The organism is Blastococcus sp. DSM 46786 (genome assembly GCF_900109665.1).
Taxonomy (GTDB): Bacteria; Actinomycetota; Actinomycetes; order Mycobacteriales; family Geodermatophilaceae; genus Blastococcus; species Blastococcus carthaginiensis.
On record NZ_FOAO01000005.1, the window covers coordinates 55,629 to 111,949 of the forward strand.

A 56,321-nucleotide genomic window follows, 5' to 3' on the forward strand; every position below is an offset into this window, starting at 1 on the left:
GAGCTCGACCAGCACCGCCGCGCGGGTCCCCTCCAGGGCGCCGGGCACGTCCAGGCCCAGCGGCGCCAGCGCCCGGTCGAGCAGCGTGGCGACGACCGCGCCGGGCGGCAGCGGCACCGCGCCGACCCACACGCCGGCCAGCACCGCAGCTCCCAGGACGACGGCGGTGCCGGCCCCGGCGAGGAGTGCGGAGCGCCGCGACCGCACGGCACCCGGCCCGGCCGCGGTGCGGCCGGACCGGGTGCCGGGGGCTGCGGTGCTCATGCAGGGGAAGTCCTCAGCCTTGCAGGGCCTCGGCGACGGTCTCGGCGAAGTCCGCGACGCGCGGACCCCAGCGGGACACGACGTCGTCGTCGGCCTCCACGATCCGGCCCTCCACCACCGCGGGGACGCTGCCGAAGGCCGGGCGCTCGGCCACGGTCTCCGCGCTCTGGCCGCAGCACTTCGTGTCGGCCAGCACGATGATCTCGGGCGCCTGGTCGACGACGTACTCGGCCGAGAGCTGCGGGTAGCCGCCGCTGGCGTCCGCGGCGCCGTCGGCGATGTTCTCCAGCCCGAACATGCTGTAGATGCTGCCGATGAAGGTGCTGCTGTCCGCGGAGTAGAGCTCCGGGCCGAGCTCGTGGAAGACCCGCTGCCCAGCGGCGTCCGCGGGCACGGAGCCGACGGCGGCCTGGATGCGGTCGCGCACGTCGGCGACGACCTCGGCCGCCTCCTCCGGGTGGCCGGTGGCCTCGCCGAGCAGCTCGATCTGCCCGTAGGTGTCGTCGAGGTCCTCGGCGGCCTCGAGCAGCAGCACCGGGACGTCGAGGGTCTCCAGGGCGTCCACGATGCCGTTGGTGTCGTTGCTGAGCACCACCAGGTCGGGGTCGTACCCCGCGATCGCCTCGGCGTTGGGCGTGAACGCCGACAGGTCCGTCGTCGGGGCCTCCGCCGGGTAGTTCGAGTTGTCGTCGGCGGCCTCGACCTGGTCGCCCGCACCGATGGCGAAGAGCATCTCCGTCGCCGTGGCCGACATGGAGACGATGTCCTCGGGGCGCTCCTCGAGGGTCACCTCGCCGTTGTCGCCGGTGACCGTGACCGGGAAGTCGCCGGCGGCCGACGACGGGGCCGGCTCGTCGGCGGCCGTGCCGGACGACCCGCCGCAGGCGGTGAGCGCGAGCAGGGGAGCGGCCAGCAGGCCGACGAGGGCGGGAGAGCGCCGCCGCGGGGCGGACGCGCTCGACCGCGCCGCGCGGGGGGAAGTGCCGGGCAAGGAGGGCCTCCACGGGAGGCGGCGAGCGTCGTCGCCCGAGCTGGTCCGACGGCCCGATGCGCGACCCTTGCCGCGAGGGTCGGATGCACGGCGCAGGGCAGGCGATCTGGCTCGGCCCCCGTGGGAGACCTTCACAGTTGCGGGACAGCGCCGGGTTCGCACCGGACTTCGCTGCTGCTGCACCGCCGGCACGGAGCCGGCGGGCAGAAAGGTACCAGCGCCGGCGGTCCCGGCCGTCCGGGGCGCGGAGCCGGACGGGTCAGCAGGGCGTGGTGGGCAGCGTGCGCGGACGGGGCCAGGTCGTGGCGAGCACCACCCCGCGGAGCCGCGACTCGTCGACCGGTCCGAAGACGCGGGAGTCGATGGAGCCCTCCGCTCGTCGCCGAGCAGGAAGACCGAGCCGTCGGGGACGGTGACCGGCCCGAACCACACGCCGTCCAGGCGCGCCGGATCGCTCCAGGGTTCGCAGACGGCCGCGCCGTCCACCACGAGGACGCCGTCCTCCACGGCGACGGATTCCCCGCCGAGCGCCACGACCCGCTTGACCAGCGGGGCGGCGCCCGGCTCCGCGGGGTCGGCCACGACGACGTCCCAGCGGTCCACCGACACCGGCCACCGCAGGACCAGCACCAGGTCGCCCACGTCGATCGTCGGCGCCATGCTGCCGGACGCGACGCGCACCAGCTGGACCGGGAACAGGCCGAGCACGGAGAGGACCAGGCAGACCAGGACGGCGGCACCCAGGCGCACCCGCAGGGGCGACCGGTTCCGGACCGCGGCGCGCGGTGCCGCGTGCCGCCCGGGCGGGCGGGGAGCGCGATCAGCCACGGCGCCCGTACCCGGCGACGTCCATCTCGGCTTCTCCTGTTCACTGCCGCGGTCCTGCGCGGTGGGGACACGGTGCCCTGCGGCACCCCGTCCCGGCAGCCGCGCCCTGGGGCATCCCTGCACCCCCATCCGGGGGGCACCGCTCAGGGGCGGGTGCGCGTCACACCTCGTGGTCGACGGGGAGGTGGACCGCGATGCGGGCCCCACCGCCCGGCCGATCGCCCATCTCGAGCCGGCCGCCCAGCGCGGCGACCCGGTCGGCCATGAGCCTCAGCCCCAGGTGGCCGTCGGGGCTGCCCCGGTGGGCCGGGCCGAAGCCGACGCCGTCGTCAGCCACCTTTAACCGGACCGTCGTCTGCCGCCCGGAGCCCTCCGCCTCCAGCGTCACCCAGACGCAGGCCGCCGGGCGTGGTGGACCACGTTGGCCAGCGTCTCCTTGGCGGTGCGGTACAGCGTCGCGGCCTGCTGGGGGCCCAGCGGCGGCAGCGGACCGGTCCGCACCACGCCCGCCAGCCGGTCCCGTCAGGAGCGAGACCCTCCGCAGGCTGCAGCTTCCGGCCAGGCGCTGCCCCCGTCGGCGACGGCGCGGATGTGGTCGGTGAGGGCGTCGGAGTCCTCGCCCTTCGAGAGGAAACCGGCTGCGCCCAGCGCCTTGGCCTCCGCCATGACGCTCGTCAGGACCGTGCCGGTCAGCAGGACGACCCTGACGTCGGGGCACTCCTGGCGCAGCTGCGCGGCGGCCTCCAGGCCGGTCATCCGGGGCATGACGTGGTCCAGCAGGGCGACGTGCGGACGGGTGGACCGGGCGGCCGGCAGGACCTCGTCGCCGTCGGAGCAGGCGGCCACGACCGCGATGTCGTCGGTGGACCCGAAGAGGTCCACCAACGCGAGCCGGACCCCGGTGTGGTCGTCGGCGATCAACAGGCGGATCACGTGCGCCCCTGTTCTGAGGTGGCCGGGGGCGCCGGTGGTTCCGGCGCGTTGCGGCGGTGGGTGGTGGCCGGCTGGCAGTGTGCTTCCCCGGTTGCCGGAGCGCCAACCGGAGGAAGGCGCGTCCCGGGCCTGCGGGGCCGCCGAGGTGGTCGGGGCGGCTCCGGGCGGTGGTCCGCTACCGGGCCACGACAGGGGCGACGGCCCCGCGGCCCGCCCGGGCGCGCGCAGCGGCGGCCCGACGGCGACGGAGCTGGGTCACGGCGACATGCGGACGGGCGGGGAGTGGCTGCGGGACGGCATGCGGTCCTCCTGTGCGGGCCGGTTCCGGTGCCCCTCCCATGGGGCGGGACCATGCGGAGAGTCTCGACGCGCCGGGGAACCGCGGACAGCCGAGGGGTGGGGGCCTCTCACCGCGCCCGCCGCGGCCGGCCGGTCGGACGGTCACCGCCGAGCGGCCAGGACTCCCGCGTAGACCTCCACCGTCTGCCGGGCGATCGCCTCCCAGCCGAAGTCGGCGACCACCCGTGCGCGGCCCGCGGCACCCATGGCGGCGGCGCGATCCGGAGCGGCCAGCAGCTCGCCGGTGCGGGCCGCCAGGCCGGCGGCGAACCCCGCCGGGTCGCTCTCGTCGTAGGGCACCAGCAGGCCGGTGCGGCCGTCGTCGACGACCTCCGGGATGCCGCCCACCGCGCTGGCCACGACGGCGGTGCCACAGGCGGCGGCCTCGAGGTTCACGATGCCCAGCGGCTCGTAGACCGACGGGCACACGAACACCGTCGCGCCCGTGATGAGCGGGACCAGCTGCTCCCGGGGCAGCATCTCCTCGATCCAGACCACGCCGTCGCGGCGGCGCTGGAGGGCGGCGACCGCATCGGCGACCTGCTGCCGCTCGGCAGGGGTGTCGGCGGCCCCCGCACAGAGCACGAGACCGGCGTCGGCGGGCAGCTGGTCGGCCGCGGCGAGCAGGTGCACCAGCCCCTTCTGCCGGGTGATCCGCCCGACGAACAGCGCGTACGGCCGGTCGGGCTCCACGCCGAGCCGGCGGACGACGTCAGGGGCGGGTACCGGCCGGTAGGCCCGGGCGTCGACGCCGTTGCGGACCACGTGCACCCGGGCCGGGTCGAGCTCGGGGTAGACGGCGAGCACGTCCTCGCGCATGCCGGAGCTGACCGCGACGACCGCATCGGCGGCCAGGTAGGCGGTGCGCTCGGCCCAGGAGGAGAGCCGGTAGCCGCCACCGAGCTGCTCGGCCTTCCACGGCCGGCGCGGTTCCAGCGAGTGCGCCGTGACGACGTGCGGGACGCCGTGCACCAGCGAGGCGAGGAGGCCGGCGGTGTTGGCGTACCAGGTGTGGCTGTGCACCAGGTCGACGCCGGCGAGCGCGGCGGCGATGCCGACGTCGACGCCCACCGCCTGCAGCGCGCCGTTGGCCTCGGAGAGCTCGGCGGGCACGGCGTGGGCGGTCGCGTCCGGCCGCGGCCCGCCGAAGCAGTGGACGTCGACCTGGAGGTCCTGCGCGCCCCCGGTCCCGTCGGGCAGGGCGCGCAGGGCCGCCACCAGGTGCTCGACGTGCACCCCCGCGCCGCCGTAGACGTCCGGCGGCCACTCTCGCGTGACGATCCCGATGCGCACGGCGCCACCCTAGAAGGACCCCGCTGCCCCCCGCCGCTCGCAAGCTCGCGACGGGTCCCTGCAGCGGGGCCGTTCCATCCGGTCACGTGCTCAGGGCGGTGCCCTGGACGAGGCCGTTCCAGCACGTCACCGGGCTCGCGACGGGTCCCTGCAGCGGGGCCGTTCCATCCGGTCACGTGCTCAGGGCGGTGCCCTGGACGAGGCCGTTCCGGCACGTCACCCGTTCGGGGCCGAGGGGAGAGAGCGCGGGGCCGCGTGCGGCGGGGGCGCGGTCCAGCGGCTACGTTGCGGGGATGCGCGGCGGTCCACGGGTTCTGGGCATCGTCCTGGCGGGCGGTGAGGGGAAGCGGCTGGCTCCGCTGACCCAGGACCGCGCGAAGCCGGCCGTCCCCTTCGGGGGCAACTACCGGCTCGTCGACTTCGTGCTCTCCAACCTGGTGAACGGCGACATCCGGCACATCGCCGTCCTCACCCAGTACAAGAGCCACAGCCTCGACCGGCACATCACCCAGACCTGGCGGATGTCCAGCCTGCTGGGCAACTACGTGACCCCGGTGCCGGCGCAGCAGCGCCTTGGCCCGCGCTGGTACACCGGCAGCGCCGACGCGATCTTCCAGAGCCTCAACCTGATCTACGACGAGCGCCCGGACGTCGTCGTCGTCTTCGGGGCCGACCACGTCTACCGCATGGACCCGGCGCAGATGGTCGACCAGCACCTGCAGACCGGAGCGGGCGTGACCATCGCCGGGCTGCGGGTGCCGCGGCGCGAGGCGACCGAGTTCGGCGTCATCGACTCCGACGCCGAGGGGAAGGTGCGCGGGTTCCTGGAGAAGCCGGCGGACCCGCCCGGGCTGCCCGACTCGCCCGAGGAGAGCTTCGCCTCCATGGGCAACTACGTGTTCACCACCGACGCCCTGCTGGAGACGCTGCGCGCCGACGCGGAGGACCCCGGCTCGGTGCACGACATGGGCGGCTCGATCATGCCGATGCTCGCCGAGGCCGGGGAGGCGTGGGTCTACGACTTCTCCACCAACGTGGTGCCGGGGGCGACCGAGCGCGACCAGGGCTACTGGCGCGACGTCGGCACGATCGACTCGTACTACGACGCCCACATGGACCTGGTGTCGGTGTCGCCGGTGTTCAACCTCTACAACGACCGGTGGCCGATCTACACGCTGCCGCCGCAGCGCCCGCCGGCGAAGTTCGTGCTGGGCGGACGCGCCGAGGAGTCGATGGTGAGCGCGGGCGCCATCATCGGCGGCGGCTCGGTGCACGGCTCGGTGATCTCGCCGGGGGTGCGCGTGGAGCGCGGTGCCCGGGTCGAGGACAGCGTGGTCATGGACGGCGCCTACATCGGCGAGGGCGCGCACGTCCGCCGGGCCATCCTGGACAAGAACGTCGTCGTGCCGGCCGGGGCGCGGATCGGCGTCGACCACGAACTGGACCGCGAGCGCTACCACGTGAGCGCCGGGGGCATCACCGTGCTGGGCAAGGGCGTCCGCGCCTACCTCTGAGACCCCCGGGGCCGCCCCCGGACGGTGGAAGTCGTCGGTTTCCCTTCACAGCACCCGAGGAGGCCCGGTGGCACGGGACGTCGACGTGGTCACGGAGGCGGTCATCCACCGTCCGCGGGCCCAGGTGGCGGCGTTCGCGGGCGATCCCGGTCGCGCGCCGGAGTGGTACCGCGCCATCGACTCGGTCGAGTGGCGGACCCCTCCTCCCGTCGCCGTCGGATCGCGGGTGGACTTCGTGGCCCGGTTCCTCCGGCGACGGCTGGCCTACACCTACGAGGTGGCGGAGCTCGTGCCGGGCGAGCGGCTGGTCATGCGCACGGCGCAGGGACCGTTCCCCATGGAGACCACCTACACGTGGGAGGAGCTCGCCCCGGGCAGCACCCGGATGACGCTGCGCAACCGCGGCCGTCCGGCGGGCTTCTCCGCCCTCGCCTCCCCGTTCGTCGCCGCCGCCGTCCGGCGGGCCAACCGCGCAGACCTCGCTCGTCTGCGCGACCTGCTCGAGCGGGGATGACGCTCAGCTGCGCTTCGTGGCCACCAGCAGCCCGGTGCCGATCGGCAGGACGGCGGGTAGCAGCGTCTCGTCGTCGCGGATCGTGCGGGCGATCTCGCGCCAGGCCACCGACTGCGGGTCGCGGGCGGTGCGGTCGGCGACGCGGCCGCTCTCGAGCAGCCCGTGGCAGGTGAGCGTGCCGCCGATCCGCACCAGGCCGAGCAGTGCGGCGAGGTGCTCGGAGTACTCGCGGGGCGGGCCGGCGCAGCAGACCATGTCGTAGCCGCCGGGGGAGAGCCGGGGGAGCACCTCACCGGGGGTGCCGAAGATCAGCCGGGCCCGGCTGGCGGGCACCTTCGCCTCGGCGAGCGCCGAGCGCGCCGCCCGGAGCTGCTCGGGATCGGCGTCCAGCGCGGTGAGGACGCCGTCGGGCCGCATCCCGCGCAGCAGCCAGAGCGCGGCCAGGCCGCCGCCGCTGCCGATCGAGACGACCGAGCGGGCGCCGCTCGTCGCGGCCAGCACGGCCAGGGTGGCGCCCACCGGCGGCTCCACCGGGGTGGCGCCGGAGAGGAAGTGCGCGCGCCGCCGGGCGGCCACCATCTCTGGCGACTCGGCGGCGAAGCGGTCGGCGTAGGCGGCGCCCTGGTCGGTGCCGCCCGCGGGCGGCGGCTGATCGGCGCTCATCACCGGCCGAGGGTAGTGGCCCGGGGCCCCGTGCCCGAGTGCGCGGGCGGACCTGTGCGTCTCCTGGGAGTCCCGGTGCGCGGGAACACGGGTGTGCCCACCGTCCGTTGATCACGACGTGCGCCTGATGCGACCCGTGTCCCGACCCGCCGACTCCGGGGAGGTAGTGGGCGGTCCCGTCTGCGATCCTGGTGCCGTGCCCGAGGCCACCACCCCGACGTCCGCTGCTGCCGCGGCGGAACAGGAGGGCTGGGTGGCGCCCACGTGGGAGCAGGTGGTCCGCGACCACTCGGCCCGGGTCTACCGGCTGGCCTACCGCCTCTCGGGCAACCCTCAGGACGCCGAGGACCTGACGCAGGAGACCTTCGTCCGGGTGTTCCGCTCGCTGGCCGACTACTCGCCGGGCACTTTCGAGGGCTGGCTGCACCGCATCACCACGAACCTCTTCCTCGACATGGTCCGCCGCCGGCAGCGGATCCGGTTCGACGCGCTGCCCGACGACACCGAGCGGCTGCCGGGCCGGGCGCCGAGCCCCGAGCAGGTCTACGCGGACACCCACCTCGACCCGCAGGTGCAGGCGGCGCTCGACGCGCTCTCGCCGGAGTTCCGGGTGGCTGTCGTCCTGTGCGACATCGAGGGGCTCACCTACGAGGAGATCGCCGCCACGCTGGGCATCAAGCTCGGCACCGTGCGCAGCCGCATCCACCGGGGGCGGGTGCAGCTGCGCGAGGCGCTGGCCCACCTGGCCCCGCGCCGGACAGGTGTCACGGGGGAGGGCTCGTGAGCGAGCTCGCGAGCTCACCATGGAGCACAGCAGCACCGCGAACGCGGCCGACGAGCGCTAGCGAGGAGGGCTCGTGAGCATCCCGGAGAGCCACCTGGCCCAGGAGGCGATCGCCGCGCTGGTCGACGGCGAGCTCTCCGCCGGCCCGGCGGGCCGGGCGGCCCGCCACCTCGCCGGCTGCACCACCTGCCGGATGGCCGTGGCCGCCCAGCGGGAGGCCAAGGAGGCGCTGCACGGCTCCGCCGACGTGGCGATGCCCGGTGACCTCATGTCGCGGCTGTGCGCGATCCCCTTCACCGCCGAGGTGCCGGGTTCGGGCACGGGCCCCGGTGACGTGCGCGCCTCGGCCGGGGAGCTGACGGTCACCGGCAGCTCCGGCGCCTTCTCCCTGGACCTCACCGAAGGGGCGCACCGACGCGGTTCGGCGGGCGGCCGCTGGTTCCGCCGCGGGGTCGCCGGGACGATCGTCGGTCTGGGCGCCGGCGTGACGGCGCTCGCGCTCACCCTCCCCGGCGACACCGGCCGCGCGCCGGCGGCCGACCCGGTGCAGCCCCAGCAGCACACCGAGGTCGCGCCGCCCGTGCTGCGGACGGTCACCGTCGGCAGCCCCGGCGGGCTCGGCGCCCCGGGCGGCACCCCCTGAGCAGCGCGCGGTACGACCCACCAGCCGAACCGGGCCCCGGCGACGCCGCCGCGTACGGGCGGCCCGACGGGCAGTCGGGCGCCTTCGACGAGACGACGGCGCCCCGGCTGGAGGCGCGACCGGTGCACGCTCCCCGGCCCACGCCCGCCCAGGCGGGTGCCTTCGGCCGGCCCGAGCAGGTGGCGGGCAGCTTCGCCGGCGACCGCCCGCCGCCGGCACCGCGCCCGGTCCCGCCGCCACCGCCCGAGGCGCTGCTGCGCGCCTTCGGCCCGCCGGCCCCCGGTCGGAGCGGGCTGCAGGAGCCGCCCGGGGGACGTCCCGGTCGGCGGCGCACCGCCACCGGCCCGTGGTGGAAGGCGGACGCCCGCGTCGACCCGTGGCGCGACCCGTCGTCCCCGGCCGGCCTGGGTGCCCCGGCCGTCTACGACGACGAGGACAGCCAGCCCGGCCCGGTCGTCATCGACCCCCGGGGACGCCGCAAGGTGCGGCTGCGCGACCTCTCGGTGCGCCTGACCACGCTCGTCGTCCTCGGGCTGCTGGTCGTCGGGATCCTCGGCGGCGGTGTCGGCTGGTACCTGACCCGCACCGCGGACGAGGCGCCGCTGTTCACCCCGGGCACGACGCTGGCCCAGGTCGAACCGCGCGGCACCGGCGAGCGCAGCTCGGTCTCCGACATCGCCGAGGCCGTCATCCCGGCCGTCGTCTCCATCGAGGTGCGCGTCGGCCAGGCCGGTGCGACCGGTTCCGGTGTCGTCATCGACGGCGAGAACGGCTACATCGTCACGAACAACCACGTCATCTCCGGCGCCGACGGCGTCGAGGGCGCCGAGATCCGGGCGGTCTTCTCCGACGGCAGCGGGTCCGCCGCGCGCATCGTCGGCCGGGACCCGGCCAGCGACCTCGCCGTCATCAAGGTGGAGAAGCCTGGCCTGGTGACGGCCGAGCTGGGCCGCTCCGGCGACGTCGTGGTCGGCGACCCGGTGGTGGCGATCGGCTCGCCGCTGGGTCTGGCCGGCACGGTCACCAGCGGGATCGTCAGCGCGCTGGACCGCCCGGTGCGGCTCTCCGGCGAGGGCACCGACACCAACGCGGTCATCAGCGCCGTCCAGACCGACGCCCCGATCAACCCGGGCAACTCCGGCGGGGCGCTCGTCGACGCGAGCGGAGCCCTCGTCGGCATCAACACCGCGATCGCCTCGACCGGCGCCGGCGGGTCCATCGGCCTGGGCTTCGCGATCCCGGTGGACACGATGAAGCGGATCGTCGAGCAGCTGATCGCGACCGGCTCGGCCGTGCACGCCACGCTCGGGGTGAACGCCCGCTCGGTCACCGACGGCACCCGCGACGGCGCCCTGGTGCTCAACGTCGAGCCCGGCAGCCCCGCGGCCCAGGCCGGCATCCGCGAGGAGGACGTGATCATCGCCGTCGACGAGACGCCGGTCGGCAGCTCCGAGGAGCTCTCCGTCGCCGTCGACGCCCGGCAGCCCGGTGACGTCGTCACGGTGGAACTGGTCCGCGGTGGCAGTTCGCGCACGGTCGAGGTGACGCTCGGGGCCGCATAGCCCCGAGAGGCGGCTACGCTGACCCCCGGCAGCGCTGGCGGTCGGAAGGACAGGGAGCGCGGTGTTCGACTCGATCGGCTGGGGCGAGATCCTCGTCCTGGCGCTCGCCGCGCTCTTCATCTTCGGTCCCGAGCGGCTGCCCGACCTCGCGAAGGAGGCGGCCGCCGGGCTCAAGCGGATGCGCGGGGCCATCACCGGCGTCCGCGCCCAGGTCAACGAGTCCCTCGGCGACGACTTCGACGGGCTGCGCGACCTCGACCTGCGCAAGTACCACCCGCGCACGTTCATCCGCGAGCAGCTGCTCGGCGACGACGAGCCGCCGATCTCCCCGGCCCGGGCCGGTGGCGCCACGGCCGCCACTGTGGTCGCCGCGCAGGTGCGCGACCGCAACGTCCCCCCGCCCTTCGACGTCGACGCGACCTGACCCGCACCGTTCCCGGCGGCGGGGACCAGGTGACCTGATCGTGGAGCGTCCTCCCGCAGCGCAGACGGTGAGGGAGGACGCTCCACGGTGAGGGAGGACGACGCCGCGCGGACGGCGACGGGGTCGCGCGGCTGCTAGCGGCGGACGGGGGTGAGCCCCAGGGACATCCCCTGCAGCCCGCGCTGGCGGACGGCGAGCCCGTCGGCGATCTTCTCCAGGGCCTGCGCCGCGGGGGAGTCCGGCTCGGCCAGCACGATCGGCGCACCGGCGTCGCCGGCCTCGCGGAGCCGGGTGTCCAGCGGGATCTGGCCGAGCAGCGGCACGCGGGCACCGAGCGTGCGGGTGAGCGCGTCGGAGACCGTCTGCCCGCCGCCGGAGCCGAAGACCTCGACGCGCGAGCCGTCGGGCAGCTCCATCCAGCTCATGTTCTCGATGACCCCGACGACCTGCTGGTGGGTCTGCGTGGCGATCGCGCCGGCGCGCTCGGCGACCTCGGCCGCGGCCAGCTGCGGGGTGGTGACGACGAGGATCTCGGCGTTGGGCAGCAGCTGGGCGATGGAGATCGCGACGTCGCCGGTGCCGGGCGGCAGGTCCAGCAGCAGGACGTCGAGGTCGCCCCACCAGACGTCGGCGAGGAACTGCTGCAGGGCGCGGTGCAGCATCGGCCCGCGCCACACGACCGGGGTGTTGCCCGGGGTGAACATGCCGATCGAGATGACCTTCACGCCCAGGGACTGCGGCGGCATGATCATGTTGTCGACCTGCGTGGGCTTGTCGTCGACGCCCAGCATCCGCGGCACCGAGTGGCCGTAGATGTCGGCGTCCACGACGCCGACCGAGAGCCCGCGCTTGGCCAGCGAGGCGGCGAGGTTCACGGTGACGCTGGACTTGCCGACGCCGCCCTTGCCGGAGGCGACCGCGTAGACGCGGGTCAGCGAGCCGGGCTGGGCGAAGGGGATGACCGGCTCGGCGGTGTCGGAGCCGCGGACGGTCTTGCGCAGCTCGGAGCGCTGCTCGTCGCTCATCACGTCGAGGGCCACCTGCACCGAGGTCACCCCGGGGACGGCGCCCACGGCCTGGGTGACCCGGTTGGTGATCGTTTCCCGCATCGGGCAGCCGGCGACGGTCAGGTAGACCTCGACGGCGACCGAGCCGTCGGGCCCGATCCGCACGTCCTTGATCATGCCCAGCTCGGTGAGCGGGCGGTTGATCTCGGGGTCCTGGACGGTGGCCAGAGCGGCGTTGACGGCGTCGAGCGCCGGCGTGCCGGTCAGCTGGTCGGACATCGTGTTCGTCTGTCTCCTCACGAGCGGGGGACCGGCGGCGTCCGGTGGTCGCGGCCGGAGCGGCGACCCGCGCGATCGGTCGCCTGCCACTCTACGGCGGCACGCGGACCCGACGGCCCGGCGGAGGGTGATCTGGCGCGCACCGGGGCGGAACTAGGGTCGTCGTCGTGCAGCCCGACCGTGCCGAGACGCTGCGGGACGCGGTGGGCCTCGGGCTCGCCGTCGGCCTCTACGGGGTGGCGTTCGGCGCCGCGGCCGACGCCGCCGGGCTCGACGTCTGGCAGGCGCTGGTGCTCTCGGCGGTGATGTTCACCGGCGCCTCGCAGTTCGCCCTCATCGGCGTCCTCGGCGCGGGCGGCAGCCCCCTGGCCGCCGTCGGCAGCGCGCTGCTGCTGGGTACCCGCAACACCGTCTACGGCGTCCGGCTGGTGCCGCTGCTCCGGCCGCGGGGCCCGCTCCGCCGCGCCGGGACGGCGCACTGGGTCATCGACGAGACGACGGCGCTGTCGCTGGCCGCCCCCGACCGGGCGCTGGCCGGGCTGGCGTTCCTGGCGGGCGGGGCGACGCTCTACCTGACCTGGAACGCGACGACCGTGGTCGGCGCGCTCGGTGCCGCCGCGCTCGGCGGCACGGCCCGGGCGGCGCTGGACGCGGTCGTCCCCGCCGCGTTCCTCGCCCTGCTCTGGCCGCGGCTGGGCCGGGCGTTCCCCGAGCCCGCCGTGCAGCGCCGGGTGGCGCTCGGCGGCGCGGTGGTCGCGCTGGCGCTGACCCCGTTCGTGCCGCCCGGCGTGCAGGTGGTCGCCGCGGTGGTGGCGGTCGCCCTGGCCGGTCGGCCCCGCCGTGCGGTGGCGTCGTGAGCGGGACCTGGACGGCGGTGCTCGTCGCCTCCGTCGGCTGCTACCTGCTCAAGCTGGCCGGGCTGTCGGTGCCGGCGTCGTGGGTGGAGCAGCCCTGGGTGGCGCGCGTCGTCGACTTCGTGCCGGCGGCGCTGCTCGCCGCGCTGGTCGTCGTCCAGGGGCTGACCAGCGGTGACGACATCGTGGTCGACGGCCGGCTTGCGGGGCTCGCCGTCGCGGCGCTGGCCCTGGCGCTGCGTGCGCCGTTCATCGTCGTCCTGCTGCTGGCGGGGGCGGCCGGCGCCGGGGTGCACGTCCTCACCGGCTGACGCGTCGCCGTCCCGGTGCGGCTCCAAGAACACCGGCAGAGCCGCCCAAGAGCTCTTCCCGACGCTCGGGTCCTGATCGACCCACACCGTCCCGAGGAGAGCACCATGACCACCACCGACAGCACCACCACGATGACCACCGGCAGTCCGGCGGGCCCTGCGGAGAGCCTCCGTGGCCTGATCGGTGGCTTTGTCCACCTGCCCGGCGACGCACCCTACGACGAGTTCCGCACCGCCTGGAACCTCGCCGTGGACCAGCGCCCGGCAGCCGTCGCGGTGCCCGCCGGCACCGACGAGGTCGTCGCCGTCGTCCGGGCCGCCGCCGCGGCCGGCCTCCGCATCGCTCCTCAGGGCACCGGGCACAACGCCGGACCGCTCGGTTCCCTGGACGACGTCGTCCTGCTGCGCACCTCCCGCATGCGCGAGGTGACCGTCGACCCAGTCCGTGGCCGCGCCCGCGTGCAGGCGGGCGCGCTCTGGGACGACGTCGTGCCCGAGGCGGGCCGGCACTGCGTGACCGTGCTGCACGGGTCCTCGCCCGACGTCGGGGTCGTCGGCTACTCCCTGGGCGGCGGGATCGGCTGGTACGCCCGTGCGCTGGGCCTGCAGACGAACAGCATCACCGCCGCCGAGGTCGTCACCGCCGACGGCACCGTTCTCCAGGTGGACGCCGACCGCCACCCCGAGCTGTTCTGGGCCCTGCGCGGTGGCGGCGGCAACGTCGGCATCGTCACCGAGCTGGAGTTCCGCACCTATCCCTTCGACACCGCCTACGCCGGCATGCTCGTCTGGGACTGGGCGCACGCCGAGCAGGTCCTCGGGCGCTGGGCGGAGTGGGCGGTCAGGGCGCCGGACGAGGTCACCACCGCGTTCCGGATCATGCAGCTGCCGCCGCTCCCGGACATCCCCGAGCCGTTCCGCGGCCGGCAGCTGGTGATCATCGACGGCGCGGTGCTGGCCGACGACGAGCGCGCAGCCGGCCTGCTCGCCCCGCTGCGCGAGCTGGCACCGGAGCTCGACACCTTCGGCCGGGTGCCCACCGACACTCTGTCCCGGCTGCACATGGACCCGGAGGAGCCGACGCCGGAGGTCAGCTCGACGAGCATCCTCGGCTCGCTGCCGCCGGAGGGCGTCGCTGTGCTGCTCGGCGTCGCCGGTCCGGGATCGAGCTCCTCGCTGTTCATGGTGGAGCTGCGGCAGATCGGCGGAGCACTGGCCCGGCCCGCCCCCGGCGCCGGGGCCGTCCCGTGCCTCGACGGGCAGTTCGTGCTCCTGGCGGGCGCGCTGGCGCCCACTCCCGAGATGGCGGCGCAGGGTCTCGCCGAGGCCGACGCCGTGACAGCGGCTCTGTCGCCGTGGGCCAACGGCCGCCACTACCTCAACTTCGCCGAGGACGCCGTCGACGCCGCCACCGGCTACCGGCCCGAGGACTGGCGCCGGCTGCAGGCGATCCGCGCCGTCGTCGATCCCGACGGCCGGATCGTGGCCAACCACCGGGTGCGCCCGGCCGCCGGGTGAGCGGAACCGCCCCACTCCGCCCGTGGCCGCAGTAGTCTCGCCGCCGCTCACGGCCGTCGTGCGGGAGGGCGGATGCGCGTCGAGGTGCTGGGCCCCTTGCGGGTCGAGCGGGACGGGGTGCCCCTCGCCCTCGGGGCGCGGCGGCAGCGCGCGTTGCTGGCCCGGCTGGTGCTCGACGCGGGGCACCCCGTCTCGGCGGCACGGCTGGTCGACGACCTGTGGGGCGAGGCGCCGCCGGAGAAGGTCACGTCCTCGCTGCAGGCCTACGTGTCCAACCTGCGCCGGGTGCTCGAGCCGGATCGCCGGCTGCGCGACACGGGCGGGCTCCTCTGCTCCCGCGATCCCGGCTACCTGCTGGACCTCACCGGCCACGTGCTCGACCTCGCGGAGTTCTCCGCGGCGGCCGCACACTGCCGCGACCGAGCCCGTGCCGGCGACCTCGTCGCTGCCCGGGAGGCGGGGGAGCAGGCTCTCGCCCTGTGGCGCGGGCCGGTGCTGGCCGACCTGGCCGAGGACTACGAGTTCGCCCGGCAGGCCGCCGACCGGTGGGAGACCGAACGGGCCGCGGTGACCGAGGAGATGCTCGCCGTCCGGGTGGCTGCGGGAGACCATCTGGCGGCGCTGCCCGACCTGGCCGACGGCGTGCGCCGGCACCCCTTCCGGGAGCGGGGCTGGGAACTGCTGGTCCGGGCCCTGTACCGATCCGGGCGGACGGCGGAGGCGCTGGGCCGGCTGAGGGAGGCACAGCGGCTGTTCCGGGAGGAGTTGGGCGTCGAGCCGGGTGCGGCGCTGCTGGCGCTGGAGTCGGCGGTGCTGCGGCGTGACCCCCGGCTCGAGCCCCCACGGCGCGAACCGGTGCCCGGGCCCTCGCCGCGCGAGCCCGGACCGGCCGACCCGCCCGGGCGGTCGGCGGCGCCCGTGCCGCTCGGGTCGGTCCCTCCCGAGCCGGTGGCCGAACTGGTCGGCCGGGACCGGGACGTCGTTGCCGTCGCCGACCTGCTCCGCCGCGGGCGGCTGGTGACCATCACCGGGCCGGGTGGGGTCGGGAAGACGACGCTCGCCCTCGCCGTCGGCCGTGCGGTACGTCCCGGCTTCCCCGGCGGCGTGTTCCTCGTGCCGTTGGCGGCCCTCACCGATCCTGCCCTCGTGTTGCCCACCCTGGCGCGGACCCTGGGTGTCGAGCAGCCGACCGGCGATCCCTTCGACCTGGTGCGCGCCGCCGTCGGCGGACGCCGGGTGCTGGTGGTCCTGGACAACGTCGAGCACGTCCTGCCGGCAGCGGTGGACCTCGCCCGGGTGCTGGAGATATGCCCGTCCCTGACCGTGCTGGCCACCGGGCGCTCGCCGCTGCGGCTGCGCGGGGAGCGGGAGTACCCGCTGGCCCCGCTGGCGGCACCCGACGCCGAGCAACGCGTGACCGCCGCCGACCTCGATGGCTTCCCCGCCGCGCGGCTCTTCCTCGACCGGGTGGCGGCGCGCGTGCCCGGCTACCGGGTGGAGGACGATCCCGAGGCCGAAGCGGTCGCCGGCATCTGCCGCCGGCTCGACGGGCTGCCCCTGGCCCTGGAGCTGGCCGCCGCCTGGATGCGGGTGCTCTCGGCGGAGGAGCTGCTGGGCCGCCTGGACCGGGCGCTGCCCGTCCTGGCCGACGGTCCCCGTGACCTGCCGGAGCGGCAGCGCACCGTCCGCGACACCGTCGCCTGGAGCTACCGCCTCCTGGGCCCGGCCGAGCGCCGGCTCTTCGGCCGGCTCTCCGTCTTCCGGGGCGGCTGGACGCTCGAAGCGGCGCAGGCGGTGTGCGACGACGGGGCGGACGGCGGTGCCGCGGTCGATCTGGTCGCCGGCCACGCCGCTCTGGTCGAGCGCAGCCTGGTCACCCGGGTCACGCCTGACCAGGGAGATCCGCCCGGCCACGTCGGCGGCCGCGGCCGGTTCACGATGCTCGAGACCGTCCGCGAGTTCGGCGTCGAGGTACTGGCATCCGAAGGGGCGGACGAGGAGGTGCAGCACCGGCACGCGGCGTTCTACCGCGCGCTGGCCGACCGCGCCCGGCAGGGGCTCCTCGGTGTGGAACAGGGGGTGTGGCTGGCCCGCCTGGCCCAGGAGCACGCCAACCTGCGGGCGGCCTTCGGGTGGTTCCTCGGGCACGGCGATCCCGACTCCGTCGCCGTCGCGGCGTGGGGCATCCGCTGGTTCTGGCACATCCGCGGCTTCCAGGCAGAGGGCCGGCGGTGGATGCGCGAGGCCTTGGCCGCGGACGGCCTCTCCCCGCGGGGCCGGGCCCGCGCCCGGCTCGTCGAGGGGCAGTGCGCCTTCGGGCAGGGCGCGTGGGAAGAAGCGCTGGCGACGCTGGCGGTGGCCACGGAGGAGGTCGCCGCTGCGGACGTCGACCCCGAGATCGCCGCGGTGACCGCCGCCATCGCGGGTCACGCCGCGATCGGGGCCGGGGACTTCCCCGCGGCGGCACGCTGGTCGGAGCGTGCCGACGCCGCCTACCGCGACCTCGACGACCCGGCCGGCGCGGGGATCGCGGCCCTGGTCCCCGTCCAGGTCGCTGCGGCCTCCGGCGCCCTCGCCGACGCCGACCTGCTGCTGGACACCGCCGAGCAGCTGCTCCGGCGGGCCGGCGGGAGCTGGGGGATCGCCGTCACGCTCAACATCCGGGTGATGATCGGCCAGCTCGCCGGGCAGGGACCCGAACTGCTGCCGCTCCTGCACGAGAGCGTCACCCGCTCGGCGGCACTGCGGGACAACGCCGCGTTCCTGTACGGCCTGACCAGCCTCGCCGAGGTGCTCGTCGACAAGGGCGACGGCCCGGTCGCGGCCCGCCTGTTCGGTGCGGCGGAGTCGCTGGCCGAACGCACCGGGTTGTCGATGCAGCCGCCGGCCAGCCGCGCGCTGCACGAGGGACGCGTGGCGCGGCTGCGCGCGGAGCTCGACCCGGCGGTCCTCGCGGCCGCCTGGTCGGCCGGGCGATCGCTGTCCCCCGACCAGACCTACGCCGCCGCCGTCGCCGCATCGACCTGAGCTCGGCCCGGTTGGACCGGATGCAAGACGGCAACCGGTGCGGCTCAAGAACCCCGGATCACCGTCCTCCCCGACGGCGGCTACCGAGCGCGCCGCGGACAGGAGGAACCGCCATGAGCACCGACACGACCACCCGGCCCGGCAGCATCACCGCGCCCCGATCCGTCGCGTGAACCGCGGCCCGGCCCGCCGGGCGCACCCTCGTCCGGGGCGCCCGGGTCCTCACCATGGACGGCCGGCCCGACGACGGGCAGGTCGCCGACGTGCTCGTCGAGGGAGGCCGGGTGCGGACGGTCTCCGCCGAGCCGCTGCCCGTCGACGGCGCCGCCGTCATCGAGGGCACCGGGCGGATCCTGCTGCCCGGCTTCGTCGACGGCCACCGGCACGTGTGGCAGACGGCGCTCCGCGGGCTGGCCGGCGACTGGAGCCTCTTCGAGTACCTGGTGCACGTGCGCAACGTGTACTCGCCGCGGTACACGGCCGCCGACGTGCACGCCGGCAGCTACGCCGGGTACCTGGAGGCGCTCGACGCCGGCATCACCACGGTCGTCGACTTCTCGCACGCCATGCGCGCACCCGGGCACGCCGACGCGGTGGTCGACGCGATGCAGTCGTCCGGCATCCGCGGGGTGCTCGCCTACGGGATGTCGCACGTGCCCGAGCCGGGGGAGAACCCGCTGCGCGCCCAGGTGGAGAGCACGTGGCGCCACGACGACGTCCGCCGGTTGCGCGGCGGCCCGCTGGCCTCCGACGACGGGCGGGTGCTGCTCGGGCTGGCCACCGCCGATCTCGGCGAGTTCCTGCCCCTGCAGATCGTGCGCCGGGACCTGGACCTGGGGCGGGAGCTGGGGCTGCGCCGGATCACGATCCACGCCTCGCACGGCGCCGCGACCCGGCACGCCCGGCTGGTGCGCCGGCTGCACCGTGCCGGGCTGCTGGGCACCGACCTGCTCTTCGCGCACGGCACCGGCTGGTCGACCGACGAGCTGCGCTACCTGGCCGACAGCGGCGCAGGCGTCGTCTCGACCCCGGAGTCCGAGCTGCAGATGGGCATGGGGTTGCCCGTGCTGGCCCGGGCGCAGGCGCGCGGCATCCCCGTCGGCCTGGGCGCCGACGTCGTCTCGGGCAACGGGGGCGACCTGTTCGCCCAGATGAGACTGGCCCTGCAGGCGACGCGGTTCAGCGACAACGAGCAGCTGGCCCGGTCGGGACGGGTGCCGGCCCACCTGACCCTGCGCGCGGTGGACGTGCTCCGCGCGGCCACCGTCGACGGGGCGCGCGCGGTCGGGCTGGGGGAGGTCACCGGCAGCATCACCCCCGGCCGGGCCGCCGATCTGGTCCTGATCCGAGCGGACGGTCTGGCCACGGCCCCGGTGAACGACGCGGTGGGCACCGTCGTCCTGCAGGCCACCCCGGCGACCGTGGAGACCGTCCTGGTCGGCGGCGAGGTGGTCAAGCGCGACGGCCGCCTGGTCGGCGTGGACCGCCAGGCGGCCGTGGCGGCGGTCGAGAAGTCGCGGGACCGGCTGCTGGCTGACGTCGACCCGGCGGCCGTCGCGGCGCTCGAGCGGGCGTTCGCGGCGACGATGCCGCTGGACCGGACCGGGGCGGCGATGTCCCGGCTGGCCGGGGCCATGCTGCAGCACGAGAGCACCGCGCGCCGGCTGCTGCGCACGATGCAGGCGTCCTTCGACCGGACCCGACCCGAGTGACCGAGCCGCCCGGTGCACCTGCCTCGCTCGGTGCACCGGGCAGCGCCGTGGTGGCCGTGCTGCGTGCGCTGGGCGCCCGATCGGGGCGCGGCAGCGGTGCCTAACCCGACGATCGGAGGAACTCCGTGCCGTACCGCGAGACCACCACCCCGGGGACCATCGCGGGCGGCGGAAGCATTTACGTCGTCAGCATCGACGAGGGGACGACGCGGTGCCGGCGTCGTCGGGCTGCCCTGGTCGAGCGGGACCGCGCCGAGCGCTGAGCGGGCTCAGGGGACCGGGTCGCGCTTCTTCTTGCTCTTCCTCTCGCGCCGCTCGGTGTCCTCGCCGTCGTCGCTGGCGAGGCGGTTGAGCTCGCCGCGGATGAAGTCGCGGGTGGCCAGCTCGCCGACGGCCACCCGCACCGCCGCCAGCTCGCGGGCGAGGTACTCGGTGTCGGCGCGGGTCGACGCCGCCCGGGCCCGGTCCTCCTCGGCTTGCACGCGGTCGCGGTCCGCCTGCCGGTTCTGCGCCAGCAGGATCAGCGGCGCGGCGTAGGCGGCCTGGGTCGAGAAGGCCAGGTTCAGCAGGATGAACGGGTAGGGGTCCCAGCGCAGTTGGACGGCGAAGATGTTGAGCGCGATCCAGACGATGACGACGATCGTCTGGACGGCGAGGAACCGCCCGGTGCCCAGGAACCGCGCGATGCCCTCGGCGAACTGGCCGACGGCGTCGGGGTTCAGGCGCAGGAAGCTGCCGAACCGGCGGGCGCCGCTGCGGGGGACGTCGAGCCGGGGGCCGTCAGCCACGGCGGGCACGCTCCCGCCAGTCGTCGGGCAGCAGGTGGTCGAGCACGTCGTCGACGCTGACCGCGCCCACCAGCCGGCCCTGCGCATCGACGACCGGCGCGGCGACGAGGTTGTAGGTCGCGAAGTAGTGGGTGACCTCGGCCAGCGGGGCCTCGGGCTTCAGCGGCTCCAGGTCGTCGAGCACGCCGCTCACCAGCGTGGACGGTGGTTCGCGCAGCAGCCGTTGGATGTGGGCCAGCCCGAGGTAGCGGCCGGTCGGTGTGGCCGAGGGGGGCCGGCAGACGTACACCTGGCTGGCCAGCGATGGGGTGATCTCCTCCTGACGCACCCGGGCCAGGGCCTCGGCGATGGTCGCGTCGGGCGCCAGGATCACCGGCTCGCTGGTCATCATCCCGCCGGCGGTGTCCTCGGAGTACTTGAGCAGCTGGCGGACCGACTCGGCCTCGTCGGGCTCCATCAGCTCGAGCAGGCGGTTCCGGTCGACGGCGTGCAGCTCGGAGAGCAGGTCCGCGGCGTCGTCGGGGTCCATCTCCTCGAGGACGTCGGCGGCGCGGCTCTCCTCCAGGGTGCCCAGGATGGTGATCTGCTCGGTCTCGGGGAGCTCGCCCAGGACGTCGGCCAGCCGCACGTCGTCCATCGCCTCGGCCACCTCGTGCCGGCGCTTGATCGGCAGCTCCTGCAGCGCGTGCGCCATGTCGGCGGCGTTGAGCTCGCGGTAGGTGGCGATGAGCGTCTCGGCGCCCTGTCCCGTCTGCGGCAGCGCCAGGCCGGTGACCTCGTCCCACTCCAGCTGGTGGGACTGGCCGCGCCGGCCCAGCCGGCCGGGCTCCTGGACGGCGACCCGCGAGAGCAGCCAGTCGCCGGTGCGGGTCTGCTCGATGGCGGCGTCGACGACCGTCGCCGGGCGACCGGACTCGTTGACCGTCACCCGCCGGTCGAGCAGTTCGCCGAGCACGAGGGTCTCGCCGGCCCGCTGCTCGAACCGCTTGAGGTTGAGGGTGCCCGAGGCGAGCAGCACCGCACCGGGGTCCAGCGCCGTCACCCGGCCCATCGGCACGAAGATCCGGCGGCGCGCGACCACCTCCACCACGAGGCCCAGCACGCGCGGGCACGCCGTCCCGACCCGGAGGCCGACGACGACGTCGCGCACCTTGCCGACCCGGTCGCCGTTGGGGTCGAAGACGGTCAGCCCGGCGAGCCGGGAGACGTACGCCCTGGTCGCCGTGGTCACGGTTGGAAAGGCTACCGTCGGGGCCGTGGCTGCCCCGGTCGAGCTGGAGTACGAGGTCGTCGACGTGTTCGCCCCGCGGGCGTTCGCCGGGAATCCGCTGGCCGTGGTCTTCGACGCCGACGAGCTCACCACGGAGCAGTGCCAGGCGCTGGCCAACGAGTTCGCGCTCTCGGAGACCTCCTTCCTCTGCGCCCCCACCGAGGCCGGCGCCGACCACCCTGGCGGACCCGGCGATCCGAAGGCCGACTACAGGGTGCGGATCTTCACGCCCTACGCCGAGCTGCCCTTCGCCGGCCACCCGAGCGTCGGCGCGGCGCACACGCTGGTGCGCACCGGGCGGCTGCCGGCGGGGACGCTGCGCCAGGAGTGCGGCGCCGGGGTCCTCGACGTGGTGGTGGACGCCGACGGCGCGACCCTCTCCGGCGGCCGGCCCACGCTCCAGGACGGCCCGGCGCCCGCCGAGCTCGCCGCGGCGATGGGCCTGGACGCGGCCGACCTCACCGGCGTACCCGCGGACGTCGCCGGCTGCGGCCTGCCGTTCGGGTACCTCTCCGTCTGCCCCGACGCCGTCGACCGCGCCGTCCCCGACCCGCGGGCGCTCGCCGGGGTCGACGTGGGCGAGGGGGTGTCGGTGCTGTCCTGGGACGCCCCGACCGCGACCGCCCGCGCGCGGGTGTTCGCCCGCGACCTGGTCTGGGGCGAGGACCCGGCCACCGGCTCCGCGGCGCTGGGCGCCGGGGTGTGGCTGGTCGAGAGCGGGCTGCTGGCCGGTGAGGGCACGTCGAGCTACACCGTGCGGCAGGGCGAGCGGATGGGACGGCCCTCCGTCCTCGACTGCACCGTCACCGCCGCCGGCAGCCGGGCGGTCGCCGCGACCGTGCGCGGCGCCGTCGTGCCGGTCGCCTCCGGCCGGATCCGGGTGCCCAGCTGGTGAAGGACCCCGTTCCTCTCACGCCTCGCTCCGCTCGGCGCGAGCCTCTGAACGGGGCCGGCGCCGCCTGGGCGCTGCACCGGCCGGGGGGCCGGGAGTCCGGCCTGCTCTTCCTCGCCGTCGTCGGCGTCTCGCTCTCCGCGCCGCTGACCGCGATGGTCACCGCGCCGATGCTGGCGCTGGCCTTCTGGCGGAACGCCGCCGGCGCCGCCGCGCTCCTCCCCGTCCTGCTCACCGGCGAGCGCGCCACCCTGTCCGGGCTCCGGTGGCGCGACCTGCGCAGCTCCGTCGTCGCCGGGCTCTTCCTCGCGGCCCACTTCGCCGCGTGGCTGCCGAGCTTGTCGATGACGACGGTGGCCGCCTCGGTCGCGCTGGTCACGACCACGCCGATCTGGACGGCGCTCGCCGCGCGCGTCTCCGGGGTGCGGCTGCCGGCCGCGGTGTGGGGCGGCCTGCTCCTGGCGTTCGCCGGCGTCGTCCTGATCGTGGGGGTGGACGTGACGGTGAGCACCGAGGCGCTCGCCGGCGACGCGCTCGCCCTGCTCGGGGCGATCTGCGCCGGGGGCTACGTGCTCGCCGGGGCCCGGGCGCGGCAGCGGCTGGCGACCTCGGCGTACGCCGTCGTCTGCTACTCGGTGTGCGCGGTCGTGATCGCGGTCGCGGCGCTGCTCGTCGACGCGCCGCTGACGGGTTTCGAGGCGCGCGACTGGTGGCTGATCGCGGCCATCACCGTCTCGGCGCAGCTCTTCGGCCACACCGTGCTCAACCTGGTGCTCTCGTCCGTGGGTCCCACGGTGGTGAGCCTCGCCGTCCTGCTCGAGGTGCCGGGCGCCCTGCTGTTCGCGCTCGTCCTGCTGCAGCAGGTGCCGCCGCTGCTGGCGCTGCCCGGGGTGCTCCTCGTGGTGGCCGGGGTGGCGCTGGTCGTGCGGGCGGGCCGGCCGCCGACGCTGGTCGAGCCCGCCACCTGAGCACCGGCCGGGCGGTCGTGGTCGCCCGGTCCGGTGAGCCGGCGCGTGTCGTCGGCCACACCCGCCCGTGCGCCGAGGCGGTCCGGGCGGTGGCCGGAGGGCGACGTGATCACGCCGTCGCTACCCTCCGGTAGCCGAGAAGACGATCCGCCCAGCAGTGTTGTCCACCCACCCCACCACCCCAGCGGAGGCACCGTGGCCGAGCTCCGATCCCGTCGTTCCAACCTCGCCGTCCCCGGCAGCAACCCCCGGTTCCTGGAGAAGGCCAAGGGCCTGCCCGCCGACCAGGTCTTCCTCGACCTGGAGGACGCGTGCGCGCCGCTGGCCAAGCCCGGCGCCCGCAAGAACATCGTCGCGGCCCTGAACGAGGGCGGCTGGGGCGAGAAGATCCGCACCGTCCGGGTCAACGACTGGACGACGGAGTGGACCTTCCAGGACGTGCTCGAGGTCGTCGGCGGGGCCGGTGCGAACCTCGACTGCATCATGCTGCCGAAGGTCCAGGACGCCGCCCAGGTCAAGGCGCTGGACATGCTGCTCACCCAGATCGAGAAGGCCAACGGGCTCGAGGTCGGCCGGATCGGCATCGAGGCGCAGATCGAGACGGCGCAGGGCCTGATCAACGTCAACGACATCGCCAACGCCTGCGACCGCATCGAGACGATCATCTTCGGCCCGGCCGACTTCATGGCGAGCATCAACATGAAGTCCCTGGTCGTCGGCGCCCTGCACCCCGATTACCCGGGCGACCCGTTCCACTACATCCTCATGCAGATCCTCATGGCCGCCCGCGCCCGCGGCGTGCAGGCGATCGACGGCCCCTTCCTGCAGGTGCGCGACGTGCCCGCCTTCGAGGAGGTCGCCAAGCGCTCGGCGATGCTCGGCTTCGACGGCAAGTGGGTGCTGCACCCGGGCCAGATCGACGCCGCCAACGAGATCTACGCGCCGTCGCAGGAGGACTACGACCACGCCGAGCTGATCCTCGACGCCTACGACTGGGCGACGTCGGAGGCCGGCGGCAAGAAGGGCTCGGCGATGCTGGGCGACGAGATGATCGACGAGGCCAGCCGCAAGATGGCCCTGGTCATCGCCGGCAAGGGGCGGGCGGCCGGTCTGCAGCGGACGTCGTCCTTCACCCCGCCGGAGGCGTGACCCGGGCATAGGAAGCTTTACCTGCGGATCCGACCCGCGATCCGCAGGTAAAGCTTCCTATGCCTCGCGCGATCAGGGGCCGAAGCCGGTGCTGCTCAGCGTCGTGAAGGCGACGACCCAGAGCAGGATGATCAGCACGAAGAAGCCGGTGACCAGGCCGCCGACGATGATCCCGGCCAGCGCCAGCCCGGCCCCGTCCTCGCCGGTCCGGCGGATCTGCTTGCGGGCCACGATGCCCAGGACCAGCCCGGCCGGCGCGAAGACGAACGCCATGACCAGGGCCAGGATGGCCAGCGTGTTGGTCGGCCGGCCCCACTGCGGTGGGCCGTAACCCGGCGGTGGGCCGTAGGGCTGCCCGTAGCCGGGCGGGGGTCCGTAGCCGGGCGGCGGCCCGTAGCCGGGGGCGGCGCCGTGCGGCGGCTCGTCGCGGGAGGTCACCCGCGGCACGCTAGCCCGCGCCGGCCGCCGGTGGTCCGATCACCGCACCTCTGCCGGGCATGCCGTCCGCTGCGCGCGGGAGTGACCGAGCGCACGCAGAGGGTGCGGTCCCGGTACCTCATACTCGCCGGTAGCCCGGACACCGGAGTCCCCCGAGGAGTGAACCTGTGACGCGACTGGCCCAGACCGCCGACCTGACCGACATCCAGCAGGAGATCCTGTCGACGGTCAGGAGCTTCGTCGACAAGGAGATCATCCCGCACGCGCAGGAGCTCGAGCACGGCGACGTCTACCCGCAGGAGATCGTCGACGGGCTCAAGGAGCTGGGCATCTTCGGGCTGATGATCCCCGAGGAGTACGGCGGCCTCGGCGAGTCGCTGCTCACCTACGCGCTGGTGGTCGAGGAGATCGCCCGCGGGTGGATGAGCGTCTCCGGCGTCATCAACACGCACTTCATCGTCGCGTACATGATCAAGCAGCACGGCACGCAGGCGCAGAAGGAGCACTACCTGCCCCGCATGGCCACCGGCGAGGTGCGCGGTGCGTTCTCGATGTCCGAGCCAGGGCTGGGCTCCGACGTCGCCGGCATCCGCACCAAGGCGGTCGAGCAGGCCGACGGCGGCTACGTCATCGACGGCCAGAAGATGTGGCTGACCAACGGCGGCAGCTCCACCCTGGTCGCGGCGCTCGTGCGCACCGAGCTGGGCGCGGAGAAGGCGCACCAGAACCTGACCACGTTCCTCGTCGAGAAGCCGGCCGGGTTCGGCCAGGTCAAGCCCGGGCTCACCATCCCCGGCAAGATCGACAAGATGGGCTACAAGGGCGTCGACACCACCGAGCTGGTGTTCGACGGCTACCGGGCCGAGGCCTCCGACATCCTCGGTGGCGAGCCGGGCCGCGGCTTCGCCCAGATGATGGACGGCGTCGAGGTCGGCCGGGTCAACGTCGCCGCGCGCGCCTGCGGCATCTCCATCCGCGCCTTCGAGCTCGCCGTCGCCTACGCCCAGCAGCGGGAGACGTTCGGCAAGCCCATCGCCGCGCACCAGGCGATCGCCTTCCAGCTCGCCGAGATGGCGACCAAGGTCGAGGCCGCGCACCTGATGATGGTCAACGCCGCCCGCCTCAAGGACGCCGGCAAGCGCAACGACGTCGAAGCCGGCATGGCCAAGCTGATCGCCAGCGAGTACTGCGCCGAGGTGACCACGCAGTCCTTCCGCATCCACGGCGGCTACGGGTACTCCAAGGAGTACGAGATCGAGCGGCTCATGCGCGAGGCGCCGTTCCTGCTCATCGGCGAGGGCACCAGTGAGATCCAGAAGACGATCATCAGCCGGGGTCTGCTCAAGACCTACAAGCTGAAGGGCTGAACGCCCGGACCGGCCCCGCTCCTCGCCGAGGAGCGGGGCCGAGCCATGTCCGGAGGACGGTAGCGCTCTGCCCCGCCGGGGTGGGCAGAGCGCTACTGCCCCGGAGTCCTGTCCGGGCCCGGTCAGCCTCCGGCCCGAGCGGGGCGGCGTTCGTAGTTCGCCCGCGCCCAGAGGTAGCCGACGAGCGCGATGCCGGCGCACCAGCTCACAGCCGCCAGTCCGCTCGACCCGATCGCGGTCCCGTTCAGCAGACCACGGACGGTCTCGATGATCGGGGTGAACGGCTGGTGCTCGGCGAACCAGCGCAGCCCAGACGGCATGGACTCGACCGGCACGAACCCGCTGCCGAAGAACGGCAGCAGCATCAGTGGCATGGGCAGGTTGCTGGCCGCCTCGACGGACTTCGTGTACATGCCCATCGCCACCGACAGCCAGGAGAGCGCGAAGCTGGTCAGCGCCAGGACGGCGACGGCCCCGAGCCATCCCAGCGGCCCGGCGTCCGGCCGGTAGCCGAGCAGCAGGGCGACCGCGACGACGAGCGCCAGCCCGACCACCGTCTGGATCACCGCGCCGACCACGTGCCCGGTGAGCACCGCCGCGCGGGCGATCGACAGGGTGCGGAACCGGCTGATGATCCCCTCCGTCATGTCCATGGCGATCCCGATCGCCGTGCCCTGCGCCCCACCGGTGATCGCGAGCACGAGGATCCCGGGGACGACGTAGGAGAGGTACTCCGCCCGTCCGCCGGCGGGGGCACCCAGGCCGGCTCCCAGGGTGCCGCCGAAGACGTAGACGAACAGCAGCAGGAAGACGATCGGCATCACGGCGACGATCACGGTCAGCCCCGGGTAGCGCAGCGCGCGCCTGAGATTGCGGCGGAGCATCGTCGCCGAGTCGTCCAGGGTCAGTCCCAGTGCGGTCACGAAGGCACCTCTTCTGCGGCGGGCCGGCCGGTCAGGGCCAGGAAGACGTCGTCCAGATCGGGGGTGTGCAGGCTCAGGCCGGCCACGTCGAGGCGGGCGTCGTCGAGCCGGGCGAGCAGCGCCTTGAGGGCGGCGACGCTGCCGTCGCCGGGGACCTCGAGGGCGAGGGCGGCGCGGTCGGCCACGGGGACGCCGAGCACGCGGGCGGCCTCCTCGAGGTCGGGGGCCGCGGTGAACTGCAGCCGCACGTGCCCGCCGGGGACCGTGCGCTTGAGCTCGTCGGAGGTCCCCTCGGCGACCAGCCGGCCGCCGTCCAGGACGCCGATCCGGTCGGCCAGCTCGTCCGCCTCGTCCAGGTACTGGGTGGTGAGCAGGATCGTCACGCCGTCGGCGACCAGGTCGCGGACTGCGTCCCACATGGCCCGGCGGCTGCGCGGGTCGAGGCCGGTGGTCGGCTCGTCCAAGAAGACGATGCGCGGATCACCCATCAGGCCCATGGCCAGGTCGAGCTTGCGGCGCATGCCGCCGGAGTAGGTGACCGGCGAGGTGGACGCGGCCTCGCCCAGGTCGAAGCGCTCGAGCAGGGCCGCGGCGCGGGCCCGGCCGGTGCGCCGGTCGAGGTGGAGCAGGTCGGCCATCAGGCGGAGGTTCTCCGCGCCGGTCAGCAGGTTGTCGACGGCCGAGAACTGGCCGGTCAGGGCGATCGAGGCGCGCACGGCGTCGGGCTCGCGCCGCACGTCGTGGCCCGCGATGCGCGCCTCCCCGGCGTCCGCCGGGGTCAGCGTGGACAGGATGTCGACGGTGGTCGTCTTGCCCGCCCCGTTGGGGCCGAGCAGGGCGAAGACCGATCCTTCCGGCACGGCGAGGTCGAGGCCGTCGAGGACGACCAGGGAGCCGAAGGACTTGCGCAGTCCCCGTACGGAGATGGCGGCGGTCATGGTCAGGTCCTCTCAGGCCCGGCGGATCAGGATGTCGCCGTAGGAGGTGCGGGCGTGGATCTCGACGGTCTCCGCCGAACCCTCCGGCCCCTCGCTCTCGGTCAGCAGGTTGCGTACGCGGCCCGCGCCGGAGGAGACGTCCAGCCAGGCGGCCGTCCCCTCGGGCACCCCCGCCTCGACCTCGCCGTAGGCGGTCTCCAGGACCAGCGAGCCGCGGACGGCCCGGCCGACACGCACCTGGCCGTACTTCGTCGTGCCGGTCAGCGATGCCAGCGCGCGTTCGACGGTGACGTTGCCGTAGCCGGTCTCCAGCCGCGCGGGACCGGCGGTCTCGCCCACCCGGACGTCGCCGTAGGCGGTGGTCGCGTCGGTCTCGCCCTCGACGGCACCGGCCGAGATGTTGCCGCTCGCGCTCCGGGCGCGCAGGCTCCTCGCCTGGTCGAGGCGGACGCCGCCGTACCGGCTCTCCAGGTCGGCGGCGCCGAGCCGGCCGGTGCAGGTGACGTCGCCGGCGGTGGTGCGGACGTCCAGGGAGGATCCGGCGGGCAGCACGACGTCGACCTCGATCTCCGGGGCCGAGCCGAAGAACGGCAACCGCGGCCGGCTGGTGGACCGGACGAGCAGCTCGCCGTCGCGGAAGGTGACCTCGGTCTGCTCGGCGGCGGTGACGTCGGCGGGCTTGGCCGCGTTCCGCGGGCGGACGGTGACGGTGGTGTCGTACCGGTCGTCCGCGCGGACCTGCACGGCGCCGTGGACCACCTGAATGCGGGCCGTGATCGGCCCGGGGGTGTCGAACGTGGGCATGGCTGCGCCCTCCTCGGGGCAGGGGGGATCGCCCCCGGACCGGTCGGCCGGGGTCGGTGGTGCTCGGTGCTGAGGTGCGGGCGGGGCTAGCGCGCCCAGCCCGTGTACTGGGAGCCGTGGGACCGGCGGCCGCGACGGGCGTCGGAGGACGGGCGCGGCTGGGGCTCCATCGCGGTGGCGACGGCCCGGACCAGCCAGGTGTTCACCGAGACGCCGAGGCGGGCGGCCGCCTCGTCGACGCGGCCCTTGAGCTGCTCGGGGAGCCGCAGCGTGATGCGCACGGTGCTGCCCTCGTCCAGGTCGGCGGGCGCGGGGCCGGCCGGCTCGGGGGGGTCGGTGTTGGTGGCCGGGCCGGCGGGCGGCTCGGCCGGGGGGTGGGTGATGGCGAAGCCGAGGTCGCTGCCGCGGAGCCGGACGTCGACGGCGCCGGGGGCGAACTGGCCGGTGAGCTCCTCGGCCGCCTGGGACAGGGCGCTGAGCAGTGCCAGCCGGATCGAGGACTCCAGCGGGGCGGTGAGCCGCTCCGCCAGCGCGCGGGCCTCCTCGCCACCGGCGTCGGCCGCGGTCAACAGGTCGCGGCGGAGCTGGTCGACGAACGGCGTCAGATCCATGGCGTCACTGTGACACCATTCTGACGTCAGTGCAAGAACTTCATGACACCACCAGGTGCGCGGGCCTGCCGAGGCGTTTCCCGGGGCCCGGGTGTAGGCAGGGAGGCATGCGCGCAGCGGGAGTGACCGAGTTCGGTGGGCCGGAGGCCCTGCACATCGTCGACGTCGAGCCCGAGCCCCTCGGGCCGGGGCAGGTGCGGTTGCAGGTCCAGGCGGCCGCGGTCAGCCCCACCGACACCCACGCCCGCAGCGGCGCCTACGCCGAGCGTGACCCGGTGAAGACCCCGCCGTGGGTTCCCGGCATGGACGTCGCCGGCGTCGTCACCGAGCTCGGCGAGGGCGTCGACCACCTGGCCGTGGGCGACCTGGCGATGGGGATCGTCGTCCCGTTCGGGCCCTACGGCGCCTACCGGGAGGACAAGGTGCTGCCCGGCGACTCCGTCGTCCGCGCGCCGGCCGGGGCCACCGCCGTGGAGGCCTCGACGCTGCCGATGAACGGGCTCACCGCCCGGCTCTCGCTCGACCTCATGGGGCTGCGGCCCGGGGAGGTCCTGGCGGTGACGGGCGCGGCCGGGGCCTACGGCGGCTACGTCGTCCAGCTGGCGAAGGCGGACGGGCTCACCGTGGTGGCCGACGCCGCCGAGGCCGACGAGGAGCTGGTGCGCGGGCTCGGCGCCGACGTCGTCGTCCGCCGCGGGGACGACGTCGCCGAGCGGATCCGGGAGCACGTCCCGGAGGGCGTGCACGGGCTGGCCGACGGCTCGGTGCAGGACGAGGTGGTGCTCGCGGCGGTACGCGACGGGGGAGCGGTCGCGACCGTCCGCGGCTACCGCGGCAACGGAGAGCGCGGGCTGCGCTTCTTCCCGACGATGGTGCGCAAGGTCGCCACCGACCGCGCCGCCCTCGACCGGCTCCGGCAGCAGGCGGAGGAGGGTGCGCTGACGCTCCGGGTGGCGCGCACCTTCCCGGCCGAGCAGGCGGCCGAGGCCCACCGGGTGCTCGAGGCCGGCGGCGTGCGCGGCCGGCTCGTGCTCACCTTCTGAGGTCGCGCCGGGCACCACCGAGCTGGTTGGCTGCGCACCTGGACCGGGCGGCGGAGCCCGGGGAGAGCGGAGGTCGGATCAGATGGTGCACAGGCTGGTGGTCAGCTACGGGACGCCCGAGGACCCTGCGGCGTTCGACGCCTACTACCGGGAGACGCACGTCCCGCTGGCGCTGAAGCAGCCCGGCCTGGTGCAGGTCACCTTCGGGCACGGCAAGGCCATGGACCCGGCCCAGCCGGCGCCCTACCTCGTCGCCGAGCTTGACTTCGACTCCGAGGCTGCCATGGGGCAGGCGCTGTCCTCGCCCGAGGGCCGGGCCGCCGGCGCGGACCTCGCCAACTTCGCCACCGGCGGGGTGTCCTTCGTCCACTTCGAGGTGCAGACCGCCACCTGATCCGCCCGGGCGGGTGTCCCGCGCCCGGGGGTTTTCCACAGCGTCCGTGGCCCGGGACCGGCGTGTCCGCCTACCGTCCGGGCGTGCGGGTCCAGCTGAGCATCGCGCAGGACGACGGCACGTCGCTCGACGTCGTCGTCGACGTGGACGACGACCTGCCGGTCGGCCGGGTCGGCGCGGAGCTGGCCCGCGTGGCCGGGAAGCCCTTCGAGGGGGTGTGGCTCGCCGGCTCCCGGCTGGACGACGAGCAGCCGGTGGGGGAGAGCGACCTCGTCGACGGCGCCGTCGTCCACCTGGGCCCCTCCGCTGCCGCGACGCCGGCCCGCGGCTGGCAGCTGCGGGTGCTCAGCGGCCCGGACAGCGGCCTGGTCGCCGGGCTGCCGGTGGGGGAGCACGAGCTCGGCCGCAGCGGCGCGTCCGGCTTCGCGGACCGCGCCATGTCCCGCCGGCACGCCCTGCTGCGGCTGGGGGCCGATGGCGCCACGCTGCGCGACCTCGGCTCGGCCAACGGCACCACGCTCGAGAGCGAGCCCGTGCCCGAGGACGACGACGTGCCCGTGGCACCCGGGCAGGTGGTGCAGCTCGGCGACACCCAGCTGGTGATCGGGCCGGCCCCGGTCGCCGACGCCGCGGTCGAACCGGCCGGCCCGGGGACGCGCGCGTTCGTCCGCGCCCCCCGGCTGCTGCCGTCGGCGCGCGAGGTGCGCGTGCAGCTGCCGCAGGCGCCGAAGGGGCACGAACCCCGCCGGCTGCCCTGGCTGATGGTGCTGGCGCCGCTGCTGGTCGGCGTGGTGCTCGCCGTCGTCATGCGCTCGCCGCTGTACCTCGTGTTCGCCGTCGCGAGCCCGGTCATGATGATCGGCAACGCCGTGGCCGACCGGCGGCAGAGCGCGCGCGAGCAGCGCCGCGAACAGGAGGAGCACGAGCGGGAGCTCGCCCGGGCGCGGGAGCGGATCGAGCACGCCGTGGCCGAGGAAACTGCGCGCCGGCGCGATGCCCACCCCGACCCGGCGACCGCGCTGCTCACCGCCGTCCTTCCCGGTCGCCGGCTGTGGGAGCGGCGCCGCACCGACCCCGACGCCCTCGACCTGCGCCTGGGTGCGGCGGATCTGCCCGCACGGGTGGTGGTCACTGATCGCTCCGGCGACGAGCCGCCGGAGCAGCGCACGGTGCACGCGGTGCCCGTCGTGGTGCCGCTGCGCGAGGCCGGCGTCGTCGGGCTGGCCGGGCCGGCCGGGCCGCTCGCCGGGCTGCTGCGGTGGGTCGTGCTGCAGCTCGCGGTCACGCACCCGCCGCGCGACCTGGGGCTCACGCTGCTCGCGGAGCGGGGGAGGGCGGGCTGGAGCTGGGTGCGCTGGCTGCCGCACGCCCGGCCGGTCGACGGCGAGGGGCCGGTCGCATGCGTCGGGAACGACGCCGAGACGGTGACCGCCCGCGTCGCGGAGCTGACGGCGCTGGTCAGGGCCCGTCGCGCCGCGCGCGCCGGAGGTGGGGTCCTGCCGGAGTCCTTCCCGGCGCACGTGCTCGTCGTCCACGGCTTCCGGGCGCTGCGCGCCACCCCCGGGCTGGCCCAGGTGCTGCAGGACGGACCGGCGGTCGGGGTGTACGCCGTCTGCGCCGACGAGGAGGAGCGCTTCCTGCCCGAGGCGGCGACGGCGACGGCGGTGCTCGACCCGGCGGAGGAGGCCCGGTTGGTCGTCCGGCGCAGCGGGCACGACCGGGTGCCGGGGGTGCTGGCCGAGCCGGTGCCCGTGGAGCTCGCCGAGCGGGCGGCCCGGGCGCTGGCCCCGCTGCGCGACGTGAGCCTGGAGGAGGACGACGCCGTCCTGCCGGGCAGCGTGCGGCTGCTCGACCTGCTGGGCCTCGAGCCGCCCACCGCCGACGGCGTGCGGGCGCGCTGGCAGCTGGAGGGGCGCACCACCCGGCTGGTCGCCGGCGCCGGCCTCCACGGACCGTTCACCCTCGACCTGCGCACCGACGGGCCGCACGGGCTGGTCGCCGGCACGACCGGCGCGGGCAAGTCCGAGCTGCTGCAGACGATCATCGCCTCGCTGGCGGTGGCCAACCGGCCGGACGCGCTCAACCTCGTGCTCGTCGACTACAAGGGCGGCAGTGCCTTCAAGGACTGCGTGCACCTGCCGCACACCGTCGGCATGGTCACCGACCTGGACACCCACCTCGTGCAGCGGGCGCTCACCTCGCTGCGGGCCGAGCTGACCCACCGGGAGCACCGCCTGGCCGCCGCCGGGGTGAAGGACGTCGAGGACTACGTCGAGCTGCAGGCCCGCGAGCCCGGCCGCCCGCCCCTGCCGCGGCTGCTCATCGTGATCGACGAGTTCGCCTCGCTGGCCCGCGAGCTGCCCGACTTCGTGACCGGTCTGGTCGACGTCGCGCAGCGGGGGCGGTCGCTGGGCATCCACCTGCTCCTGGCCACCCAGCGGCCCAGCGGCGTGGTGTCGCCGGAGATCCGCGCCAACACCAACCTGCGTATCTCGCTGCGGGTCACCGACGGCGCCGACAGCAGCGACGTCCTCGACGCGCCCGATGCCGCCCGGCTCCCGAAATCGGCGCCGGGCCGGGGGTTCGCCCGGCTCGGGCACGGCGCGCTGGTGCCGTTCCAGGCCGGTCGCATCGGGGGCCGCCGGCCCGGGCAGCGAACCGTCGCCCCGGCCGCGCCCTTCGTCGTCCCGGTGGGCTGGCACCAGCTCGGCTACGCGCCGCCGCGGAAACCGGCGACCGCGGCCCGCTCCTCCGACGTCGAGGTCACCGACCTCTCGGTGCTGGTCGACGCCGTGCGCGCCGCGGCCGAGGCCGACGGCGTGCCCGCGCAGCGCAGCCCGTGGCTGCCGGCGCTGCCCACGCGGGTGGCGGCCGCCGACCTGGCGGCACCGGCCGGCGCCCCACCCACCTGGCTGCCCTACGGCCTCCAGGACCTGCCGGCGAGCCAGGAGCGGCGGGTGGCCGCCTTCGACCCCGCGGCCGACGGGCACCTGCTGGTCGTCGGCTCGCCGAAGAGCGGGCGCTCGCAGCTGCTGCGCACGCTGGCGGGGGCCCTCGGCGCCCGCTGCTCCACCGCGGACGCGCACCTCTACGCCATCGACTGCGGCAACGGCGCGCTGCTGCCGCTGGCCGACCTGCCGCACTGCGGCGCGGTGGTGCCCCGCACGCAGACCGAGCGCGCCGCCCGGCTGCTCGACCGGCTCGCCCGGGAGCTGGAGCGCCGCCAGCAGGTGCTGGCCGAGGGCGGCTTCGCCGACGTCGCCGAGCAGCGCCGCTCGGTGCCCGCCGAGCAGCGGCTGCCGCACGTCCTGCTGCTGCTCGACCGCTGGGAGGGCTTCACCCCGGTGCTCGGCGAGGTGGACGGCGGCCGGCTCACCGACGTCCTCACCGCCCTGGTGCGCGAGGGGGCCTCGGCCGGGATCTCCGTGGTCATCACCGGTGATCGGTCGCTGGGCACCGGACGGCTGTCGTCGCTCACCGACGGCCGGTTGGTCATGCGGCTGGCCGACCGGGGCGACTACCCGATGGTCGGCGTGCCCGGCCGGCAGGTGCCCGAGTGGCTGCCGCCGGGCCGGGCGGTCACGGTCGACGGCGCGGTGGAGACGCAGGTCGCGCTGCTCGGCGAGGACGAGTCGGGGCAGGGGCAGGCGGCGGCGCTCGCCGCGATCGCGAAGGAGGCGCACGTGCGGGACGCGCTGGTGCCGCGGTCGGCCCGCCCGTTCCGCGTCGACGTGCTGCCCTCGCGCCTGGCCTTCGAGGCCGCCTGGGACCTCCGTCCGGCCGGCGCCGGCGCCGGGTTCGCGCTGGTCGGCGTCGGCGGCGACGAGCTCGCGGCCACCGGGCCCGACCTGGTCGAGCGGGGGCCGGCCTTCGTGGTCGCCGGGCCGGGGCGCTCGGGCCGGAGCACGCTGCTGGCCGTGATGGCCGAGTCGCTGCTGCGGCAGGGCACCCCGGTCGTCGTCTGCGCGCCGAAGGCCTCGCCGCTGCGGGCGCTGGCCGGCCGCCCCGGGGTGCTCGACGTCGTCGTCGACCCCGCGACGCCGGCCGACCGGTGGCGGGAGCTGCTCGCCGCCGGGCCCGGCCGGCCGCTGGTGCTCCTGCTCGACGACGGCGAGGTGCTGCGGGACTGCCCGGCGGCCGAGGTGTTCCGCGAGGTCGTGCGGGGTGCGGTGCCCGGACGGAGCATGGTGCTGGGCGGGCACGCCGATGCGCTCTGCACCGGGCTGTCGGGCTGGCAGGTGGAGGCGAGGAAGGCCCGCCAGGGCGCGCTGCTCTCGCCGCAGGGCAGTACCGACGGCGACCTGATCGGCGTGCGGGTCCCGCGCTGCGCCGTCGGCGGGGCGGTGCGGCCCGGGCGGGCGCTGCTGCACCTCGGCGACGGCGGCCTGCGCACCGTCGCCGTCCCCATGCTCTGACCGCTGCCGGCCCGGGGAACGGCGACGGCCGCCTCGCGCGGGGCGGGGCGGCCGTCGGAGAAGGCGGTGCGGTCAGCGGCCGAGCGCTCCGGCCAGCTGGGCGTCGGCGTCGCGGAAGGCGGCGGCGGCCTGGGTCAGGTACTGGGCCATGCCGTCGAGGCCGGCGACGGCGTTCCGGGCGCCGGTGGTGAACTCGTCGTAGGAGGCGGAGAAGCTGCGGCTGGAGGCGTCGGTGACGTACCCGTCGGCGACGAGCTGGTCGACCAGGCTCTTCAGCTGCGCGAGCATGCCGTCGATCTCGGCCCGCCCGTTGGTGAGCCGGCCGGCGGCGTCTTCCATCTGCTGGTAGGTGACGTTGACGTTCGCCATGGTGGGTTCCAATCGGGAGGTCCGGGTGCACCGGGCACCGGCGGGAGCGGATACGCGGCGGAACGTAACAGCGGGATCGGGCCCCTCCCGGAGTTGTCCACAGGCCGCGGAAGCGCAGGTCAGGAGCGCGGCGGGGGCTCCGGTCGCTGCCGCGCGGAGGGCGTGCCAGGGTCGGCAGGTGTGAACGGCGCACAGGCACTGATCCGGACCCTGGTCGACGCGGGCGTCGACGTCTGCTTCGCCAACCCCGGGACGTCGGAGATGCACTTCGTCGCCGCCCTGGACGACGTCCCGGAGATGCGCGGCGTGCTGACGCTCTTCGAGGGCGTCGCGACCGGCGCCGCCGACGGCTGGGCGCGCATGACCGGCCGGCCCGCCGCGACGCTGCTGCACCTGGGCCCGGGCATGGGCAACGGCCTGGCCAACCTGCACAACGCCCGCCGGGGCCGGGCGCCGATGCTCAACGTCGTCGGTGACCACGCGCGCTCGCACAAGCGGTTCGACGCGCCGCTGGAGTCCGACATCGACGCCGTCGCCGGCACCTTCTCCACGTGGGTGCGCCGCTCGCTGTCACCCGCCGACGTCGCCGCCGACGCCGTCGACGCGGTGGCCGCGGTCGCCACCGGCGGCATCGCGACGCTGATCCTCCCCGCCGACGTCTCGTGGGAGGAGGGCGCCGCCGTCGCCGGGCCGCGCCCGGCGCGGCCGCTCCCGCGGGTCGCGCCGTCCGTGGTCGACGACGTCGCCGCGGTCGTGCGCGCCGACGAGCCGGTGGTGCTCCTCCTCGGTGGCGACGTCATGGGGGAGGAGGGCCAGCTGGCCGCCGCCCAGGTCGCCGCGGGCACCGGCGTGCGGCTGATGGTGGAGACCTTCCCGGCCCGGTCGGTGCGCGGCGCGGGGCTGCCCGACCTGCACCGGCTGCCCTACCCGCCGGAGATGGCGATGGCCGCCCTCGCCGGCACCCGCCACCTCGTGCTGGCCGGCGCGACCGCGCCGGTGCACTTCTTCGGCTATCCCGGGGTGCCCGGCCACCCGGTGCCCGAGGACTGCACGGTGCACGTGCTCAGCGCCCCCGGGGAGGACGGCACCGCCGCGCTGCGGGCGCTGGCCGACGTCGTCGCGCCGGACGCGAAGCCCGAGGTCGCCGAGTTCGAGCGGCCCGAGCTGCCCACCGGCCGGCTGACCCCGCGCACGATGGCCGCCGTCGTCGGTGCGCTGCTCCCGGAGGACGCGATCGTCGTCGACGAGGCCCTCACCTCCGGTGCCGGGCTCACCGAGATGACCTCCGCCGGCCCGCGGCACGACTGGCTCGCGCTCACCGGTGGTGCGATCGGCGACGGGCTGCCGATGGCGCTGGGCGCGGCGGTGGCCTGCCCGGACCGGCCGGTGATCGGGATCCAGGCCGACGGCAGCGCGATGTACACGATCTCGGCGCTGTGGAGCTACGCCCGCGAGCAGGCCGACATCACGACGATCATCTGCGACAACGGGTCGTACAAGATCCTCGAGCACGAGCTCTCGCGGGTGGGGGCGGCCAACGACGGCGAGCGGGCCCGCACGCTGCTGGACCTCGGCGGCCCGCGGCTGGACTTCGTCGGGATCGCCCAGGGGATGGGCGTGCCGGCGAGCCGGGCGGCGACGGCGGAGGAGCTGGCCGACCAGTTGCGGCAGGCGCTGGCCGAGCCCGGCCCGCACCTGATCGTCGCCACGCTGCGCTGAAAGCCTCGATCCCGAGACCCGGATTTCCGACCCCCGGACGCGTGAGGTAGACAGAGTCGCCCAGCTGTGACGCGCAGCACAGTGTCGACGAAGGAGTCGCATCTTGTCCCTGCACCGCAACCGGTTGGTCCCGCTCGCGCTCGCCGCGGGAGTGGGGCTCGGGGGGTTCACCATCGGTGGCCCCGCCCTCGCCGCCCCGGCGGACCAGCAGTCGGCCGACCCGGAGTGGCAGCCGGTCCAGCAGTCCCCGAAGGAGCGGGTCTACAACCTGCGCTGGACCGTCGCCGACCCGCAGTTCGACTACGTGAACGGGCAGGCGGGCGCCGAGTTCGTGCCGCTCACCGACGAGGCCGGCAACCCGATCAGCAAGGTCCTCTACGGCATCGACCGCGGCTCGGCCTACCGCATCGAGGTGCCCATGGACTGGAACGGCGACGTCGTCTTCTGGGAGCACGGCTACCGCGGCACCGGCACCACCGTCTACGTCAGCGACCCGAGCTACGACCTGCGGCGCACCTACATCGAGAACGGCTTCGCCTGGGCGGCGTCGTCCTACGGCGAGAACCGGTACGACATCGAGGCCGGCGCGCTCGCCACCGAGCGGCTCGCGAAGGTCTTCGACGCGCGGGTCGGGAAGGCCGACCAGCGCTACCTGCAGGGCGTCTCGATGGGCGGGCACGTCATCGGCACGCTGCTCGAGCGCGACCGCGGCATCGAGTGGGACGGCGCGGCGCCGATGTGCGGCGTGATGGGCGACTACGAGCTCTACGACTTCTTCCTCGACTACAACCTGCTGGCGCAGACGCTGTCCGGGGTGGACGCCTACCCGTTCCCCTCGCAGGCGGAGTACTTCTCGCAGGCCGTGCCGCAGTTCAAGGCGGCGCTCGGCACCCCGACCACGCCGACGCCGGTGTACTCGGGTCTCACCGAGGAGGGCGAGGTCTTCCGCGACAACATCACCGCGATCACCGGCGGCGAGCGCCCCGGTGACGACGAGGCCTTCGGCTACTGGGAGGGCCAGAACTTCGTCTACGGCGTCGTGACCACCGAGCCCGGTGGTCTCGACGGTCTGACGCCGGGTGCGCTCTGGTCGAACGTCGACACCGACTACCCGATCGACCACACGTTCGAGGACGGCGGCACCCTCGACCAGCGCATCGAGCGGGTGGCGCCGGCCCCCAAGTCCCGGAGCACCTACCTCTCGGTCCCGGTCCCTGCGATCACCGGTGACATCGACGTCCCGGTGCTCTCCTCGCACACCCTCGGCGACTACTACGTGCCGTTCTCGATGGAGCAGTACTACGCCCTCGACGTCGCCGCGCAGGGCAACGCGGAGCTGCTCGTCCAGCGGCCGATCCGGGCCGCCGGGCACTGCGAGTACACCCCCGAGGAGGCGGCGGCCCAGTTCCTCGACCTCGTCGACTGGGTGGAGAACGGGATGAAGCCGGCCGGCGCCTCGGTGCTCGACCCGGAGGTCGTCGCCGACCCGAACTACGGCTGCGAGTTCACCACCCCGGTGCGCACCGGTACGCGGGTCTTCTACGAGGAGTGCCCGACCCCGTGAGGCGTCGGTTGACGCACCGCACTCCCGCATGACCTGAGGGCCCTCCTCCCCACCCGGGGAGGAGGGCCCTCGGCCGACCCGGGTGGCCGGCGCCTGTGTTCCCCCAGATGCGTCTGCCGGCGGTCATGGGGGCTCGCTGAACCGCCGCGACGCGTAAGGCGGCGGGATCGACCGCGCCCGACCCCGGGTGGCCGGCGTCCGGGGGCGCTGCCTACATTGCGTGGAAGTGGACGGCGCGGAGCAGGATCCCGGACCCGCTACTCCCCGCCCGTCGCGGCGACTGGTCACCGATCCCGTCTTCGGGCCCTACTGGGCCGGCAAGCTGCTGGCGAACGTCGGCATCTGGATCCAGAACATCGCGAGTGCCGCGCTGGTCTGGCAGCTCACCTCGTCGGCGTTCCTCGTCGGGCTGGTGAGCTTCGCGCAGTTCGTGCCGCAGCTGGTGCTGACCCCGATGAGCGGGGCGATGGCCGACCGGGGCAGCCCGCGCCGGCAGATCCTGCTCGGCCGGACGCTGTGCACCCTCGGCGCCGCGATACTGGCCGGCTGGGTGCTGCTGACCCCCGACGTCGCCGACGTGCCCCCGTGGGTGGTCATGGTCACCGCGCTGATCGTGGGGATCGGATTCTCCGTCGGCGGGCCGGCGATGCAGGCGCTGCTGCCGTCGCTGGTACGGCCGGGCGAGGTGGCCCGGGCCGTGGCCCTGGACAACCTCACCTTCTCGGTGGGCCGGGCGGTCGGGCCGGCGGTGGGCGGCGTGGTGGCCGCGACCGCGGGCTACGGCGTCGCCTTCGCGCTCGCCGCCGTCGGTCACCTCGTGTTCCTCGTGACGGTGTTCCGGCTGCGGACGCCGGGCGCGGCCGCCGCACCCGGCCCGCGGCTGTCGGTCATCGCCGGGGTGCGCTACCTGCGCACCGACCCGGTGGTGGGCGTCCTGCTGCTCGGCGTCACCGCGGTGGGTGTCGGAGCCGACCCGGCCGTGACGCTGGGGCCTTCGCTGGCGGACGTCCTGGGCGGCGGTCCGGAGCTCGTCGGCGTGCTGGCCTCGGCCTTCGGCGCCGGCGCGTTCCTCGGCTTCTTCGCGCAGGTGGCGCTCATCCGGTTCCTCGACCACGCGCAGCTGGCCACGACCGGGCTGGTGCTCCTCGCGGGCTCGGCGGTGGGGCTCGCGGCGAGCTGGAGCGTGCCGGCCGCCGTCGTCGCCTTCGTCGTCGGTGGTCTCGGCCTGACGCTGGCGATGAACGGCATCACGACGCTGCTGTACGACCGGGTCCCGCGGGAGTACATCGGCCGGATCATGGCGCTCTGGCTCATGGGTTTCGTCGGGTCGCGGCCGCTGGCCGCCGCGCTGAACGGCGCGCTGGCCGACCTGCTGTCGGTGGGGGCCGCCCTGGTGGTGACGGCGGTGATGGTGCTGGGTGCGGCCGTGGTGTGCCGGCCGTCGGTGCTGCGGCGACCCGTACCGGGGCGGTGAGGGCGGGCATCATCGGGCGGGTGATCCGGTCGGTGCTGGCGGGCGCCGGGGTGGTGGTGCTGCTGCTCGCGTCCCTGGTCGGCCTGCTGTGGGTGTTCCAGCGCTCGCTGATCTACCTGGCCGACGACGGTCCGGTGGGGAGCGTCGCCGACCTGCTCCCCGGTGGCCGCGACGTCGTCCTGCACACCTCCGACGGGCTGGATCTCGACGGCTGGTACATCCCTGCCTCCGACGAGGGCGCGGCCACGGTGCTGGTCGCCAACGGCAACGGGGGGCACCGCGGCATGCGGGCGCCCCTGGCCGACGCGCTGTCCGACGCCGGGCTCGGCGTCCTGCTGTTCGACTACCGCGGCTACGCCGGCAACCCCGGCAGCCCGACCGAGGAGGGGCTGGCGCGCGACGTCCGCGCGGCCCGCACCTTCCTGCTCGAGGACGCCGGCGTTCCCGGGGACCGGCTGGTCTACTTCGGCGAGAGCCTGGGCGCCGCCGTCGTGGCCGAGCTCGCGACCGAGCACCCGCCGGCGGGCCTGGTGCTGCGGTCGCCGTTCACCGACCTGGCGTCGGTCGCCGCCGAGCACTACCCCGTGCTGCCGGTGCGGGCGCTGCTGCACGACCGGTTCCCGGTGGTCGAGCACGTCGCTCGCCTGGACGTGCCGACCACGGTCGTGCTCGGCTCGGCCGACTCGATCGTGCCGCCGGAGCAGAGCCGCGCCGTCGCCGCTGCCGCCGGGCGGCTGCACCGGCTGGTGGAGGTGCCGGGGGCCGGTCACAACGACCGGGCGCTGCTCGACGGCGACGCCCTCGTCGACGCCGTCCGGGACCTGGCCGAGCACACCACCGGCTGATCCGGGCCGTGACCACGCCGTACCCGCGTCCGGGGGTAGCACATCCCGGGCACGGGTACCGCGCGCTGACCGGCGTCCGGGGAGGAACGAGTGCCTGATCTGGTGGGGCGGTCGACCCGCGAGGTGTTCGAGGACCATCTCCGGCTGGCCGCGGCCGGCGATCTGGAGAGCGATCTCGCGCGCAACGTGGCCGAGGACGTCGTCGTCCTGTGCGGCCGCGGGACCTTCCGGGGTCACGAGGGTGTCCGGGAACTCGCCCGGCAGCTGATGGACGAGGTGCCGGAAGGTCGCTGGAACTACGTCACCCGGCTGGTCGAGGGACGGCTGGCCTACCTGGAGTGGACGGTGGACGACGGCCCGGTGCGGGTCCGCGACGGCGCCGACTCCTTCCTCGTCGAGGGCGGGAAGATCCGCGCGCAGACCATCCACTACACCGTCGAGGACGAGCACGGCACGGTGCTGGTGCGGCCCGACGGGAGCCGGCCGAACTGACCGGACCGGACCAGCGCGCGGCGACGTCGTCCCGGCTCGCGGCGCGGACGGTATCCGCGGGCCGGGGCGCGCCTCCGAGGCCTGCCGGTTGGTCATGCCCGAACACCGGCTCCCGCATCCGGGTCGGGGATCAGGGCACCGGAATCAGGGTCCGGCCAGGGTCCTCCCCGATGTGACCGGAGGGCCGGAGCGCGAATGCTCGAGGCATGGCAGCAGCGGTCCTCGAGCGCTCCCCGCTTCCCCGGGTGGGCATCGGCATCGAGGTCCGCTCCGCGCCCGGCGCCGTGTGGCTGCGGAGCGACCGGACGCCGGCGCAGTTCGCCCGGTTCGTGCTCGTCGGTGGCTCGGCCAACCTCGTCTACCTGGGGCTGTTCCTGTTCCTGGCGGGCCTGGGCGACCAGGCGGCCAACCTCGGGGGCGTCGTCGTCTCGACCGCCGTCGCCAACGAGCTGCACCGCCGGCTGACCTTCCGGGCCGCCGACCGCGCCGGCTGGGCGACGGCGCAGTGGGCCGGCGGGGGGCTGGCGCTCGCGGGGCTGGCGGCCACCAGTCTGGCGCTGGCCGCGCTGGACCCGTGGACCGCCTCGGCCGGCCCGCTGGGGGCGGTGGGCGTGGTGTGGGCGGTGACCGCGGTCGTGGGGGTCGCCCGGTTCGTGGGGCTGCGGTGGGCGGTCGGCGGCGCAGCCGGCCCGAGCCGGGTGATCCTCGGGGGGCGCTGAGGCCGCCCCCTGGCGGAGCACCTCCTCACCCCCGACGATGGGTGTGCCGCCCGCCGAGGTCGGTGACGCACCGGGAGGTCGGATGGACGCCGCACGACTACGCGAGATGCAGGCCCCGCTCAAGCAGCGCTACCGCGACGACCCGCCGTCGGCGTGCGCGGAGATGGAGGCGCGCGCCGACTTCGCCGACCCGGACATCACCTGCACGGTGCAGACGTGGGCGGGGCCGGCCCGTGCGGGCCTGCACCCCGCCACCGGTGGCGACGGCTCGGACGCCTGCTCGGGCGACATGCTGCTGCAGGCGCTGCTGGCCTGCGCCGGCGTGACCATGCGCAGCGTGGCGACGGCGATGGGTGTGGACATCCGGTCGGCATCCCTCACGGCCCGCGCCGCCATGGACGCCCGGGGCACGCTCGGCGTCTCGCGGGAGGCACCGGTCGGGCTCGGCCCGATCACCGTGGACGCCGAGCTGGACACCGACGCCGACGACGCGACGCTGGCGAGACTCGCCCAGCTCACCGAGCGGTACTGCGTGGTCGCCCAGTCGCTGGCCGGACCGCCGCAGCTCACGGTGCGCCGCACGGGCTGACCGGTCCCGGGTCGGGTCAGGCGGCAACCGGCTCCTGCGCCGGTCGCCGTCCGCGCTGCACGGCCAGCACGCCCACGACGGCTACCAGCACGCCCACCACCGGCGGGATGAACCACCCGGCCTCGCTGCTCCACCAGGCGGCGAACGCGGCCAGCACGTAGACGGCGAGGTTGCGCCACTCGAACGCGGGCAGCGTCGAGGCCGCCGGCATGCCGGCCCGCCAGCGGGCCAGGAAGTCGCCGATGACGACGCCGCCCAGCGGCGGGATGAGGATGCCGAGCCACACCAGGTACTGGATGAGGTTGTCGTAGATGCCGGTGATGGCCAGCAGCGTGCCCAGCACGACGCCGCCGATGACGAACGGCTTCTTCGACCGGGAGTTGGCGATCTCCGCGCCCGCGACGCCGAAGTTGTAGGCGGTGTTGTCGTTGGTGGTCCACAGGTTGGCGACGAGGAAGACCAGGCCCCAGCCGACCAAGCCGAGCTGGAACAGTACTTCGACGAAGTCGCCCTCGCCGAAGGAGATCGCGCCGATCGCGCCGAACCCCAGCATGAGCAGCTCACCGATCAGGAACGCGATGAGGCAGGCCCAGAAGCCGGCCGACGGCGTCTTCGCGAACCGGGTCCAGTTCGGTGCCTGGGTGCCGCCGGAGGCGAAGGTGCCGACGACGATGGTGACCGCAGCGGCGATCGTCATCGTCTCGCTCGGCACGATCGCGGACAGGCCGCTCCACCCGCCGACCTCGTCCAGCGACCGCCAGGTCACCCAGCCGGCCAGGATCAGCAGCAGCGGGACGGAGACGACCGACAGGGCGTACATGCCCTTGTAGCCGTAGTAGGCGGTGACGCCCATGATGGCGCCACCGGCGATCATGAGCGCTATCTCGATGCCCCGGCCCGACCAGTCCAGCGCGCTTGCGGTGAGCCCGGCCAGCGTCGCGACCGTGACGCCGTACCAGCCGACCTGGGTGCCGCCGAGCAGCAGCGAGGCGAACTTGGCGCCCGTGGTGCCGAGCGAGTAGCGGCACATCATCACCGTCGTCAGCCCGGTGCGGGCGCCGATGCCACCGATGGCGGCGACGTACACGCCGAGGACGGCGCTGCCGAGCAGCAGCACCCAGATCAGCGTGCCGACCTCGAAGGCGGCCCCGATCTGGGCGCCGGCCAGCATCGTCGGCGTGAAGAAGGTGAAGCCCAGCAGCACGATCGCCAGGGAGAACAGCGACTTGCGGGCGTGCCGGGGGACCGGGTCGATGGGGTAGTCGGGGTCGATCTCGCCGGCCACCTGCGCGACGTCGTCCCGGCTGCGGGTGCTGCTCATCTGCCGACCTCCAAGTTGACGGGGTCGTGGGCCCCGATCGCGACCTCGGCGGCGCCGAGGTCGTCCTCTCCGATGTCCTCTTTCCAGACCGCCGGGTGCGCGGCGATGAATCCGGTCATCAGCTGCGCGCACTCCGGGTCGTCGAGCACCACGACCTCCACGCCGTGCTCGGCCAGCCAGTCGTGCCCGCCCGAGAAGGTCGTGGCCTCGCCGATGACCAGCCGGGAGATGCCGAACTGGCGCACCAGCCCGCTGCAGTACCAGCACGGCGACAGGGTGGTGACCATGGTGGTGCCCCGGTAGGTCGGCTGCCGCCCGGCGGCCCGGAAGGCCGACGTCTCGCCGTGCATGGAGGGGTCGCCGTCCTGCACCCGCCGGTTGCGGCCGCGGCCGAGCACCGCGCCGTCGGGGCCGATGAGGGCCGCGCCGATGGGGATGCCGCCTTCGGCCAGCCCGGCGCGAGCCTCCGCCACCGCCACCGCGAGCCACGATCGGGCCGTCGCGTCGTCCAAGGGAACCGTCACGTGCCGTTGTCCTCTCACCCGGGCGCCTGCGCTCTCCGCCGCGCCGACGAGCAAGAGGCTGGCCGAGGTCCGATCCGGTAGGCAATGCTGCGACCGTCAGAGATCGGTGCAGAGATCCACGACAGAACGTCGGGAGGTGTCGCTCATGGGCCTGACGCTGCAGGGGTTCCTCGACCTGCCGTCGGTCCGCGACGCCCGGCTGGAGGAGGCCGTCGCGCCCGGTGCGCCGGACCTCGCCGTCCGGTGGGTGCACTCGAGCGAGATCTACGAGATCGGTCCGCTGCTGTCGTGCGGCGACCTGCTGCTGACCACGGGACTCGGCCTGGCCGGCGTGGACGCCGGGGCGCGCCGGCACTGGGTGCGCGAGCTGGCCGCGCGCCGGGTCGCGGGGGTGGCGGTGGAGCTGGGCAGGTCGCTGCCCGACCTGCCGGCGGAGGTGCGCGACGAGGCCGCGCGGCAAGGCCTGCCCCTGTACGTCCTGCGGCAGGTGGTGCCGTTCATCCGGATCTGCGAGGAGGCCAACGGCGCGATCCTGCATGCCGACGCGCCGAGGTTGCGGATGGTCGACCGGGTGCTGGGCGAGGTGCACGCCGCGCTCGCGGCGGGCGGCGGGACGCCGGAGGTCGTGTCCTGCGCGGCCGCCGCGACCGGCGGGCCGGCGGCGCTGGTCACCCGGTCCGGGCAGCTGGTCGCCGCCGCCGGTGTCGGCGGGCAGCGGGCGGCCGAGCGGCTGCTGCGCCGCCCCGCGGCCTCGGCGCCGGTGCGGCTCTGGGACGTCGAGTGGGGGGCGGTGCTGCTCGGGACGGGTCCGGGCACCGACCCGGCGGGGCTGCAGCTGCTCGCCGCCCGCCTGGCGAGCGTGGCGGCGGTCGCCGTCGGCCAGTCCGGCGCCGGGTCACCCGGCGCGGTCGCGGCGCCGCTGCTGTCCGACCTGCTCGCCGACGCCGTCCCGGGCACCCGCGAGCTGCTGGTGCGGGCCGGGCTGGCCGGCTTCCATCCCTCACCGGAGGCGCGAGTGCTGGGGATCGCCGCGTCCGCGCCCGACCCGCGGCAGGTGCTGGCGTCCTGGGCGCACCTGGCCGTGTCGGCCGGCCTCGAGCTGCTGGCCGACCGGGTCCGGGGCGAGGCGCTGGGGCTGGTCGCCGTGCCGGCCGCGGCGAACCGGCCGGATCCGGCGGGTTGGCTGGCCGCAGCGCTGCCCGAGGACAACGCGGTCACCACCGTGGGGCCCGTGGTGCCGCTGGCCGAGGCGGGTCACTCGCTGCGCGAGGCGCACGACGCGCTGCCCATCGCGACCCTGCTCGGCCGGGGTTCCGTCGTCACCCGCGACCTCACCCTCCTGCGGCTTCTGGGCCGGCTCGACGACCGGGCGCTCACCCGGATCGTCGAGGACGCACTCACGCCGCTCACCGCCTGGGACGCTGCCTACGGCAGCGACCTCGTGCGCACCCTGGCGGTGCACCTGCGGTACGGCGGCAGCAGGACGCGGACCGCCGAGGCGCTGCACGTGCAGCGGCAGTCGCTCTACCAGCGGCTGGCCCGCATCGAGGCGCTGCTGGGGCGGCCGGTCGACGATCCGACGTCGCACGAGCACCTCGTCGTCGCCACCAGCGCCGTGTCGCTGCTCGACGCCCGGGCTCGGCAGAGCGCGGGCGTCCGCCGCAGGCGTTGAGTGAAGGGACTGCCCACGGGCCCCGGAGAGGCCAGGATGGCGCCCGGCGGCGGGCCCGGGACCGGGCGGCGGGTGGACGGTGCGCTGCCCGAGGACGGCGGCGGCCTGGACGGCGTCGTCGAGGAGCTGGCCGCCCTCGCGGCCGACGGCTGCCGCATCGGCGACCCGGGGTTCACCGACTACATCACCACCAGCGGGACGACGTCGGCGGTGGCTGCGGCAGTCGTGACGGCCGCCGCCGGGGGACAGCGCTACTTCTTGCACGCCTTCAACGCGCTGGAGCACGCGGCGCTGCGCTGGCTGGCCGACCTCTGCGAGGTGTCGGCGTCGTGGCAGGGGGTCTTCACCAGCGGCGGGTCGACGGCGAACCTCGTCGCGCTGGGCGCCGCCCGCCAGTGGGCCTACGAGCAGGTGGGGGCCGACGTCGGGGCGGACGGCGTCCCGGGCGGGCGGCCCGGGCGGATCTACGTCTCGGTGGAGGCACACCGGACGGTCCACCGGTCGGGGGCGGTGCCCGGGCTCGGCCGGGCAGCGTCCGCGAGCTGCCGGTCGACCACCGTCGGCCTGTTCGGCTTCCTGCTGCCGCAGGTCCAGGTGCGCCGCCTGGCCAACAAGACGCGGTAGGTCACCCGGCCGGGTGCTCATCTCCCCGATCGGGCCCTGCTCTGTCCACAGATCGCCTGACGTCACCCCATCGGACTGATCCGTTTCCCTACAGTCCCGGGCGATTCGACTGCTCGCGGTTCGACGGGGGATGGGCGTGCCGACTGCTCTGGACGTCGTGGACGGTGAGGTCCGCGAGCTGATCCGCCGGCGTGGGCTGGACCCGTTCACAGATCCGGGCCCGGTGCGGCTGCTGGTGCGCGACGTCGTCGCCGACTACTCCGAGCGGTCGCTGACCTCGGCGCTGCCGCCGATCGGCGACGTCGACGCCGTGGTGCGGGACGTGCTGGACCGGGTGGCCGGGTTCGGGCCGCTGCAGCGCTACCTGGACGACCCGGAGGTCGAGGAGATCTGGGTCAACGAACCCGGCCGGGTGTTCGTCGCCCGGCGGGGCCGCAGCGAGCTGACGACGACGATCCTGGCGCCCGGTGAGCTGGCCGACCTGGTGGAGCGGATGCTGCGCACCTCGGGTCGACGGATCGACATGTCGACCCCGTTCGTCGATGCGATGATGCCCGACGGCTCCCGGCTGCACGTGGTCATCCCCGACATCACCCGCCGCCACATGGCGGTCAACATCCGCAAGTTCGTGCTGCAGGCCCACTCGCTGGACGAGTTAGTCGCGCTGGGCACGCTGACCGCGCAGGCCGCCCGCTTCCTCGAGGCCGCCGTCGCCTCCGGGCTCAACATCCTGGTCTCCGGTGGCACGCAGGCCGGCAAGACGACGCTGCTCAACTGCCTCTGCGCCGCCGTCCCGGCCCGGGAGCGGGTGATCACCTGCGAGGAGGTCTTCGAGCTGCGGGTGCCGCTGCCCGACGTCGTCTCGATGCAGACCCGCCAGCCCAACCTCGAGGGCGCCGGGGAGATCCCGCTGCGCCGGCTGGTGAAGGAGGCGCTGCGCATGCGGCCCTCCCGCATCGTCGTCGGCGAGGTGCGCCAGGAGGAGTGCCTGGACCTGCTCATCGCGCTGAACTCCGGGCTTCCCGGCATGTGCACGCTGCATGCCAACAGCGCCCGCGAGGCCGTGGTGAAGATGTGCACGCTGCCGCTGCTGGCCGGCGAGAACATCGGGACGTCGTTCGTCGTCCCCACCGTCGCCTCGAGCGTCGACCTGGTCGTGCACGCGGGCACCGACGCCGACGGCCGGCGCCGGGTGCGCGAGATCGTGGCGCTGCCCGGCCGGGCCGAGGACGGGGTGATCGAGACCGCCGACGTCTTCACCAGCCGGGACGGTCGCCTGGTCCGGGCCGACGGCTACCCGCCGCACCCCGAGCGGTTCGCCGCCGCCGGTTTCGACCTCGCCGGCCTGCTGGCATGACCGGGCAGTTGAGATGACACAGTCCGGCGCGCTGCTGGGGCTGCTGCTCGGGGTCGGCCTGCTGCTGATCTGGCGCAGCGGGTCCCGCGTGCCCAAGCCGCGCACCGAACCGCGCCGGCCCGGGCGCCGGCAGGAGCTCTTGGCTGCCGCCGGGCTCACCGGCATCAACGGCGCCCAGTTGCTCGCCCTGCAGATCGGGCTGGGCCTGCTGGCCACCGTCGTCGTCCTGGTCAGCACCGGCACGGTGACCGTCAGCCTCGCGTTCGGCCTCTTCGGCTTCCTGCTCCCGCACGTGCAGGTGCGCCGGCTGGCCGGCAAGCGCCGCGCCGACCTGCGGGAGGTGTGGCCCGAGGTCGTCGACAACCTCGCCTCGGCCGTGCGCGCCGGCCTGTCGCTGCCCGAGGCGCTGGCGGCGCTCTCCACCCGCGGGCCCGAGGTGCTGCGGCCGCCGTTCGCCCGGTTCGCCGCGGAGTACCGCTCCAGCGGCCGGTTCGGGCCGTGCCTGGACCGGCTCAAGGACGACCTCGCCGACCCGGTCGGCGACCGCATCGTGGAGACGCTGCGGGTGGCCCGCGAGGTCGGCGGCACCGACCTCGGCCGCGTGCTGCGGACCCTCTCGACCTTCCTGCGCGAGGACGCCCGGGCGCGGGCGGAGCTGGAGACCCGGCAGGGCTGGGTGGTCTCGGCCGCGCGCCTGGCCGTCGCCGCACCGTGGGCCGTGCTCCTGCTGCTGGCCACCCAGTCGACGACGCTGGCCGCCTACGACTCGGCGATGGGCACGGTGATCCTGCTCGGCGGCGGGGCGGTGTGCCTGGTGGCCTACCGGCTGATGCTGCGGATCGGGCGGCTGCCCGAGGACGTGCGGGTGCTGCAGTGAGCGGGGTGCTCCGGTGAGCGCCGCCGTCGTGGGCATGCTGCTCGGCCTGTTGGCCGCGACCGGGCTGGTCCTCGTGCTGGCCTACGCGCCGCCGTTCCGGTCGGTGCGCCTGGTCGACCGGCTGGCGCCCTACGTGCACGACACCCCGCCGCCCTCCCGGCTGCTCGGCACCGCGACCGAGCCCGGCCTGCTCACCGCGGTGCGCCGCATCGCCGGCCCGTCGATCAGCAACGGCGCCCGGGTGGTCGACCGCCTCATCGGCGGCCGGGCCGCGGTGCGCCGCCGGCTGGACGCCCTCGGCGGAGAGCTCACGGTCGAGGACTTCCGCATCGAGCAGGTCGTCTGGGGTGGGCTCGGGCTGCTCGCGACGGCGCTCGTCGTGACGGTCGGCTCGGTGGCCGCCGGCGACCTCGACGTGCTCTCGGCCGGGTTGTTCTGCGTCGCGGGCCTGGTCGGCGGGGTGCTCGGCCGCGACTGGTGGCTCACTCAGCAGGTCAACCGGCGCGAGGAGCTGCTGCTCGCCGAGTTCCCGGTGGTCGCCGAGCTGCTGGCGCTCGCGGTGACCGCGGGGGAGAGCCCCACCGCCGCGATCGCCCGGGTCACCCGGCTCTCCGGTGGCGAGCTGGCCCGCGAGCTGGCCGCGGCGCTGGGCCGGGCACGGGCGGGCGTACCGCTGACCGACGCACTGCAGCAGGTCGCCGACCGGACGTCGCTGGAGCCGCTGGCCCGCTTCATCGACGGGCTGCTCGTGGCCATCGAACGCGGCACCCCGCTGGCCGAGGTGCTGCGCGCCCAGGCCGCCGACGTCCGGGAGGCCGGCAAGCGCCGGCTGCTCGAGGCCGGCGGGCGGAAGGAGATCGCCATGATGGTGCCGGTCGTCTTCCTGGTGCTGCCGGTCACCGTTCTCTTCGCCCTGTTCCCGGGGTTGATCAGCATCGTCTCGCTGTCGCAGTGAGCAGCGGGCGAACGACAGGAAGGACGACGATGCGCGCACTCGCGTACCTCGACGCGGCGCTCACCTCGCTGGCGGCCCGCCTCCGGGGGGAGGACCCGGAGCGCGGCGACGTGCCCGGCTGGGTGATGGTGACGGTGATGACCGCAGCCCTGGTGCTGGGGATCCTGACGGTGTTCCAGGAGGCCGTCGTCACGGCGGTGCAGAACGCGCTGAACTCCGTCACCGGTGCCGGCTGAGCAGGAGGCCCGGGCGCGGGACGACGAGCGGGGCAGCGCCGTCGTCGACTTCGTCATGGTCTCGATGCTGATCATGGCGCTGCTGCTGGCGGTGCTGCAGGTGGCGGTCTACGTGCACGTGCGCAACGTCGTCACGGCCGGCGCCCAGGAGGGTGCGCGGTACGCCGCCAACGCCGACGTCGACTCATCGGCGGGGGCCGGGCGCACGGTCGAGATCGTCGCCCGGGCCACGTCGGAGCAGACCGCGCGGGGGCTGGCGTGCACCTCGGGGGAGGAGCTCGACACCTCCGGCGCGACGCTGGTCGTGGTGCGCTGCTCGGGCTCGGTGCCCGCGCTGCTGGCGGTGCTGGGCAACCTGCTGCCGCTGGAGGTCACCGGCCGGGCGATGAAGGAGGCCGCGTGAGGTGGCTGCGCCGCCGGCTGGGCATGCTCGCCGGTGAGCGCGGGTCGGCGCTGGTGGAGTTCGTGTTCATCGCGCTGGTGGTGTTCGTGCCGCTGGTCTACGTCATCGCGGGGTTCTCGGCGGTGCAGCGCGGGGTGTTCGCCTCGCAGGCCGCGGCGCGGGAGGCCGGGCGGGCGATGGGCACCGCCCCGGACCCGGTGACCGGGCACGAGTGGGCGCTGCGGGCCGCGCAGCTGGCGGTGGAGGACCAGTCGGTGGACCTGGCCGACCTGCGGGTGACCTACGCGCCCGCGGGTGCGGACTGCGACGCCGCAGGGGGCTACTCGCCGGCGCTGCTGCCCGGGGAGGAGTTCTCCGTCTGCGTGACCGTCACCGTGCGCATCCCGCTGCTGCCGGAGTTCGTGGACGCCAACACCGCCACCGGCCAGTTCGTCGTCGAGCGCGACCGCTACGTCGACCGCTGACCGCACGCTCGGAACGGGCGCGCGCACGGCGGCACGTAGCGCAGCGGTGGGAGATCGACGAGATGGACTGGCTGATCGAGGGCATCCGGGCCAACGGCGAGGCGGAGATGCCCGAGGAGGCCAGGCAGCGCCCGATCCCCGAGTTGCCGGCCGAGGCGCTGCGGGACTGCCCTCCGGCGGGCTGACGACCTGAGCGCCTGGCCGCCGGGCTGCGGTGGGGCGCTCCGGCCTCGCGGACGGGGACTCTCGACCCTCGTGCGCGGGTCCTGTCGGGAGCAGCCTGGGAGCGGGTCCGGAGAGGACCCGTCCGGGCGCCGGCCGGCGCCCGTCGGTCCTGCACAGGGAGCGGTCATGAGCGTCCACGCACACCACCCCGGCGTCGTCCCGCCGTCCGCCGCCCAGGAGCCGCCGGCGGCCGAGCGCCCCGTGGAGAAGCAGGCGGCGGAGGACCACGCGTGGCTGCTCGGCCTCGGGGTGCTCGCCGCGGTGGTGCTGGTCTTCACCGCCATGGTGGTGCTCACGATGCTCGCCGGCGGGGACGGCTACGTGCGGTGAGCCACCGCCGCTGACCCCGCCCCAGCGCGACGGTGATTCCCGTATCCCGTGGCGGCCGCGGCGGGCCGGCCGCACGCCGGGTCGGGGATCTGGCCGACGGCTCCGGTGCCGCTGGGCAGGGCGGCGCCCGTCGCCCGGAGAGCGGGGCGTGGTCACGGACGGTCAGGTCGTGCGCACCAGGTTCGCCCGGTCGGGTGGACCAGCTCCCTCGTGACAGGAGCGAGCCCCTACGTTGAGCGACGTGTTCGCCGGCAGATCCGTGTCCGTGGGTCTGCTCGCCGTCCTCCTCTGCCTGGCCGCCTGCGACTCGGACGCGGCGCCGGCCCCGGCCGCCGGGGCGCCGGGTGCGCTCCCCGGCTACCAACCCCCGGCGGGGGCGCCCGACCTCTGCGCGGGCGTCGCCGGGTCCCGGCACTTCGTCGACATCCCCCTGGCCATGGGGCAGCTCGCCTCCGGCGTCGCCGTGGTGGACGGGCGGCGCCACCTCGCCGCGGCCCGGGGCGAGCTGCGAGGGCTGGTCGACGACATGCCCGTCGACGAGGACCCGGAGCTGCGCGCGGCGGCCGACCGGGTGCTGACCGCGCTGCTCGCGGTCCTCGACCCACCGCTCACCGAGGAGGTCCGGACGGCGGTGCTGGCGAGCATCGACGACTTCGTCGCGCGGCTGCAGTCGACCTGCCGGTTCCCGGCGTGAGGCGGCTCGCCGGGAGCGCACTCGCGCTCGCCGTCTGCGCGGGCGTGCTCGGCACCCCCTCGGTCGCGACCGCGGCGCCCGCCCCGGGGCTGTGCACCCCGGACCCTGCAGGCGGTGCGGTGCCGGCCGACTTCGTGCTCGACGCCTGCGTGGAGGCCGGTGGGATCGTGCTGCGCAACTCCCTCGCCGTCCCGGTCACCGTGCGCCGGAGCGGCGACGTCGGTGCACCGGAGCGGCGCGACGCCGCCGACGATGCCACCGCGGCCGTCCTGCGCCGCCTGCCGGGCGCGTTCGTGCTCGCGCCCGGGGACGTCGCGCGGTGGCCGCGGGGCGCCGGTGCGGGCGAACTCGTCGTGGGCCCGCTCGCCCCGGTCGCCCCGGTCGTGTCCGCGCTCCGGTCGCTGCTCCCGCGCCTCGGCGAGGACGAGGCGGCCGCCCAGCAGGTCCTGGTCGAGCTCTCCGTCGACATCGGTGCCGCCGTCACCGCGCGTATCGCGTGCAGCGAGGGGAAGAGCGTCATCGAGCGGGTCGCCTGCGACCTGCACGCCGCGGACGCCATCGCCCGCGCCGTCGCCGGTGGGATCCCCGGGGACGCCGTGCGGGCCGTCACCGAGCAGGTGCTGCAGCCGGCGCGGTGGGACACCTGGGCGTCGGCGGCCGAGGAGGCGCGGGCGGCCGTCGACCGCGGGCAGCAGCAGCTGAGCCACGGCGTGGCCCCGCCACCGCCGCCTCCGGCGGCTCCCGCACCGGCCCCTGCACCGGCTCCCGCACCGGCGCCGAACCGGGCCCCGGCACCCGCGCCCGTCCCGGCCCCCATCCCGGCCCCCATCCCGGCCCCCATCCCGGCCCCCGTCCCGGCACCGGCGCCAGTCCCTGTGCCGGTGCCCGTGCCCGTGCCGCCCCCGGTGCCGCCGGCGGCCGACCCGCGGGAGGAGTTCCGGCGCTGGCTGCAGGAGCTCGCCGAGGAGGTCGACCGGTTCCGCGACGGCGCACGCGAGTGGCGCGAGCAGCACGGGCACCGCGGAGGCGGCCGGGACGGCTGACCGGCCCGGCCGGTCGTGCGGTCAGGCGCCCCGTTCCACCTCGGCCTGCACCACGCCCCGCACCGCGCGCAGCAGCGATTCGTCGGACGTGTCGCCGTTCGCGAGGGCGGTGCGGGCCTGGTCGTCCAGCAGGCTCCCGTCCACCGACTCGAGCCAGGTCACGTCACTCCCGACGCGGCGCCCGACCCGCAGGCCCTCGCCCGCGGGGGTCACCACGTAGTCGTCGCCGTCCAGCTGGATCGTCATCTCGTCGCTCATGCCGGTCCCCCTACCCCCGTCGCCCCCGGTTCCACGCAGGGCGGCGCGCCACGGGCAGGATCCGGGCATGGACGAGGAGTTCTGCGAGGTCGTGGTCACCGCCGCGGACGCCGACTGGCTGGCCGGCTGCACCCGCACGCTGGTCGAGGAGCGCCTGGCCGCCTGCGGGCAGCACATCGCCCCGATCCGGTCGGTGTACCGCTGGCAGGGGGCGGTGCACGACGAGCCCGAGGCGCGCGTGGCCCTGCACACCCGCCGGGACCTGCTGCCCCGGATCGTGGCGCGCACCCACGAGCTGCACCCCTACGAGGTGCCGTGCGTCATCGCCCTCCCGCTGGTCGGTGGCAACCCCGACTACCTGCGGTGGATCGACGAGGAGACGCGGCGGCCCTGACCGGCCGGTTGCCGGTCCCCCCTTCCCGGGTACTGCGGCGCGATCGGCTCGACCCGCGCACCCTTCCTGCCGATGCAGACGGGGAACGGCGGACGGTGCCCCGCGACGCGGCGGAGGGGGATGTGACGACGACACCTGGCGAGCGCGAGCTGCCCCTGGACGTGCGCCGCAGCACGGGCTCCTCGGGCCGGGACGCCGCCCTCGTGGAGGCGGTGCTCGACGCCCTCGCGTCGCCCACCGTGCTCCTCGACCCGGCCGGCCGCGTCGTCCTGGCCAACTCGGCGTGGACCGCAGCGGGGGTGGAGCGGCAGGCGCCGATCCTCCCGGGTGCGGACTACCACGCGCTGGCCCTGGCGCTCCGGGACGACGAGGACGCCCGCCGGCTGGTGGGGGAGCTGCGGGAACTGGCCGACGGCGAGCGCACCGAGGTGTCGGTCGACCGCTCCGTACCGGACCCCACGGGTGCGGCCACGAGCTGGTTCCACGTGCAGGGCTCGCGCATCGACCAGGTGGGGCACGTCGTCGTCACCCACGTCGACATCACCGCTCGCGTGCTGGCCGAGAAGGCCTCCGCCTGGCAGGCCCGCCACGACTCGCTCACCGAGCTGCCCAACCGCAGCCACCTGCACGAGCTCATCGACGCCGAGCTGCGCCGCCCCGGCCGCCCCGCCGTCGCCGTGCTGTTCCTCGACGTCGACGGCTTCAAGGACGTCAACGACTCCCTCGGCCACGAGGTGGGCGACGAGCTGCTGCGCCAGCTGGCGGGGCGGCTGCTCGCCGTCACCCGCGGCCAGGACACCGTGGGGCGGCTCGGCGGCGACGAGTTCGTCGTCCTCTCCCGCGACTGCGAGGCCGACGGCGCCGAGCTGCTGGCGCAGCGCTGCCAGGCCACCTTCGAGCAGCCCTTCGACCTCGGCGGCCGGACGCACCGGCTGAGCGCCAGCATCGGCATCGCCGCGGTCCCGGCCGGCTCACCCGCCGAGGTGCGCTCGACGGATCTCGTCCGGGACGCCGACCTGGCGATGTACGCGGCCAAGGCCGCCGGGCGCAACCGGGTGCGGGTGTTCAGCCCCGAGCTGCGGGACAGCGTGCAGCGCAAGGTGCAGCTCGCCTCGGAACTGCGGGACGCCATCGCCGACGGCGGGCTCACGCTGCACTACCAGCCGGTCGTCGAGGTGGCGACGGGGCGCGTCACCGGCGTCGAGGCCCTCGTGCGCTGGCAGCACCCCGAGCGCGGGTGGATCGGGCCGTGCGAGTTCGTGCCGGTGGCCGAGCAGCACGACCTGGTCATCCCGCTGACCCGCTGGGTGCTCGGCGAGGCCTGCCGGCAGACCGCGGCGTGGCGTGACGACGGCGTCCTCGTCGTCACCGGGGTCAACATCAGCGCCGTCCACCTGGTGACGGGCACGCTCGTCGACGACGTCCTCACCGCCCTGCAGGGCGCCGGCCTGGACCCCCGCCAGCTGGTGGTGGAGCTGACCGAGACCAGCGCCGCCGAGGACCCGGCCCGGGCGGCGCAGCAGTTCCGGCGGCTGCGCGAGCTGGGCGTGGAGTCCTGGATCGACGATTTCGGCAGCGGCTTCTCCTCGCTGGGCCGGCTGGTCGCCATCCCCGCGGGCGTGCTGAAGATCGACCGCAGCCTCGTCACCGGTGCCGACGGGCCCGCCGGTGCCGCGATCGCCGCGGTGGTCGGGCTCGCCCACGGGTGCGGCA

General features: G+C 75.2%; 56 protein-coding genes and 1 pseudogene (2 of these 57 cut by a window edge). 39 read left to right on the forward strand and 18 right to left on the reverse strand.

Annotated elements, in window-relative coordinates; translation table 11 throughout:
- The 5 genes from BMW62_RS06040 to glgA all read right to left on the reverse strand — a co-directional run.
- A protein-coding gene (locus tag BMW62_RS06040; RefSeq protein ID WP_091929954.1) for a FecCD family ABC transporter permease crosses the window boundary here: on the reverse strand, positions 1-264 show its 5' portion. The gene continues 834 nt to the left of window position 1, outside the view; 264 of the gene's 1,098 nt are visible here — the first part of the coding sequence; it begins with the start codon at positions 262-264; its stop codon lies beyond the left edge, outside the window.
- Between the two features lie 13 nt (positions 265-277).
- Entirely contained in the window at positions 278-1,255 is a 978-nt protein-coding gene (locus BMW62_RS23120) for an ABC transporter substrate-binding protein (protein ID WP_244523867.1), read from the reverse strand.
- A gap of 988 nt (positions 1,256-2,243) precedes the next feature.
- Positions 2,244-2,471 (reverse strand): ATP-binding protein, encoded by a 228-nt coding sequence (locus BMW62_RS22485; RefSeq protein ID WP_348271451.1) that lies wholly within the window; start codon positions 2,469-2,471, stop codon positions 2,244-2,246.
- 134 nt (positions 2,472-2,605) lie between these two features.
- The gene (locus BMW62_RS22490) at positions 2,606-3,016 is read right to left on the reverse strand and encodes a response regulator (RefSeq protein WP_170852233.1); all 411 of its coding nucleotides are present in this window, start codon (positions 3,014-3,016) and stop codon (positions 2,606-2,608) included.
- Positions 3,017-3,457: 441 nt separating this feature from the next.
- Positions 3,458-4,648: a glycogen synthase gene (glgA, locus tag BMW62_RS06055; protein WP_091929957.1), complete on the reverse strand. Its 1,191-nt coding sequence runs from the start codon at positions 4,646-4,648 to the stop codon at positions 3,458-3,460.
- Between the two features lie 293 nt (positions 4,649-4,941).
- Between glgA and glgC the strand changes: the two genes are divergently transcribed.
- Together glgC and BMW62_RS06065 are read left to right on the forward strand one after the other, a co-directional pair.
- Positions 4,942-6,162, forward strand: coding sequence for a glucose-1-phosphate adenylyltransferase (gene glgC / locus BMW62_RS06060; protein ID WP_091929958.1), 1,221 nt, complete (start codon positions 4,942-4,944; stop codon positions 6,160-6,162).
- A gap of 67 nt (positions 6,163-6,229) precedes the next feature.
- Complete coding sequence (locus tag BMW62_RS06065; protein WP_211435006.1) at positions 6,230-6,676, forward strand: SRPBCC family protein; 447 nt, start codon at positions 6,230-6,232, stop codon at positions 6,674-6,676.
- Positions 6,677-6,679: 3 nt separating this feature from the next.
- On the opposite strand, the gene BMW62_RS06070 is transcribed toward BMW62_RS06065, so the two are convergent.
- Positions 6,680-7,339 (reverse strand): O-methyltransferase, encoded by a 660-nt coding sequence (locus BMW62_RS06070; RefSeq protein WP_170852234.1) that lies wholly within the window; start codon positions 7,337-7,339, stop codon positions 6,680-6,682.
- Positions 7,340-7,535: 196 nt separating this feature from the next.
- On the opposite strand from BMW62_RS06070, the gene sigE reads away from it, so the two are divergent.
- From sigE to BMW62_RS06090, 4 genes are all read left to right on the forward strand, one after another.
- A complete protein-coding gene (gene sigE / locus BMW62_RS06075; protein ID WP_091929960.1) occupies positions 7,536-8,123 on the forward strand; it encodes an RNA polymerase sigma factor SigE in 588 nt (195 codons plus the stop codon).
- Between the two features lie 73 nt (positions 8,124-8,196).
- Positions 8,197-8,766, forward strand: a complete 570-nt coding sequence (locus BMW62_RS06080) for an anti-sigma factor family protein (RefSeq protein WP_091929961.1) — start codon at positions 8,197-8,199, stop codon at positions 8,764-8,766.
- 122 nt (positions 8,767-8,888) lie between these two features.
- Positions 8,889-10,328 (forward strand): S1C family serine protease, encoded by a 1,440-nt coding sequence (locus BMW62_RS06085; protein ID WP_244523868.1) that lies wholly within the window; start codon positions 8,889-8,891, stop codon positions 10,326-10,328.
- 61 nt (positions 10,329-10,389) lie between these two features.
- Positions 10,390-10,752, forward strand: coding sequence for a twin-arginine translocase TatA/TatE family subunit (locus BMW62_RS06090; RefSeq protein ID WP_091929963.1), 363 nt, complete (start codon positions 10,390-10,392; stop codon positions 10,750-10,752).
- A gap of 134 nt (positions 10,753-10,886) precedes the next feature.
- Here the strand turns inward: BMW62_RS06090 and BMW62_RS06095 are convergent, their stop codons facing one another.
- Positions 10,887-12,038 carry an Mrp/NBP35 family ATP-binding protein gene (locus BMW62_RS06095; protein ID WP_091929964.1) on the reverse strand — a complete coding sequence of 384 codons (1,152 nt, stop codon included), beginning with the start codon at positions 12,036-12,038 and terminating at the stop codon, positions 10,887-10,889.
- Between the two features lie 167 nt (positions 12,039-12,205).
- On the opposite strand from BMW62_RS06095, the gene BMW62_RS06100 reads away from it, so the two are divergent.
- The 5 genes and pseudogenes from BMW62_RS06100 to BMW62_RS06120 all read left to right on the forward strand — a co-directional run.
- On the forward strand, positions 12,206-12,895 hold the full coding sequence (locus BMW62_RS06100; protein ID WP_091929965.1) for an AzlC family ABC transporter permease: 690 nt from the start codon (positions 12,206-12,208) through the stop codon (positions 12,893-12,895).
- Complete coding sequence (locus BMW62_RS06105) at positions 12,892-13,203, forward strand: AzlD domain-containing protein (RefSeq protein WP_091929966.1); 312 nt, start codon at positions 12,892-12,894, stop codon at positions 13,201-13,203. Before BMW62_RS06100 ends, BMW62_RS06105 begins: the two co-directional genes overlap by 4 nt.
- A gap of 105 nt (positions 13,204-13,308) precedes the next feature.
- A complete protein-coding gene (locus tag BMW62_RS06110) occupies positions 13,309-14,721 on the forward strand; it encodes an FAD-binding oxidoreductase (RefSeq protein WP_211435007.1) in 1,413 nt (470 codons plus the stop codon).
- A 72-nt stretch (positions 14,722-14,793) separates the two neighbouring features.
- Positions 14,794-17,748, forward strand: a complete 2,955-nt coding sequence (locus BMW62_RS06115; RefSeq protein ID WP_091929967.1) for an AfsR/SARP family transcriptional regulator — start codon at positions 14,794-14,796, stop codon at positions 17,746-17,748.
- Positions 17,749-17,954: 206 nt separating this feature from the next.
- Positions 17,955-19,460, forward strand: a pseudogene (locus BMW62_RS06120) (amidohydrolase family protein); the annotation flags it as partial.
- Positions 19,461-19,729: 269 nt separating this feature from the next.
- On the opposite strand, the gene BMW62_RS06125 reads toward BMW62_RS06120, so the two are convergent.
- A complete protein-coding gene (locus BMW62_RS06125; RefSeq protein ID WP_211435008.1) occupies positions 19,730-20,248 on the reverse strand; it encodes a DUF1003 domain-containing protein in 519 nt (172 codons plus the stop codon).
- On the reverse strand, positions 20,241-21,479 hold the full coding sequence (locus tag BMW62_RS06130; protein WP_091929970.1) for a magnesium transporter MgtE N-terminal domain-containing protein: 1,239 nt from the start codon (positions 21,477-21,479) through the stop codon (positions 20,241-20,243). Before BMW62_RS06130 ends, BMW62_RS06125 begins: the two co-directional genes overlap by 8 nt.
- 25 nt (positions 21,480-21,504) lie before the next feature.
- On the opposite strand from BMW62_RS06130, the gene BMW62_RS06135 reads away from it, so the two are divergent.
- From BMW62_RS06135 to BMW62_RS06145, 3 genes are all read left to right on the forward strand, one after another.
- Positions 21,505-22,413, forward strand: a complete 909-nt coding sequence (locus BMW62_RS06135; protein WP_091930090.1) for a PhzF family phenazine biosynthesis protein — start codon at positions 21,505-21,507, stop codon at positions 22,411-22,413.
- Positions 22,410-23,378 carry a DMT family transporter gene (locus BMW62_RS06140; RefSeq protein WP_244523869.1) on the forward strand — a complete coding sequence of 323 codons (969 nt, stop codon included), beginning with the start codon at positions 22,410-22,412 and terminating at the stop codon, positions 23,376-23,378. The genes BMW62_RS06135 and BMW62_RS06140 overlap by 4 nt, the downstream gene beginning before the upstream one ends.
- 195 nt (positions 23,379-23,573) lie before the next feature.
- Positions 23,574-24,527 carry an HpcH/HpaI aldolase/citrate lyase family protein gene (locus tag BMW62_RS06145; protein WP_091929972.1) on the forward strand — a complete coding sequence of 318 codons (954 nt, stop codon included), beginning with the start codon at positions 23,574-23,576 and terminating at the stop codon, positions 24,525-24,527.
- Positions 24,528-24,599: 72 nt separating this feature from the next.
- Here BMW62_RS06145 and BMW62_RS06150 read toward each other — a convergent pair whose 3' ends face one another.
- Positions 24,600-24,965, reverse strand: coding sequence for a DUF4190 domain-containing protein (locus BMW62_RS06150; RefSeq protein WP_244523870.1), 366 nt, complete (start codon positions 24,963-24,965; stop codon positions 24,600-24,602).
- A 167-nt stretch (positions 24,966-25,132) separates the two neighbouring features.
- On the opposite strand from BMW62_RS06150, the gene BMW62_RS06155 reads away from it, so the two are divergent.
- On the forward strand, positions 25,133-26,332 hold the full coding sequence (locus BMW62_RS06155) for an acyl-CoA dehydrogenase family protein (RefSeq protein ID WP_091929974.1): 1,200 nt from the start codon (positions 25,133-25,135) through the stop codon (positions 26,330-26,332).
- Between the two features lie 122 nt (positions 26,333-26,454).
- On the opposite strand, the gene BMW62_RS06160 is transcribed toward BMW62_RS06155, so the two are convergent.
- The 4 genes from BMW62_RS06160 to BMW62_RS06175 all read right to left on the reverse strand — a co-directional run bounded on the left by BMW62_RS06160 (position 26,455) and on the right by BMW62_RS06175 (position 29,608).
- Positions 26,455-27,255, reverse strand: coding sequence for an ABC transporter permease (locus tag BMW62_RS06160; RefSeq protein ID WP_211435009.1), 801 nt, complete (start codon positions 27,253-27,255; stop codon positions 26,455-26,457).
- On the reverse strand, positions 27,252-28,193 hold the full coding sequence (locus tag BMW62_RS06165) for an ATP-binding cassette domain-containing protein (protein ID WP_091929975.1): 942 nt from the start codon (positions 28,191-28,193) through the stop codon (positions 27,252-27,254). The genes BMW62_RS06160 and BMW62_RS06165 overlap by 4 nt, the downstream gene beginning before the upstream one ends.
- A gap of 12 nt (positions 28,194-28,205) precedes the next feature.
- Entirely contained in the window at positions 28,206-28,997 is a 792-nt protein-coding gene (locus BMW62_RS06170) for a DUF4097 family beta strand repeat-containing protein (RefSeq protein ID WP_091929976.1), read from the reverse strand.
- Positions 28,998-29,083: 86 nt separating this feature from the next.
- A complete protein-coding gene (locus BMW62_RS06175) occupies positions 29,084-29,608 on the reverse strand; it encodes a type II toxin-antitoxin system HicB family antitoxin (RefSeq protein ID WP_091929977.1) in 525 nt (174 codons plus the stop codon).
- A gap of 107 nt (positions 29,609-29,715) precedes the next feature.
- Here BMW62_RS06175 and BMW62_RS06180 point away from each other — a divergent pair, with 107 nt between their 5' ends.
- The 3 genes from BMW62_RS06180 (at position 29,716) to BMW62_RS06190 (ending at position 35,460) form a co-directional block, all read left to right on the forward strand.
- Entirely contained in the window at positions 29,716-30,651 is a 936-nt protein-coding gene (locus BMW62_RS06180; RefSeq protein ID WP_091929978.1) for a quinone oxidoreductase family protein, read from the forward strand.
- An 82-nt stretch (positions 30,652-30,733) separates the two neighbouring features.
- Positions 30,734-31,045: an EthD family reductase gene (locus BMW62_RS06185; protein WP_091929979.1), complete on the forward strand. Its 312-nt coding sequence runs from the start codon at positions 30,734-30,736 to the stop codon at positions 31,043-31,045.
- An 83-nt stretch (positions 31,046-31,128) separates the two neighbouring features.
- Positions 31,129-35,460, forward strand: a complete 4,332-nt coding sequence (locus tag BMW62_RS06190) for an FtsK/SpoIIIE domain-containing protein (protein WP_091930092.1) — start codon at positions 31,129-31,131, stop codon at positions 35,458-35,460.
- Positions 35,461-35,532: 72 nt separating this feature from the next.
- On the opposite strand, the gene BMW62_RS06195 is transcribed toward BMW62_RS06190, so the two are convergent.
- A complete protein-coding gene (locus tag BMW62_RS06195) occupies positions 35,533-35,829 on the reverse strand; it encodes a WXG100 family type VII secretion target (RefSeq protein WP_091929980.1) in 297 nt (98 codons plus the stop codon).
- A 180-nt stretch (positions 35,830-36,009) separates the two neighbouring features.
- Between BMW62_RS06195 and BMW62_RS06200 the strand changes: the two genes are divergently transcribed.
- The 7 genes from BMW62_RS06200 (at position 36,010) to BMW62_RS06230 (ending at position 43,231) form a co-directional block, all read left to right on the forward strand.
- Positions 36,010-37,548 (forward strand): acetolactate synthase large subunit, encoded by a 1,539-nt coding sequence (locus BMW62_RS06200; protein ID WP_091929981.1) that lies wholly within the window; start codon positions 36,010-36,012, stop codon positions 37,546-37,548.
- A gap of 103 nt (positions 37,549-37,651) precedes the next feature.
- Positions 37,652-39,112 carry an esterase gene (locus tag BMW62_RS06205; protein WP_091929982.1) on the forward strand — a complete coding sequence of 487 codons (1,461 nt, stop codon included), beginning with the start codon at positions 37,652-37,654 and terminating at the stop codon, positions 39,110-39,112.
- Positions 39,113-39,338: 226 nt separating this feature from the next.
- Entirely contained in the window at positions 39,339-40,586 is a 1,248-nt protein-coding gene (locus BMW62_RS06210; protein ID WP_170852235.1) for an MFS transporter, read from the forward strand.
- Between the two features lie 20 nt (positions 40,587-40,606).
- Entirely contained in the window at positions 40,607-41,431 is an 825-nt protein-coding gene (locus BMW62_RS06215; RefSeq protein ID WP_091930093.1) for an alpha/beta hydrolase, read from the forward strand.
- A 90-nt stretch (positions 41,432-41,521) separates the two neighbouring features.
- Entirely contained in the window at positions 41,522-41,923 is a 402-nt protein-coding gene (locus tag BMW62_RS06220) for a nuclear transport factor 2 family protein (RefSeq protein ID WP_091929984.1), read from the forward strand.
- Between the two features lie 206 nt (positions 41,924-42,129).
- On the forward strand, positions 42,130-42,642 hold the full coding sequence (locus tag BMW62_RS06225; protein WP_091929985.1) for a GtrA family protein: 513 nt from the start codon (positions 42,130-42,132) through the stop codon (positions 42,640-42,642).
- Between the two features lie 82 nt (positions 42,643-42,724).
- Positions 42,725-43,231: an OsmC family protein gene (locus BMW62_RS06230; protein WP_091930094.1), complete on the forward strand. Its 507-nt coding sequence runs from the start codon at positions 42,725-42,727 to the stop codon at positions 43,229-43,231.
- 16 nt (positions 43,232-43,247) lie between these two features.
- On the opposite strand, the gene codB is transcribed toward BMW62_RS06230, so the two are convergent.
- Positions 43,248-44,552: a cytosine permease gene (gene codB / locus BMW62_RS06235; protein WP_091929986.1), complete on the reverse strand. Its 1,305-nt coding sequence runs from the start codon at positions 44,550-44,552 to the stop codon at positions 43,248-43,250.
- Positions 44,549-45,076: a nucleoside deaminase gene (locus tag BMW62_RS06240; protein WP_091929987.1), complete on the reverse strand. Its 528-nt coding sequence runs from the start codon at positions 45,074-45,076 to the stop codon at positions 44,549-44,551. The genes codB and BMW62_RS06240 overlap by 4 nt, the downstream gene beginning before the upstream one ends.
- Before the next feature lie 145 nt (positions 45,077-45,221).
- Here BMW62_RS06240 and BMW62_RS22495 point away from each other — a divergent pair, with 145 nt between their 5' ends.
- The 12 genes from BMW62_RS22495 (at position 45,222) to BMW62_RS22500 (ending at position 53,956) form a co-directional block, all read left to right on the forward strand.
- Positions 45,222-46,748: a helix-turn-helix domain-containing protein gene (locus BMW62_RS22495; RefSeq protein WP_091929988.1), complete on the forward strand. Its 1,527-nt coding sequence runs from the start codon at positions 45,222-45,224 to the stop codon at positions 46,746-46,748.
- A gap of 36 nt (positions 46,749-46,784) precedes the next feature.
- Entirely contained in the window at positions 46,785-47,372 is a 588-nt protein-coding gene (locus BMW62_RS06250; RefSeq protein WP_091929989.1) for a pyridoxal-dependent decarboxylase, read from the forward strand.
- Positions 47,373-47,508: 136 nt separating this feature from the next.
- Positions 47,509-48,729 (forward strand): CpaF family protein, encoded by a 1,221-nt coding sequence (locus tag BMW62_RS06255; RefSeq protein WP_244523871.1) that lies wholly within the window; start codon positions 47,509-47,511, stop codon positions 48,727-48,729.
- 13 nt (positions 48,730-48,742) lie between these two features.
- Complete coding sequence (locus BMW62_RS06260) at positions 48,743-49,606, forward strand: type II secretion system F family protein (protein WP_091929991.1); 864 nt, start codon at positions 48,743-48,745, stop codon at positions 49,604-49,606.
- 13 nt (positions 49,607-49,619) lie between these two features.
- A complete protein-coding gene (locus tag BMW62_RS06265) occupies positions 49,620-50,561 on the forward strand; it encodes a type II secretion system F family protein (RefSeq protein ID WP_091929992.1) in 942 nt (313 codons plus the stop codon).
- Between the two features lie 29 nt (positions 50,562-50,590).
- Positions 50,591-50,797: a hypothetical protein gene (locus tag BMW62_RS06270; protein ID WP_091929993.1), complete on the forward strand. Its 207-nt coding sequence runs from the start codon at positions 50,591-50,593 to the stop codon at positions 50,795-50,797.
- On the forward strand, positions 50,787-51,200 hold the full coding sequence (locus tag BMW62_RS06275) for a TadE family protein (RefSeq protein ID WP_244523872.1): 414 nt from the start codon (positions 50,787-50,789) through the stop codon (positions 51,198-51,200). Before BMW62_RS06270 ends, BMW62_RS06275 begins: the two co-directional genes overlap by 11 nt.
- The gene (locus BMW62_RS06280) at positions 51,197-51,664 is read left to right on the forward strand and encodes a hypothetical protein (RefSeq protein WP_091929994.1); all 468 of its coding nucleotides are present in this window, start codon (positions 51,197-51,199) and stop codon (positions 51,662-51,664) included. Before BMW62_RS06275 ends, BMW62_RS06280 begins: the two co-directional genes overlap by 4 nt.
- A 62-nt stretch (positions 51,665-51,726) precedes the next feature.
- A complete protein-coding gene (locus tag BMW62_RS23415) occupies positions 51,727-51,849 on the forward strand; it encodes a hypothetical protein (RefSeq protein ID WP_280138619.1) in 123 nt (40 codons plus the stop codon).
- 166 nt (positions 51,850-52,015) lie between these two features.
- Entirely contained in the window at positions 52,016-52,219 is a 204-nt protein-coding gene (locus tag BMW62_RS06290; protein ID WP_091929995.1) for a hypothetical protein, read from the forward strand.
- 241 nt (positions 52,220-52,460) lie between these two features.
- Positions 52,461-52,913: a hypothetical protein gene (locus BMW62_RS06295; RefSeq protein WP_091929996.1), complete on the forward strand. Its 453-nt coding sequence runs from the start codon at positions 52,461-52,463 to the stop codon at positions 52,911-52,913.
- The gene (locus BMW62_RS22500) at positions 52,910-53,956 is read left to right on the forward strand and encodes a hypothetical protein (protein ID WP_170852227.1); all 1,047 of its coding nucleotides are present in this window, start codon (positions 52,910-52,912) and stop codon (positions 53,954-53,956) included. Before BMW62_RS06295 ends, BMW62_RS22500 begins: the two co-directional genes overlap by 4 nt.
- A 21-nt stretch (positions 53,957-53,977) precedes the next feature.
- On the opposite strand, the gene BMW62_RS06305 is transcribed toward BMW62_RS22500, so the two are convergent.
- Positions 53,978-54,214: a hypothetical protein gene (locus tag BMW62_RS06305; protein ID WP_091929997.1), complete on the reverse strand. Its 237-nt coding sequence runs from the start codon at positions 54,212-54,214 to the stop codon at positions 53,978-53,980.
- Between the two features lie 67 nt (positions 54,215-54,281).
- Here BMW62_RS06305 and cutA point away from each other — a divergent pair, with 67 nt between their 5' ends.
- Together cutA and BMW62_RS06315 are read left to right on the forward strand one after the other, a co-directional pair.
- Positions 54,282-54,608 (forward strand): divalent-cation tolerance protein CutA, encoded by a 327-nt coding sequence (gene cutA / locus BMW62_RS06310; RefSeq protein ID WP_091929998.1) that lies wholly within the window; start codon positions 54,282-54,284, stop codon positions 54,606-54,608.
- Positions 54,609-54,730: 122 nt separating this feature from the next.
- Positions 54,731-56,321 carry the 5' portion of a putative bifunctional diguanylate cyclase/phosphodiesterase gene (locus BMW62_RS06315; protein WP_091929999.1) on the forward strand. 167 nt of this gene lie beyond the right edge of the window, so 1,591 of the gene's 1,758 nt are visible here — the first part of the coding sequence; its start codon is at positions 54,731-54,733; the stop codon falls past the right edge of the window.

Excerpts from the sequence above, each read along its gene's own strand:
- glgC (WP_091929958.1), top strand. The coding sequence starts at position 4,942 with ATGCGCGGCGGTCCACGGGTTCTGGGCATCGTCCTGGCGGGCGGTGAG.
- BMW62_RS06070 (WP_170852234.1), bottom strand. The coding sequence starts at position 7,339 with ATGAGCGCCGATCAGCCGCCGCCCGCGGGCGGCACCGACCAGGGCGCC.
- BMW62_RS06095 (WP_091929964.1), bottom strand. The coding sequence starts at position 12,038 with ATGTCCGACCAGCTGACCGGCACGCCGGCGCTCGACGCCGTCAACGCC.
- BMW62_RS06110 (WP_211435007.1), top strand. The coding sequence starts at position 13,309 with ATGACCACCACCGACAGCACCACCACGATGACCACCGGCAGTCCGGCG.
- BMW62_RS06115 (WP_091929967.1), top strand. The coding sequence starts at position 14,794 with ATGCGCGTCGAGGTGCTGGGCCCCTTGCGGGTCGAGCGGGACGGGGTG.
- BMW62_RS06165 (WP_091929975.1), bottom strand. The coding sequence starts at position 28,193 with ATGACCGCCGCCATCTCCGTACGGGGACTGCGCAAGTCCTTCGGCTCC.
- BMW62_RS06170 (WP_091929976.1), bottom strand. The coding sequence starts at position 28,997 with ATGCCCACGTTCGACACCCCCGGGCCGATCACGGCCCGCATTCAGGTG.
- BMW62_RS06175 (WP_091929977.1), bottom strand. The coding sequence starts at position 29,608 with ATGGATCTGACGCCGTTCGTCGACCAGCTCCGCCGCGACCTGTTGACC.
- BMW62_RS06180 (WP_091929978.1), top strand. The coding sequence starts at position 29,716 with ATGCGCGCAGCGGGAGTGACCGAGTTCGGTGGGCCGGAGGCCCTGCAC.
- BMW62_RS06185 (WP_091929979.1), top strand. The coding sequence starts at position 30,734 with ATGGTGCACAGGCTGGTGGTCAGCTACGGGACGCCCGAGGACCCTGCG.
- BMW62_RS06195 (WP_091929980.1), bottom strand. The coding sequence starts at position 35,829 with ATGGCGAACGTCAACGTCACCTACCAGCAGATGGAAGACGCCGCCGGC.
- BMW62_RS06225 (WP_091929985.1), top strand. The coding sequence starts at position 42,130 with ATGGCAGCAGCGGTCCTCGAGCGCTCCCCGCTTCCCCGGGTGGGCATC.
- BMW62_RS06230 (WP_091930094.1), top strand. The coding sequence starts at position 42,725 with ATGGACGCCGCACGACTACGCGAGATGCAGGCCCCGCTCAAGCAGCGC.
- codB (WP_091929986.1), bottom strand. The coding sequence starts at position 44,552 with ATGAGCAGCACCCGCAGCCGGGACGACGTCGCGCAGGTGGCCGGCGAG.
- BMW62_RS22495 (WP_091929988.1), top strand. The coding sequence starts at position 45,222 with ATGGGCCTGACGCTGCAGGGGTTCCTCGACCTGCCGTCGGTCCGCGAC.
- BMW62_RS06250 (WP_091929989.1), top strand. The coding sequence starts at position 46,785 with ATGGCGCCCGGCGGCGGGCCCGGGACCGGGCGGCGGGTGGACGGTGCG.
- BMW62_RS06260 (WP_091929991.1), top strand. The coding sequence starts at position 48,743 with ATGACACAGTCCGGCGCGCTGCTGGGGCTGCTGCTCGGGGTCGGCCTG.
- BMW62_RS06270 (WP_091929993.1), top strand. The coding sequence starts at position 50,591 with ATGCGCGCACTCGCGTACCTCGACGCGGCGCTCACCTCGCTGGCGGCC.
- BMW62_RS23415 (WP_280138619.1), top strand. The coding sequence starts at position 51,727 with ATGGACTGGCTGATCGAGGGCATCCGGGCCAACGGCGAGGCGGAGATG.
- BMW62_RS06290 (WP_091929995.1), top strand. The coding sequence starts at position 52,016 with ATGAGCGTCCACGCACACCACCCCGGCGTCGTCCCGCCGTCCGCCGCC.
- BMW62_RS06305 (WP_091929997.1), bottom strand. The coding sequence starts at position 54,214 with ATGAGCGACGAGATGACGATCCAGCTGGACGGCGACGACTACGTGGTG.
- cutA (WP_091929998.1), top strand. The coding sequence starts at position 54,282 with ATGGACGAGGAGTTCTGCGAGGTCGTGGTCACCGCCGCGGACGCCGAC.